Source organism: Rothia mucilaginosa, assembly GCF_901875305.1.
Taxonomy (GTDB): domain Bacteria; phylum Actinomycetota; class Actinomycetes; order Actinomycetales; family Micrococcaceae; genus Rothia.
In genome coordinates this window covers 1-57,671 of sequence record NZ_CABFLY010000002.1, presented here as the reverse complement: position 1 = coordinate 57,671, position 57,671 = coordinate 1, and the positions used below count along the sequence as shown (strand labels likewise).

The 57,671-nt window shown below is 60.4% G+C and carries 43 protein-coding genes, 1 tRNA gene and 1 rRNA gene (1 of these 45 running past the window's edge); 11 read left to right on the top strand and 34 right to left on the bottom strand.

The window, feature by feature from the left end; genetic code table 11:
* On the bottom strand, positions 1–1,217 hold the 5' portion of the coding sequence (dinB, locus tag JX292_RS02475) for a DNA polymerase IV (RefSeq protein ID WP_204861758.1). It extends 154 nt beyond the left edge of the window; only the first 1,217 of its 1,371 coding nucleotides appear in the window; it begins with the start codon at positions 1,215–1,217; the stop codon falls past the left edge of the window.
* Positions 1,218–1,537: 320 nt separating this feature from the next.
* Here dinB and JX292_RS02470 point away from each other — a divergent pair, with 320 nt between their 5' ends.
* Positions 1,538–2,620, top strand: coding sequence for a polyprenyl synthetase family protein (locus JX292_RS02470; RefSeq protein WP_430538706.1), 1,083 nt, complete (start codon positions 1,538–1,540; stop codon positions 2,618–2,620).
* Positions 2,621–2,838: 218 nt separating this feature from the next.
* Here the strand turns inward: JX292_RS02470 and JX292_RS02465 are convergent, their stop codons facing one another.
* On the bottom strand, positions 2,839–3,207 hold the full coding sequence (locus JX292_RS02465) for an Rv2175c family DNA-binding protein (RefSeq protein ID WP_049332634.1): 369 nt from the start codon (positions 3,205–3,207) through the stop codon (positions 2,839–2,841).
* Between the two features lie 166 nt (positions 3,208–3,373).
* On the opposite strand from JX292_RS02465, the gene JX292_RS02460 reads away from it, so the two are divergent.
* Positions 3,374–5,170, top strand: a complete 1,797-nt coding sequence (locus tag JX292_RS02460; RefSeq protein WP_204861050.1) for a serine/threonine protein kinase — start codon at positions 3,374–3,376, stop codon at positions 5,168–5,170.
* A 264-nt stretch (positions 5,171–5,434) separates the two neighbouring features.
* Here JX292_RS02460 and JX292_RS02455 read toward each other — a convergent pair whose 3' ends face one another.
* Together JX292_RS02455 and JX292_RS02450 are read right to left on the bottom strand one after the other, a co-directional pair.
* Entirely contained in the window at positions 5,435–6,808 is a 1,374-nt protein-coding gene (locus JX292_RS02455; protein ID WP_204861047.1) for a class II 3-deoxy-7-phosphoheptulonate synthase, read from the bottom strand.
* A gap of 180 nt (positions 6,809–6,988) precedes the next feature.
* Positions 6,989–7,747, bottom strand: coding sequence for a lysophospholipid acyltransferase family protein (locus JX292_RS02450; RefSeq protein WP_204861045.1), 759 nt, complete (start codon positions 7,745–7,747; stop codon positions 6,989–6,991).
* A 263-nt stretch (positions 7,748–8,010) separates the two neighbouring features.
* On the opposite strand from JX292_RS02450, the gene JX292_RS02445 reads away from it, so the two are divergent.
* Together JX292_RS02445 and JX292_RS02440 are read left to right on the top strand one after the other, a co-directional pair.
* The gene (locus JX292_RS02445) at positions 8,011–8,946 is read left to right on the top strand and encodes an alpha/beta hydrolase (protein ID WP_204861042.1); all 936 of its coding nucleotides are present in this window, start codon (positions 8,011–8,013) and stop codon (positions 8,944–8,946) included.
* Between the two features lie 89 nt (positions 8,947–9,035).
* A complete protein-coding gene (locus tag JX292_RS02440; protein WP_204861040.1) occupies positions 9,036–11,204 on the top strand; it encodes an AMP-binding protein in 2,169 nt (722 codons plus the stop codon).
* Between the two features lie 131 nt (positions 11,205–11,335).
* On the opposite strand, the gene JX292_RS02435 is transcribed toward JX292_RS02440, so the two are convergent.
* The 6 genes from JX292_RS02435 to JX292_RS02410 all read right to left on the bottom strand — a co-directional run bounded on the left by JX292_RS02435 (position 11,336) and on the right by JX292_RS02410 (position 21,109).
* Positions 11,336–12,793: a mycothione reductase gene (locus JX292_RS02435; protein ID WP_204861037.1), complete on the bottom strand. Its 1,458-nt coding sequence runs from the start codon at positions 12,791–12,793 to the stop codon at positions 11,336–11,338.
* A gap of 228 nt (positions 12,794–13,021) precedes the next feature.
* Positions 13,022–13,834 carry a ParA family protein gene (locus JX292_RS02430; protein WP_204861034.1) on the bottom strand — a complete coding sequence of 271 codons (813 nt, stop codon included), beginning with the start codon at positions 13,832–13,834 and terminating at the stop codon, positions 13,022–13,024.
* Positions 13,835–14,147: 313 nt separating this feature from the next.
* The gene (locus JX292_RS02425; protein WP_204861032.1) at positions 14,148–14,795 is read right to left on the bottom strand and encodes a MerR family transcriptional regulator; all 648 of its coding nucleotides are present in this window, start codon (positions 14,793–14,795) and stop codon (positions 14,148–14,150) included.
* A 733-nt stretch (positions 14,796–15,528) separates the two neighbouring features.
* On the bottom strand, positions 15,529–16,302 hold the full coding sequence (locus JX292_RS02420) for a MerR family transcriptional regulator (RefSeq protein WP_204861029.1): 774 nt from the start codon (positions 16,300–16,302) through the stop codon (positions 15,529–15,531).
* Between the two features lie 580 nt (positions 16,303–16,882).
* Positions 16,883–17,275 carry a glycine cleavage system protein GcvH gene (gcvH, locus tag JX292_RS02415; RefSeq protein ID WP_204861027.1) on the bottom strand — a complete coding sequence of 131 codons (393 nt, stop codon included), beginning with the start codon at positions 17,273–17,275 and terminating at the stop codon, positions 16,883–16,885.
* Positions 17,276–17,617: 342 nt separating this feature from the next.
* Positions 17,618–21,109, bottom strand: coding sequence for a bifunctional proline dehydrogenase/L-glutamate gamma-semialdehyde dehydrogenase (locus tag JX292_RS02410; RefSeq protein ID WP_204861024.1), 3,492 nt, complete (start codon positions 21,107–21,109; stop codon positions 17,618–17,620).
* Positions 21,110–21,682: 573 nt separating this feature from the next.
* On the opposite strand from JX292_RS02410, the gene JX292_RS02405 reads away from it, so the two are divergent.
* Positions 21,683–22,609, top strand: a complete 927-nt coding sequence (locus tag JX292_RS02405; RefSeq protein ID WP_204861022.1) for a LysR family transcriptional regulator — start codon at positions 21,683–21,685, stop codon at positions 22,607–22,609.
* A gap of 33 nt (positions 22,610–22,642) precedes the next feature.
* On the opposite strand, the gene JX292_RS02400 is transcribed toward JX292_RS02405, so the two are convergent.
* The 3 genes from JX292_RS02400 to JX292_RS02390 form a co-directional block, all read right to left on the bottom strand.
* Complete coding sequence (locus JX292_RS02400) at positions 22,643–23,398, bottom strand: transcriptional initiation protein Tat (protein WP_239653590.1); 756 nt, start codon at positions 23,396–23,398, stop codon at positions 22,643–22,645.
* A 28-nt stretch (positions 23,399–23,426) separates the two neighbouring features.
* A complete protein-coding gene (locus JX292_RS02395; RefSeq protein WP_204861017.1) occupies positions 23,427–24,803 on the bottom strand; it encodes a 6-pyruvoyl tetrahydrobiopterin synthase in 1,377 nt (458 codons plus the stop codon).
* Between the two features lie 229 nt (positions 24,804–25,032).
* A complete protein-coding gene (locus JX292_RS02390) occupies positions 25,033–25,980 on the bottom strand; it encodes a sugar-binding transcriptional regulator (protein ID WP_204861014.1) in 948 nt (315 codons plus the stop codon).
* A 131-nt stretch (positions 25,981–26,111) separates the two neighbouring features.
* Between JX292_RS02390 and JX292_RS02385 the strand changes: the two genes are divergently transcribed.
* The 6 genes from JX292_RS02385 (at position 26,112) to JX292_RS02360 (ending at position 33,235) form a co-directional block, all read left to right on the top strand.
* A complete protein-coding gene (locus JX292_RS02385; RefSeq protein WP_204861011.1) occupies positions 26,112–27,857 on the top strand; it encodes a glycerol-3-phosphate dehydrogenase/oxidase in 1,746 nt (581 codons plus the stop codon).
* 345 nt (positions 27,858–28,202) lie between these two features.
* Entirely contained in the window at positions 28,203–29,000 is a 798-nt protein-coding gene (locus JX292_RS02380) for an MIP/aquaporin family protein (protein WP_204861010.1), read from the top strand.
* 45 nt (positions 29,001–29,045) lie between these two features.
* The gene (gene glpK / locus JX292_RS02375) at positions 29,046–30,602 is read left to right on the top strand and encodes a glycerol kinase GlpK (RefSeq protein WP_204861007.1); all 1,557 of its coding nucleotides are present in this window, start codon (positions 29,046–29,048) and stop codon (positions 30,600–30,602) included.
* A gap of 606 nt (positions 30,603–31,208) precedes the next feature.
* On the top strand, positions 31,209–31,517 hold the full coding sequence (locus JX292_RS02370) for an N-acyl-D-glutamate deacylase (protein ID WP_204861005.1): 309 nt from the start codon (positions 31,209–31,211) through the stop codon (positions 31,515–31,517).
* Positions 31,518–31,615: 98 nt separating this feature from the next.
* The gene (locus tag JX292_RS02365; protein ID WP_204861002.1) at positions 31,616–32,227 is read left to right on the top strand and encodes a methylated-DNA--[protein]-cysteine S-methyltransferase; all 612 of its coding nucleotides are present in this window, start codon (positions 31,616–31,618) and stop codon (positions 32,225–32,227) included.
* A 219-nt stretch (positions 32,228–32,446) separates the two neighbouring features.
* Positions 32,447–33,235 (top strand): DNA-3-methyladenine glycosylase I, encoded by a 789-nt coding sequence (locus tag JX292_RS02360; protein WP_204860999.1) that lies wholly within the window; start codon positions 32,447–32,449, stop codon positions 33,233–33,235.
* Between the two features lie 117 nt (positions 33,236–33,352).
* On the opposite strand, the gene JX292_RS02355 is transcribed toward JX292_RS02360, so the two are convergent.
* The 21 genes from JX292_RS02355 to rrf form a co-directional block, all read right to left on the bottom strand.
* Positions 33,353–33,745 (bottom strand): DUF1304 domain-containing protein, encoded by a 393-nt coding sequence (locus tag JX292_RS02355; protein WP_204860997.1) that lies wholly within the window; start codon positions 33,743–33,745, stop codon positions 33,353–33,355.
* 283 nt (positions 33,746–34,028) lie between these two features.
* A complete protein-coding gene (locus tag JX292_RS02350; protein WP_204860994.1) occupies positions 34,029–35,651 on the bottom strand; it encodes an L-lactate permease in 1,623 nt (540 codons plus the stop codon).
* Between the two features lie 526 nt (positions 35,652–36,177).
* Positions 36,178–37,818: an L-lactate permease gene (locus JX292_RS02345; protein WP_204860992.1), complete on the bottom strand. Its 1,641-nt coding sequence runs from the start codon at positions 37,816–37,818 to the stop codon at positions 36,178–36,180.
* A gap of 678 nt (positions 37,819–38,496) precedes the next feature.
* A tRNA-Pro gene (locus JX292_RS02340) sits at positions 38,497–38,570 on the bottom strand.
* Positions 38,571–38,814: 244 nt separating this feature from the next.
* Positions 38,815–40,395 (bottom strand): ribosome biogenesis GTPase Der, encoded by a 1,581-nt coding sequence (gene der, locus JX292_RS02335; RefSeq protein ID WP_204860990.1) that lies wholly within the window; start codon positions 40,393–40,395, stop codon positions 38,815–38,817.
* A 111-nt stretch (positions 40,396–40,506) separates the two neighbouring features.
* Entirely contained in the window at positions 40,507–41,199 is a 693-nt protein-coding gene (gene cmk / locus JX292_RS02330) for a (d)CMP kinase (RefSeq protein WP_204860987.1), read from the bottom strand.
* Positions 41,200–41,250: 51 nt separating this feature from the next.
* Positions 41,251–42,420, bottom strand: a complete 1,170-nt coding sequence (locus JX292_RS02325) for a prephenate dehydrogenase (protein WP_204860984.1) — start codon at positions 42,418–42,420, stop codon at positions 41,251–41,253.
* An 18-nt stretch (positions 42,421–42,438) separates the two neighbouring features.
* Positions 42,439–43,584 (bottom strand): pseudouridine synthase, encoded by a 1,146-nt coding sequence (locus JX292_RS02320; protein WP_204860982.1) that lies wholly within the window; start codon positions 43,582–43,584, stop codon positions 42,439–42,441.
* An 87-nt stretch (positions 43,585–43,671) separates the two neighbouring features.
* Complete coding sequence (gene scpB / locus JX292_RS02315; protein ID WP_239653589.1) at positions 43,672–44,610, bottom strand: SMC-Scp complex subunit ScpB; 939 nt, start codon at positions 44,608–44,610, stop codon at positions 43,672–43,674.
* Positions 44,603–45,616 carry a segregation and condensation protein A gene (locus JX292_RS02310; RefSeq protein ID WP_204860980.1) on the bottom strand — a complete coding sequence of 338 codons (1,014 nt, stop codon included), beginning with the start codon at positions 45,614–45,616 and terminating at the stop codon, positions 44,603–44,605. Before JX292_RS02310 ends, scpB begins: the two co-directional genes overlap by 8 nt.
* A 247-nt stretch (positions 45,617–45,863) precedes the next feature.
* The gene (locus tag JX292_RS02305; RefSeq protein ID WP_204860978.1) at positions 45,864–46,724 is read right to left on the bottom strand and encodes a ParA family protein; all 861 of its coding nucleotides are present in this window, start codon (positions 46,722–46,724) and stop codon (positions 45,864–45,866) included.
* Between the two features lie 93 nt (positions 46,725–46,817).
* Positions 46,818–47,987 (bottom strand): site-specific tyrosine recombinase XerD, encoded by a 1,170-nt coding sequence (locus JX292_RS02300; RefSeq protein WP_204860976.1) that lies wholly within the window; start codon positions 47,985–47,987, stop codon positions 46,818–46,820.
* Between the two features lie 86 nt (positions 47,988–48,073).
* On the bottom strand, positions 48,074–48,742 hold the full coding sequence (locus JX292_RS02295) for an NUDIX domain-containing protein (protein WP_204860973.1): 669 nt from the start codon (positions 48,740–48,742) through the stop codon (positions 48,074–48,076).
* A gap of 149 nt (positions 48,743–48,891) precedes the next feature.
* Positions 48,892–50,586: a CTP synthase gene (locus JX292_RS02290; RefSeq protein WP_239653588.1), complete on the bottom strand. Its 1,695-nt coding sequence runs from the start codon at positions 50,584–50,586 to the stop codon at positions 48,892–48,894.
* 251 nt (positions 50,587–50,837) lie between these two features.
* Positions 50,838–52,559 (bottom strand): DNA repair protein RecN, encoded by a 1,722-nt coding sequence (recN, locus tag JX292_RS02285; protein ID WP_204860971.1) that lies wholly within the window; start codon positions 52,557–52,559, stop codon positions 50,838–50,840.
* 99 nt (positions 52,560–52,658) lie between these two features.
* A complete protein-coding gene (locus JX292_RS02280) occupies positions 52,659–53,675 on the bottom strand; it encodes an NAD kinase (RefSeq protein ID WP_204860969.1) in 1,017 nt (338 codons plus the stop codon).
* A 236-nt stretch (positions 53,676–53,911) separates the two neighbouring features.
* Complete coding sequence (locus tag JX292_RS02275) at positions 53,912–54,640, bottom strand: TlyA family RNA methyltransferase (protein WP_204861749.1); 729 nt, start codon at positions 54,638–54,640, stop codon at positions 53,912–53,914.
* A gap of 87 nt (positions 54,641–54,727) precedes the next feature.
* The gene (locus JX292_RS02270) at positions 54,728–54,910 is read right to left on the bottom strand and encodes a GTPase (RefSeq protein ID WP_204861791.1); all 183 of its coding nucleotides are present in this window, start codon (positions 54,908–54,910) and stop codon (positions 54,728–54,730) included.
* Positions 54,903–55,940, bottom strand: a complete 1,038-nt coding sequence (locus JX292_RS02265) for an HAD-IIA family hydrolase (RefSeq protein ID WP_204860959.1) — start codon at positions 55,938–55,940, stop codon at positions 54,903–54,905. Before JX292_RS02265 ends, JX292_RS02270 begins: the two co-directional genes overlap by 8 nt.
* Before the next feature lie 181 nt (positions 55,941–56,121).
* On the bottom strand, positions 56,122–57,240 hold the full coding sequence (locus tag JX292_RS02260; RefSeq protein ID WP_204860956.1) for a hypothetical protein: 1,119 nt from the start codon (positions 57,238–57,240) through the stop codon (positions 56,122–56,124).
* Between the two features lie 346 nt (positions 57,241–57,586).
* Positions 57,587–57,671 (bottom strand): 5S ribosomal RNA (rrf, locus tag JX292_RS09125); the annotation flags it as partial.

The window sequence follows — 57,671 nt, the reverse complement described above, 5'->3', positions numbered from 1 at the left end:
TCGACCTCAGACCAGCGGTCAGCCTTCACCAGCACCGCCTCGGTGGCCTCCGGTGCAGACTTTGACGAACGAGATTTCGAGCTCCCGAGGCTCGCCGCGCCAGCGCTTCCACTCCCCCGGCCTCGAGACCCCCGCCCGACGGGCTTGTATTCGATGGACTCGAAGAGAGCCTGCTGCACCCCATCCTCGGCGCGGGCCAGCTTCTCGGCCCGCACGCCAATCAGCCGGATGGGGCGCGGCGCTTCCGCCCCGGTCAGAATCCCGTCGGCCCGCAGTGCCTCCAGCGCCAGCTCGGCGATGCGCATCCCCGAATCCAGCGGCGAACTGAGGGGCACAGATCGAGTGTGGGTCTCAAAATCCGTATAGCGGATTTTCAGGCTCAGCCGACCCGCGAGGCGACCGGACTCGCGCAGACGCCGCCCCAGCTTGAGGCTCAGCTCGCGCACAATCCCGCTAATGACAGCGGCCTCGGCGGTATCTTCAGAGAAGGTATGCTCGCCGCCCATACTCTTCTCATCACGTTCGGTCAAAACGGGCCGGTCATCAATACCCCTCGCAACGGCCCAGAGGTATTCCCCGTGGGAGGTGCCGAAGCGATCCCGGAGCCAGTCGATGCTCATGGAACGCAATTGCGCAATGGTCTGAATTCCGTAGCTCGCCAAAAGCTTCGTGCTTTTCGAACCCACGCCCCACAGAGCCGAGACCGGGCGAGGGTCCAGGAACTCCTGTACGCGGCCGGGCGGCACGACCCATAGGCCATTGGGCTTACTGCCGGTCGAGGCCATCTTAGCCAGAAGTTTATTGGGAGCCACCCCCGCCGAGGAAGGTAGCGAGAGCTCCCGGGTGATGCGTTCACGCGCCCGTTGCGCCAATTGCACGGGATCCTGCCCATGCCGGTAGGCACCTGTCAGATCGACGAAGGCCTCATCCACGCTCACCTGCTCCACCAGCGGACTGAGGTCGCGCAAAATACCCATGACGGCCCGGGAATAGTACCGGTAATCCGCTCGTAGGGGAAGAATCGTAGCGTGCGGAACCTCGGAGAGGGCACAGCTGAGGGGCATACCCGAATGGACCCCGTGGGCACGTGCTTCATAAGAGGCCGAACACACCACCGATCGAGGACCCGTCGGCGCAACGATGATGGGTTTACCCCGAAGCGAGGGGTTCTCGAGGAGCTCGACGTTAACGAAGAAGGCATCCATATCAAGATGCATGATGACGCGTGCGTTATCGCGGCCCGGTTTGTTCACTTCTCCCCCTCCCTTCAACAGTGTTCACCACACACCCCAAATATAGCACACATATACGAATTAAACCCTAAATACTCGTAAACATATTCGCAAATACCCCGTGTGACGTGTTTCTCCACTAAGCTAGAGGGGTGCACACCGCACTCATGCCCGTCATCCCCACATACACCGAGGATAGTATGATGACTCCTTCTCCCGCCGGAGGCTCCGCAGAGCTGCCCGCAGGCATCGCCGAGGCTCTCGAACGCGAGCAGAGCGCCTACCTGAACGCCTTCAACACCCTGATGGTCGAGTTCTTTGCCGCGCAGCGCGAACTATTGGAAGGCATCTCCCCCGAAACCCTGCCCCTGCTGGAGGCCATCGAGTCCCTCTCCATCGGTGGCAAGCGTCTGCGCGCGCTACTGAGCTACTGGGGTTGGCGCGGTGCGGGGGGCGCACCCGTCACCGAGCAACGCGGCTCCTGGTCCATCGTGAAGGCCGGCATGGCGGTGGAGCTATTCCAGACCTCCGCGCTCATTCACGACGACATCATCGACCGCTCCGACACCCGCCGCGGCACACTCTCCGTGCACAAGCGTTTCGAGGCCGCGCACGAGCAGAATAACTGGCGCGGCGACGCCTTCAACTACGGCCTGACCGGCGGCATCCTGGCCGGCGACCTGACCCTCGCATGGTCCGCGGAGGTCTTCGCTTCCCTAGGTGAGGGCGCAATATACGGTTCCCCGGCACGCACCATTTTCGACCGGATGCGTTCTGAGGTTCTGGCTGGGCAGTACCTGGACGTCTACTCCGAGGTGCTCGACACCGAGGACGCCGATTCGGCCCTGCATCGAGCGCTCAACGTGATTCGTTTCAAGTCCGCCAAGTACTCGTGCGAGCACCCCTTCACGATTGGCGGGGCCCTGGCTCTACAGGCTCGGGCCTTGGAGAGCGGGGCTGGCGCAATCAGCGAGCAGCATCCGGTGCTAGCTGGCTACCGTGCCTTCGGCCTGCCGCTCGGTGAGGGTTTCCAGTTGCGCGACGACGAGCTGGGCGTATTCGGTCAACCCGAGGTGACCGGCAAGCCCGCCGGTGACGATTTGCGCGAGGGTAAACGCACCGCCCTGGTGGCGCTGACCTCCGCGGCCCTCAGCGAGCAGGAGGCGGCGCTCCTGCACGACGGCCTGGGCAACCCCAACCTGAGCGATGAGCAGGTGGAGCGCATCCGCGAGCTCATGGTATCGTCGGGCGCTTTCGCCGAGCATGAGCGGCTCATTGAAGACAAGTCTCGTGCGGTCTTTGAGGCTCTGGATGCGCTGGAGCTCGACGAGCTCGTGCGCGCAGCGTTGAGTGATATCGTGGACCGCGCGCTGCGCCGCAAGTCCTAAACGGGCAGTCTTTAGCACCGCACGCCCTTCGCCCTGAAGTGCTCAGAAAGCAGTGAGGTACCTGGCGAAGAGGCCGTTAAACAAACAACAGCGGATGGGGTAGCATTCACGCTACCCCATCCGTGTTGTATCAGTTGAGTTCCCGCCGTGCGAAGACCGCCTTGGCCGGGATATTTACCGGCCCCTGTGCCTCCGCGTTGCGTCTCTGCTCTTCGGTGTTACCAGGCCAGGGCCTGGGCGCGGCGGCGAATCTCGGTCTTGCGGCCGTCAATCAGTGCGTCGATCGGGCGGCCGGGCAGGGATTCGTCTTCGGTGTACAGCCAGACGATGGCTTCTTCATCGCTGAAACCGGAGTCCTTCAGCACCACGAGAGTGCCCTTGAGGGATTCCAGTACGCGCGAACCGTTCAGGAACAGCGCGGGAACCTTGCGCACGTTGGTTTCGGGGTCGCGCAGGGCAATGAGCGTACCGTCAGAAATCAGGTTGTGCACGCGGGTCACCTTCAAATCGAGGGCCTGCGCAATATCGGGAATAGTGACCCAATCGCCGACGAGGGCGAAGGTCTGAGCAATGTTTTCGTTAGTCACCTTTTAAGAGTGCCAGAGCCGACTCATATTTACCACTTTTAACCCGCTCACCGGCGCTGAACATCGCAATCTGCGCGACCGGTTGCCTTAGAATCAGCTGGGTATTACCCTCCCGGTGACCTTTTCCCCGCCGCGCGATGGGGCCGAGCGATAAGATAGAGGCCGTATGAATACTCCCCTCCCGCGCCCCCGTTCTTCCGCGCGCACTCACTCATCACCTTCGAATCCTCCATCCTCTTCTACGGTTCCTCCGGCCACCACCGCGCCCGCACAGGGTGCTACGGTCGGCTCTTCGGAGTGGCTGAGTGGCGCCATCATTGAGGGGCACTACCAGGTGGGTTCGCTGATTGGGCGCGGCGGCATGAGCGAGGTCTACTACGCACTGGATTTATGGTCGAACAATCCGGTGGCGCTCAAGATCCTCTCCCCGGCTCTGGCGCAGGACGCCGCCAACCGGCAGAAATTCCACCGCGAGGAACGCTCAATGCGCCAGGTGGGCGGCGGGCATACGGTGGGTGTCATCTCTTCGGGTACCGAGTATGTGGCCGGGCAGATGGTCATGTATATCGTGCTCGAGTACGTGCACGGATGCACGCTCAGCCAGCTATTGCGCACGCGGCGCGCCCTGAGCATGGGTGAGGCGCTGGAGGTTCTGCTGCCGGTGGTGGATGCCCTTTCGGAGGTGCACGCCAACCGCTACCTGCATGGCGATATTAAGCCTGGCAATATTCTGTTGGACGCCAACGGCCAGGTGAAACTGACGGACTTCGGTCTGTCTCGCCGCGATGATCAGGTGGATTCCGGTGCCCCCATGGGCACCCCCGCATACGTGGCTCCGGAGGTGCTGGACCCGCAGGTGAAGGTGGGTGCGCCGGCTGATATTTTTGCGCTCGGCGTCATGATGTACCGTATGCTGGCGGGACGACTGCCTTTTGTGGGTTTGGAGAACGACCAGCAGGTGCTGTACCACAACGCCAATATTGAGATGCCTCCGCTCGGCGATATCGCCCCGGGCATCGACCGCGACATGGCCGGGATTATTGCCTGGTGCACCCGCAAGCAACCGCAGGCCCGCCCCAAGGATGCCACCGAGCTTTTCGCCTCTCTCAAGGAGGTTTCCGAGTCTCTCGGCGAGTCCGAGCTGTCCTGGCGGGCTCCGAGCGTCCCGGAGCCTACCTCAAGTCTGTGGGAGGCGGTGGCCGATATCGCTGAGCGTAGCGGCGCGGGACAGATGGTGCGCAACACCCCCATCAGCGCGTTTAGTGATGCCGGGGACCTGCTCGCCTACGATGTCTATTCCCCGGACAGCCTGCTCATCGGTTCCCAGGATGGGGTTCATCTGGCCGATGTGGACGCGGAGGATTCGGTTCTCAACCCGGAGGGCATTCCTCCGCTCAAGAGTTCGGCCCCCGAGGCCTCGGCTGCCGCTGATGCCGCCGAGTCCAGCGAGTCCGATGATTCGCGGGAGTCAAAGGATCTGAAAAGCTCCGGCACTTCACCCGTTGCATCAGATGCGCCCGCCGGGGGTGCGGCTTCCATGCCGTCCGTCAGCGGTGGAGGTCCCGTCGGCATCGGGCCGCAGACCGAGCAGGAGTTTATCTCGACTTTCGGGGAGTACGCCCCTATCCACGCCGAGCGCGCATTCAACGCCTACCCTGACTACCCCGGAAGCACCGAGAGCCTGGGCGAGGCATATACTGCGGAGGGTTCTCAGCAAGATTCTGGTGGAAGCACCGGCTCTGAGACCTCCAAATTCGCGTTGCGGGAGGCTACCCATCGCGACCGCAGGCTACCGGTGCGGGAGCTCGCCCCTCCCCCCTCGGGCATAGCGATGGGTGTATGGGCGCTACTAGTGATCCTGCTGGGCATGAGCGCCAGCTTCGGCGGGTGGTGGCTTGCTACCTCTATCCTGCAGTCGGAGTGGTGGAAGAACTTCACGAGCTTCTTCGGATTAGGCTATTAGGTCTGGGCTATTAGATGCTCAGCCGCTTGGATTCGCTTGGATTCGCTTGGATTCATCGGAATCCGCCGGGATCTCTATGCCACCGGGTTCAGATTCTCTTCTCGCCCCCCCCCGAGACGAACCAAGCACCCCTCTTTGCCAAGCACCGTCTCCGCCAAACGCCGTCTTCACTAAACAATACGGGCCCGGCCCCTCAACTATTGAGGGGCCGGGCCCGTTAGCGCGTCATGACCGCTTACGCCAAGCAATCACGCGAAAGCCTCGTTAGCCGCGGCTACCGCGGTTCTTGAGGTACTCGGAGACCAGGAACGCAATTTCCAGGGACTGCGAGTGGTTCAGACGCGGGTCACACAGGGACTCGTAGCGGTCAGCCAGTGCTGCCTCGTCGATGGCGTCGGAGCCGCCCAGGCATTCGGTTACGTCGTCGCCGGTCATCTCCACGTGGATGCCGCCGGGGAACGAGCCCAGGGCCTCGTGCACCTCGAAGAAGCCACGAACCTCGTCGAGCACGTCGTCGAAACGGCGGGTCTTGTAACCGGAGGGAACCGAGATGGTGTTGCCGTGCATCGGGTCGGTCACCCACACGACCTTCGCCCCCTCGGCCTGTACGCCCTCGACGATGGAGGGCAGCTTCTCGCGAATGTTCTTCGCGCCCATACGGGTGATGAAGGTCAGGCGGCCGGGCTCGCGGTTCGGGTCGAGCTTATCAATCAGGGCGAGGGCATCCTCTGCGGTGGTGCTCGGTCCGAGCTTCACGCCAATCGGGTTGCGCACCTTGGCTAGGAAGTCCACGTGGGCGTCATCGACACCGCGGGTGCGCTCGCCAATCCACAGGAAGTGCGCGGAGGTGTCGTAAGGCAAGTGAGTACGTGAGTCGATGCGGGTGAGGGCACGCTCATAGTCCAGAACCAGCGCCTCATGGCCGACGTACATGTCGGTGGTCTTGAGGGCTTCGAAGTTCACGCCGCAGGCTTCCATGAACTTGAGGGCGCGGCCAATTTCGCTAGCGGTCTTTTCGTAGCGTTCGTGGGCGGGGTTGGAGGTGAAGCCACGGTTCCACTGGTGCACTGCGCGCAGGTCGGCGAAGCCGCCCTTGGTGAAGGCACGCACCAGGTTCAGGGTGGATGCGCTGGTGTGGTAACCACGCAGCATACGCTTGGGGTCGTGCACGCGAGCTTCGGGGGTGAAGTCGAAACCGTTGACGGTCTCACCGCGGAAGGAAGGCAGGGTGACGTCACCGCGGGTTTCCGTGTCGGAAGAGCGCGGCTTGGAGAACTGGCCAGCCATGCGCCCCATCTTCACCACGGGCATGGAGGCGCCGTAGGTAAGCACCGCGGACATCTGCAGGATAGTCTTGACACGGCCAGAAATCTTATCCGCAGTTGCGCCCGCAAAGGTTTCTGCACAGTCGCCGCCCTGCAGCAGGAATGCACGACCTTCAGCCACCTCGCCGAGCGCCTGGCGCATGGCGTCAACCTCACCGGCAAAGACAAGCGGCGGAACCGAGTTCAGCTCTGCGATGGTGCTAGCGAAGTCTTCGTGCTCGCTCCAGGTGGGCTGCTGGTCAATGTGTAGCTCACGCCAATTGTCCAGACCGTGGTTGTTGGTCTGCGCGATGTTGAGGTTCTGGGTGCTCATCATTCACTCCGTCGGGATGGTCTTGTGCGGCATCTTTTCGGCCCCGCGCGGGCAGGGGAAGAGATGGAACCATTGTACTCTTGCGGTGTTTAAGAACGTCCCGGGCAGGGGCTTCATCTCAGGATTCAGATAGCCCCTAGCCGGGCTGGATGACGTAGTCATCCCGCCTATCTAGGCTTTTTAGCGCTTCTCGTTCTGCAGGCGCGCTACGGCCTCGTCGGCGCTCAGGTGCTCGTCGGCCATGAGCTTCTTGACACGATCCGCGTAGACGTCGACGTACTCCTGCCCGCTCAGAGCGCGAATTGCTGTGCCGATGGTATCGGCGACCTCACGCTGGGAACGGTAGCTAATCTCAACATCGGCGGTGTACTCCTCGAAGGTGAGGGGCTTACCGATGACGGTGCGCACGTGAATCAGTTCACCCTCGTGGCGCAGGTGGATGCGATTCGTACCGGAGGGCTGAATCAGGTCTGTGCCAATCTGGCCAACAGGGACGACGGGGACCCGTGACTCAAGGGCCAGGCGGGCCACACCCACTTTGGGGCGGTAGCCGCGGCCGTCGGGGCTACGCGTACCCTCGGGGTAAATGCCGATGATGCCGCCCTCGGCAAGCACCCGCGCGCCGGCGTTGAGGGATTCCTGGCTCTTTCGGCCGCCGGAGCGGTCCATGGGTAGCTGCCCCACGCCGCGGAAGAAGGCCGCCATGGCACGTCCCTTGAGTCCCGGAGTCGTAAAGTAGTCGCTCTTGGCAAGGAAATTCACGGTGCGCGGCAGGGCGAGCGGAATGAAAATGGAATCGCAGAAAGCCAAGTGGTTGCTGGCAACGATGAAGGGGCCTTCGGGCAGGTTCTCTAGCCCCACCACCTCGTGGTGGTACAGGCCCGTCAGCAGGGGTGAGCCAAGGATCTTGAGGCTTCGGTACAGGGCGGTGGTCGGCATGGGGATCTCCTCTCTGAATATTCCCGGCTCAATTCTAGCCTGTCCGTACGGTTCTCTCCGACCCCCATCAAAATCTGTGCTCGCATCATGAAGAATACACAGCGCGGGTTGGCTATACACTCAATCCGCTGCCGGCACTCCCTCTGCAGGTTTACCTCACAGGTGCTATCGAGACGGGCGCGGTATTCTAAGGCCGAGAGGCAACGGGCGCCTCTCCCCCGCCGGTCAATATCCCGCGACACCAGCATCGTTCTAGGAGGGCCATGAGTATTTTTGATAGCTCGTTGGAGCCAATCAAGCGTATGCGGCGCAAGGCTCGCGAGCGCCGCCTCCTGGCTACCCGGGAGGTACGGGAGATGCTGGAGCGCCGTTTTGGGCGCGACCCCAATGTCTTCGACCATTCCCCACTGTCTTTCCGGCCGGAGGTCCAGGGTGCCGAGGCTTCCCGTGCGGCTGAGGGGTTAAATTCCGGTGTGGGTGTCCTCATCGTGCACGGTTTCACCGGTTCCCCGCACAGCATGCGCCCTGTTGCCGAGCATTTTGCGGCGTTGGGTTACCCTGTTGAGATGCCTCTGCTCGCTGGGCACGGTACCCGCTGGTTGGACATGCGCCTCACGACTTACCGCGACTGGCTAAACTCGGTTGAGTCGGCTTATCTCCGTCTCGCCGGTGAGGGCCTTCAGGTTGTTGTCATTGGCCTGTCGATGGGTGGCACGCTGGCCGTGAATCTCTCCGCGCGTCTGCCGGTGCTCGGCACCGCGATTATTAACCCCTATGTGGTGGATGTGAACCCACTGATGCGTCACGCCGGAGTTGTCTCGAGGCTTCTGCCAGCGCTCAAATCTGTAGGCTCGGACATCGCTATTCCGGGCGTGAGTGAGGGTGCGTACCGGTTGACGCCCACCGCCTCGGTGTATCAGTTGCACCTGCTGGGGGCTGAAACCCGCGAGCTGCTACCGCGTCTGAAGGCACCGGTGTTGTACCTTCGTTCGTTGGGCGATCACACTGTGTCGGATAGCTCCCATAAATATTTTCTCGAACATTGTTCAGCTCCTGTAGAATTTAGATGGTTAACCCGTAGCTACCATGTGGCAACACTCGACTATGACGCCGAGTATGTACTCACCTCGCTCCAGGATTTCGTCACTGCAATAACCCACGACCTTCCCCCTGCTCCCACAGATTGCATCACCCCGTAGGCGCAGGCACCGTATTCCATTCCGCGACTCCCATCGAGCCGCATCGGGGCGTACCCCGTGCAGAGGTCGCCCCAACCGAAAGGCCCATTATGAAAGTCTTTTCTTCTCCCGCAGAGGTCATTGTCGACCCCTCGCTGAACCTGACAAGCATTGTTGAGCGCCACCGAGCCGATAGCTCCAACCCGGTGCTGTACCGCCGACAGATGTCTCCGGGTAACTGGCAGCCGGTGCGTGCCCAGCAGTTCCACCAGATGGTGACCGACCTGGCGAAGGGCATGATTGCTGCGGGTATCCGTCCGGGTGACCGTGTGGGCATTATGAGCCGCACCCGCTTCGAGTGGACCGTCATTGACTTCGCAATCTGGTACGCAGGCGCTATCTCTGTGCCGGTGTACGAGACGAACGCCCCCGCGCAGGCGGCATGGGCGCTCGCCCACTCTGAAGCCACCGCCGTCTTCGTTGAGGATGAGAAGCTCCTAGGCCGCATCGCAGAGGCTGAGGAGTTCGCCTCAACGACCGAAGAGCCCATGCAGTTGAAGTACCGCTGGGTCATTGAGAACGGCGACCTCGATACCCTGAGCGCTCGCGCATCCGAGGTGAGCGATAAGCATCTGGAGCAGGTACGTTCCGCAGCCGGATGCGACGACCTCGCCACCATTGTGTACACCTCCGGTACAACCGGTCGCCCCAAGGGTTGCGCGCTGACTCACGGCCATTTCCTGAACCTGAGCGTCAATACCAAGATGGTCGAGCCTGAGATTGCGAACCCCCGCAACTCCTCCATTCTTTTCTTGCCGTTGGCACACGTTCTGGCGCGTCTGATTCAGGTGCTGGCACTGGATGCTGGCCTAGTCATCGGCCACTCCCCCAACATCAAGAACCTGGCGTCTGACCTGGATAGTTTCAAGCCGACCATGCTGCTGGTGGTGCCCCGCGTCTTTGAGAAGGTGTACGAGGGCGCTATGGCAAAGGCTGCTAAGGGCGGTAAGTTCAATAAGGCTCTCTTCGAGCGTTCCACCGATATTGCGGTGCGCTGGTCGCAGGCGAAGATTGAGGGCCATGTGCCCGTCAAGCTGGCAGCACAGTACGCCCTGTACGACCGCCTCGTGTACTCCAAGTTGCGCGCAGCCCTGGGCGGGCAGCTACGCTACGCTGTCTCCGGAGGCGGTCCGCTGGGCGAGCGCCTCGCGCACTTCTTCCACGCGGTGGGTGTGCAGGTCATCGAGGGCTACGGTCTGACCGAGACCTGCGCCCCGATTGCGGTTGGCCGCATCAACCCGTACCAGATCGGTATGCTTGGTCCGCTCATCCCCGGTTCCGAAGGCTACATTGCTGAGGACGGCGAGCTTCTGGTTCGTGGCGTGGGCGTGATTAGTAGCTACTACAAGAACCCTGAAGAGGATGCCCAGGCATTCACCGAGGACGGTTGGTTCCGGACCGGTGACCTGGCCGAGTTTGACGAGGCCGGGTTGCTGAAGATTGTGGGACGCAAGAAGGAAATCATCGTCACTGCCGGCGGTAAGAACGTTATTCCGGGCATCGCGGAGAATCATCTGCGCACTTCTCCTCTGGTGTCTCAGGCCATGCTGGTGGGTGATGAGAAGCCCTTCATCGCGGCCCTCGTGACCTTGGATCCTGATACCCTGCCCGAGCAGCTTGAGCACCTGGGCTTGCCGCGTTCGCTCTCTATCCCGGAGGCGGCCGTGCACCCGGCGGTACGCGCCGCGGTGCAGCGGATTGTGGATGAGGCAAACCAGCTGGTCTCGCGCGCCGAGGGTATCCGGGAGTTCCGCATCATGAACCGCGATCTGACCGAGGAGGACGGCTATCTGACCCCCTCGCACAAGATTCGCCGTGCGAAGGTGCTGCAGGATTTCTCCTCCTATGTGGACGAAATGTACGGCCGGGTCACCGCCACCACGTCGGATTCGCTGTCCCGTCTGCAGGATTACGCCGCCGAGCAGACGGAGCGGTTTGTGGAGTTGCGTGATCAAGCGGCCGAGCGCCTGGCCGAGTACGCCGATCAGCAGGCTGAGCGTCTGGCGGAGTTCCGTGACCAGGCGGCTGAGAAGTTTGAGGAGCTGCGTGAGCAGGCGGTGGAACGTCTGCAGAAGCCGCAGGATGAGAAGGCTGAGGCTAAGGAAGACGCCGAGCAATCTGAGAAGGCTAACGACGGTTCCGAGCATGAGGCTACCCCGGCTAAGGGTGTAGATGCTAAGAAGGCAGATGCTCAGCGTTCGGAAGGCGAAGGCTCCTAGTCGTCACTATCTGGTCATAAATATGTGAGGAGGGGGTCGTACCGCTTAGGTACAACCCCCTCCTCTATGTTTGCCTCAACACTCAGAGCCTGAGCGCTTGAGCGTTACTCTGTGAGCCGAGCCGGTCGGCGTTAGTTGACGGGCTCGTCGAACTCCAGACCGAGCAGGGCGTTTTCCACGATTTCGGTTAGGGCCGGGTGAATCCAGTACTGGCCGCGTGCGAGGGTGCGCGCATCCATGCCGAAGCTCATTGCCTGTAGCAGCGGCTGGATGAGCACGGAGGACTCTTCACCCACCAGGTGCGCACCGAGCAGTTCACCGTTGTCCTTGCGGGCAATCAGCTTACACAGACCAATCTTGTCTTCCATTGCCCAGCCGTAGGCGGTGTCGCCGAAGTTCTGTGCCTTGACGGTAATCTCGAATCCTTCGCGGGTGGCGGCCTCGCGAGCCTGTTCCTCGGTCATACCAACAAAGGCAATCTGCGGGTTGCTGAAGATGGCACCCGGCACGTAGCGGTGGTCGCTCGCGCGCAGGTCCTCGGGGTGGCTGAGGTTGTACTGCACGACGCGTGCCTCGTGGTTGGCCACGTGCTTGAGCTGGTAGCGGCTGGACACGTCGCCGAGGGCGTAGACGCCGGGTACGGGCGCGCCGTTGTATAGCACACGCTGGTACTTGTCGACGCTGAGCTGGCCGCCATCCTGCACATCGAAGTAGTTCTTTGCGTTGAGCGTGTCGGTGTTGGGGCGGCGACCGGTTGCCACAAGCACAGCGTCCGCAGGGATTTCGAGCAGTTCTTCATCGTTCTCGGTGGTGCGCTTCGCTACGACGGTTACGCTACCGTCACCGTTCTCACGGATTTCGACGAGGGAGGCTTCCTTAACGATGGTCCATTGCTTGCTTGCGGCTTCCTCAAAGCGTTCCACAACCTCTGCGTCCACACCGCGCAGCAGGCGGGAGGAGCGGTTAATCTGGGTGACTTCAGTACCGAGGGCGGAGAAGACGTGGGAGAACTCGGCCGCAATCACGCCACCGCCGATGACGACCATGCGGGCGGGCAACTCATCCAGACGCATGATGGTGTCATTGGTGTACACCTTATGCGAATCGATGCCGGGCACGGAAGGCAACACGGCGCGAGAGCCAGCGGCAATCACAATCTGTCGACCGTGCAGTCGAGTGCCGTCGGTCAGTTCCAGAGTGTGCGAACCGACAAAGTGCGCGTACTGAGCATAGAAGTCCACGTTGGGCAGGCCGGCACGCCAGTCGCGGCCTCCTTCAGAGATACGGTCGATACGGGAGGCGAAGATACGGTCGCGGATCTCGGACCAGTGCACGGCATCCACGTGCGCGTCGATGCCTAGGCGCTTGACTTCGCGGGTCTTTTCGGCGACGGTGGCCGGGTAGACGAACATCTTGGTGGGAATACAGCCTACGTTCAGGCAGGTTCCGCCGAAGATGCCTCCGTCGACCAGGGCGACCTTTTTATCGTCCCACTCGGGGCCGATGAGGGTGTTGCCCGAGCCGGAACCAATCACGATGAGGTCGTACTGGGCTACCCCGTCGATACGTTCCAGGTGTTCGATGCTCACGATGTTCTTCTCTTTCTCTGTCTTGTCTGCGGCACGACCGCGGCCCCGCGCCGAAGCGCCCGGGGATTCCTGCGAGCGCACGGCTCTTTCACTGCCACTATAACGCGTCGGGGAGCACGGCTATTCCCTCAGAAGCCTGGTAAGAAGCCTGGTACCACACCAACAAACAGGGATACGAAGCGACACCCACACCCCGATTACACAACCCCTCAGCCCTGGGCGGTAGGCCTACAGGTCGGCCATGAGCCCAACCAGCAGGCGGGTAAAGTCCACGGCGGGTTCAACGGATTCCTCATCAGGCCAGAAATGAATCGGATATGCGGCGCCCTGAGCTCGCTGCAGTACGGGGCTTTCTCGCAGGACAGGCTCGGCCACGAGGTCGCCGAAGAGCGAGCGCATCTCGTCGCGGCGGTACTGGTGTTCACTGTCATCCGGGCGCATCTTGTTGATGACGACCCCGGCTCCGTCGATGCTTGTGCCGCTCTCCTGCTGAAAGCGTAGGATGGCGCGCAGGGTGCGTTCTGTACCGGCCACCGAGAAGAGGGAGGGCTCCGCCACGGAGAGAATTCGCTGGCTGGCGGCCCAGCCCATCGAGGAAAGCGTGCCCAGGAAAGGCGGACAGTCAATCAGAATCACGTCGTAGGCGTCCGCCGCGGCATCCACCATGCGCTTGAAGCGGCGGATGAACGGTGCCGCCTCCTGACGGTCCACGAGGGTGGAGCGCGCCGACCCGCGGGCTACTCGTACGCTGCCGGTATCGACGGGGGTGTTCGTTAGCAGGGTCGGTTTACCCACCAGCCTGTTCCAGGCGGATTCTCCGGCTTCATCAGCGAAGGCTCGTTCGTTGGGGCTGGCAATCAGGGAGGCTACATCGGGGATATTCTCGTCGACGGCTAAGCCGGTGCTGGCGTCTCCGTGGGGGTCAAGGTCGATAACAAGTGCGGAAAGGCCGCTGTGTAGCGCCGCCGAGGCGAGTCCCAGGGTGATGGAGGTTTTACCCACGCCGCCCTTGAGACTGCTGATACTAACGATTCGGGACATTGAGAATCCGTGATATGAGTGAGGTGTAATGCTCCTTCATTCTAGCGAATCCCGGTGCTTCTTCCGGACCTGACAGGGGGTAACGTGAGTATTTTCTCAACCTATCCTTGAATATTTGCTCGTTACGTCCGCCCCGTGGTCTCTTTACGTCATTTTGCACCCATTATTTTTGCGTCCATCAGTGTTGCCCCCCCCAGATAGCGTTCTGCCTGCCCGCGCATCGTTGATGCTCGGGCAGGCAGAAGAAAAAGTATGGGGTCTGTGAGGCTGGAACCCCGCAGTGGCGGCCGGCAAGTCAGGCCGGTACTAGGCACTAGGCCTGGGCGCGGCGAGCGCGGCGAGCGGCAAGCTCGTCACCTTCGAAGGATTCATTCATTTCCTCGCCGGGCTGACCGTTAAGGTTCATCTCGATTTCTCGCCACACGCGACCGATGGCGATACCGAAAACACCCTGACCGGCCTGGACCAGGTCAATCACCTCGCTGGGCGAGGTGCACTCGTACACGGTAGTGCCATCACTCATGAGCGTGATATCGGCTAGGTCATCCAGGCCGCGGCTTCGCAGATGCTCAATGGAGAGACGAATCTGCTGTAGGGACACGCCGGTGTCGAGCAGGCGCTTCACAATTTTGAGCACGAGGACGTCTCGGAAGCTGTAGAGGCGCTGGGTTCCGGACCCGGAGGCGCCGCGCACGGTGGGAACCACGAGGTCGGTGCGGGCCCAGTAGTCGAGCTGGCGGTAGGTAATACCGGCAGCCTTGCAGGCGACGGCACCGCGGTAACCGAGATTCTCTTCCACCACAGAGACAGGGTCGGCGAAGAGCACACCCTGTTCACCGCGCGGCGGAGGTGCAGTGGGGAAAAGTGCGTCGAAACCGTCCAGGGGCTGGTCAAAGCCCAGGTATGCCTCGCCAGCGCCTGCGCTCTCGCCGGCCTGTCCGGCGGTCTGGTGCTCCACCATGGCCCCTCCTTTAGTGTCCTCGTCCTGCGGCACTCACAGAATGCCCATTCACGCATCTAGCTAGTTTTCGCTTGATTCCCAGACGCCCCGTGGGCGTGATGGGAGCCGTTAAGCGATATACCGCGCCCCATCAATCGGCGGCCGATATCGCCTCATATACACCGTTCGGTATGGGAACGGGCTGAGGGCCGACAGAGCGACCGGTGCGCGATAGGCGCGGTCTGTCCATTTCATTTTAACCGATACGGAGCCCTACTTAAAATCGAACTCACCGTGAGAGTCGTTCTTTATCCGCTCGGGGCCGCTCAGAACGCAACACCCCATTGCGCTCACAAAACCCACACGCGAGACGTTTGCTAGGGCACCCACGAAGGCGCATCCTCACCGAGGAACAATCCTTCGTTAGGTGCCGTGTTCCCCGATCCCCCGGCGTTATTTTCTGCATTAAATAGCGAATGCGTACCAATCCGCAGATTGGCGCGCATTCGCAACTGAGTTAAGTGAATAGCCTTTGGCAGGCCGGGAGCCCCTTGGCGTAGAAGCTCTTCGTGTTGGACGAAGGGGTAGAAATCCGCGTACGAGAAGCAGCTTCGTCCAAATCTTAGGGGGTTACCGTCCATGTATGAACGGTAACCTCGGGCTTACGCCGCAAGGGCGCATCCCAGGGGGAAGACGGATTGCACCGCCCGGTCGCGGCCGATTAGTCAAGGAACCGTGCCGCAGCTTCGCCCTCCTACTCGTAGGTGGGCATAGCCGACTCGACGAGAGTTGCGTGCAACTGCAGGCAGAGCTTGCGAATCTTATCGGCTCGATCCTGAGCCTGAGCCTGCGATGCCGCATCGCGGCGGGAGGCCAGGGGTGCTACAGCAATTTCCACGAGGGAAATCTCGCGATCTGCGGCCGATTTGAAGGCGCGCAGGTGGCGGGGCTGAATACCGTGCTGAGTCAGCTCCGCACTAACGCGGGCAATCAGCACGTCATAGTCGGTGTACTCATGGTCCGCGCCATCCTCCAGAAGACCGAAGTCAATCAGGTCGTGGATGAGCTCGGGGGTGGTATTCGCATATTCGGCCAACTCGCGCAGGGTATAGGTACGGCCTTCCTGCCCGTTGGTTCCGAGGACGCTGTCCAGGACTTCCTCGCTGACGGTGGTCGGCATGGAGTTCAGGACACGACCAGCCTCCAAATCATCCAGATGCTGACGGATTACCTTTAGCGGCATGTAGTGATCGCGCTGCATGGTGAGAATGTATCGCAGACGCTCAATATCCGTCTGAGAGTACTTACGGTATCCGGTCTCGGTACGACTGGGATGCACCAGGCCTCGTTCCTCCAGGAATCGAATCTTGGAGGCACTAATCCCGGGGAATTCCAGGTCGAGCTGGCTCAGAACCTGACCAATGGTTCGGCTCTTCACCTCGCGCGGGTTGCGGTCAGAGGCACCGCGCTCCGCGCTATCTAGTGCGGCTTCAGAGGCACTGAAGCCATCATCGATGCGTGAGGTCATCTATGTCTTTCGGGTATGTACCAGTCGATTACGTTACGCACCGAGTTGAGTGAATAGTGCGTTCCTCCGAGGAGGGGTGTCGCTTCGTGCCGGTTGTCTTTGCTTCTTGTGTTGAGAGTGTGATAGATCAGTTTATTTGTTTATCACGAAATGATAAACCATGAACCTTCCAGACAATCTTATAGCTTCACAAGGCATTTCGCTATTCAGAAAGGACATCCCGGGGTCCGCTAAAACCCCAAAACAACCACATTTCCAAACACAATCTGGCAGTAATGGTACCAATTTTAGCAAGAAACCCATAAGATAAACATACCCTCCAAATATTGGACTGTTTTACGAGGAAAATTTTATCTTCTTGCTATGGTTGAAGTTTTCATCACATTTAACCTCAAAGAGGCCCCCACTTGGGGTTTAGCACTATTTCACTCTCCCCCAATGGCTTCAGCAACCCTCGCCAAAAGCTTCAAGGATGCCTGTTTATTTGCGTTTGTGTGCATCTACAAAGAAAAACGGCGAGACCAATTCAGTCTCGCCGTTTCAACTCTAAAAATCCCCCACAGGGGTGAGTTCTTGAAGCTTAAAGCTTGTCCAGCTCAGCCTTGTATGCCTCTGCATCCAGCAGGTTAGCCAAGTCGTCAGCGTTCTCAGGACGAATCTCAACAATCCAACCCTCACCATAAGGATCAGAGTTCACCTGGGCAGGATCATCCTCCAGGGTCTCGTTGACGGCAACAATCTCACCGGAGATGGGCGCAAAGAGGTCGGAGACAGACTTGGTGGATTCAATCTCGCCAAAGCTTTCCTCAGCAGCTACGGAATCACCAACGCTGGGAAGATCAACATACACGACGTCACCCAGAGCATCCTGAGCATGATCGGTAATGCCGACGCGGACGGTGCCCTCAGCGGTGAGAGCAGAGACCCACTCGTGCTCGGAAGTGTACGAGAGTTCTGCGGGAACGTTGCTCATAGCAGCAGTTTCCTTTCAGTGTGTTCTTGCGTAGCGCGGACCTTCCCGCGCACGGTATCGCTCCGCACGTGGGACAGCGGAACGTTGTATCACAATTATCACATAAGAAGTAACGCGGGGCACGTTCAAACACCCCCGACGCCGCATCGACAACACCGCATTGTCCACCCGCTCCTCGGAGCGCTCGCCACCGCCCCACTCGCCACAATACAGCGCCCCCCTATCTGGCTGTCTCGTAGCACCCACAAACAACGATAGGCCCCGTATCCCTCACGGATACGGGGCCTATCGCCCGAAGTCAGTGCCTGAGCCTCTCTGCAGGAGGCTCAGAGCGTTCAGACCTTAGCGGGAAGAGATGACGCGCTCAGAGAAGCGGTTGGGGTTACCGAAACGGTGTGCGGTAATCGAAACAGCCTGCTCGCGGAGGAAGGGCAGCATCTCGATGCGGCCAGCCTCGGTGACCGGTGCGAAGTACACTGCAACATCCGGGCGACCACCCAGTGCCGAGTAGATGGACTTCACGTCGTTACCGACGTAACGGATACGGGTGCCTTCCAGCGGGGTACCAGCCAGTGCGCGAACCGGGGTCTTAGCGTTCGAAGCCAGGTACTCGCGGAACTGTGCGTCCGACTTGACCTCGTACTTGACGCCCTTGTTCTCCAGAACACCGCGGACATCAACCGGCAGGTCCTTACCAACGGACAGAGCAACCGGTGCGTTTGCTGCCAGACCGGCAAGCACAACGCGCAGGGTCTCTGCTGCGGATGCAGACTCGTCGGCACGAACCAGGACCTGGGTGGGAACGTAGCGCAGGATGTTGCGCTCCACGCCCAGCTTCGAGGGGTCGTGACCGAAGCCGAACTCGGTGTCCCAAGCGTGTGCGTCAGAGGAGACGCTGCGCTTGATGAAGGCGAAGTCCTCACGCTTGCCCAGCTCGGAGTTCTCAATGGTAGCCAGGGTCTCGCGCACGGTCACCGAGTGGGTGGTTGCGGTTGCAGTGGACTCGACGGGCTCCCAATCGGACAGAGCAATCAGGTAGCTGGGGCCACCAGCCTTGGTACCGGAGCCAACGGTGGACTTCTTCCAACCACCGAAGGGCTGACGCTGAACGATTGCACCGGTAATTGCACGGTTCACGTACAGGTTACCTGCCTGGACCTTGGAGAGCCACAGCTCGAGCTCATCGGCATCCAGCGAGTGCAGACCAGCGGTCAGACCGTAGTCGGGAGCGTTCTGCAGCTCGATTGCTTCTTCCAGGGTGTCAGCAGTCATGATGCCCAGGATGGGGCCGAAGTACTCGGTCATGTGGTACTCGGAACCGGGCTTGACGCCTTCACGAACACCGGGGCTCCACAGGCGGCCGGTCTCGTCCAGTTCCTTCGGCTGGATGAGCCAACGCTCGCCCGGGCCGAGGGTGGTCAGACCGCGCAGCAGCTTCTCTTCGGGCTTCTGAACGACGGGGCCCATCTGGGACTCAATGTCCTGCGGGTGTGCCACGTGCAGGGAGTTGACCGAGTCAAGCAGCTGACGGCGGAAGCGCTCGGAGTGTGCCACGGAGCCCACCAGGATAACGGTGGAACCAGCGGAGCACTTCTGGCCTGCGTGGCCGAATGCCGAGTAAACGACGTCCTTGACAGCCAGGTCAATGTCGGCGTTCGGGGTGACGATAATCGAGTTCTTGCCCGAGGTCTCACCGAACAGCGGCAGGTCATCACGCCAGGAACGGAAGAGCTCCGCGGTCTCGTAACCACCGGTCAGAATCAGGCGATCCACCTCGGGGTGCGAGATGAGGACCTTACCAGCCTCACGGTCGACAACCTTGACCAGCTTCAGAACTTCCTTGGGGACGCCTGCATTCCACATAATCTCTGCAATCAGGGCACCGGTGCGAGCAGTGATGGTTGCGGGCTTGAAAATCACAGCGGAACCAGCTGCAAGACCTGCCAGAACACCACCGGCGGGAATAGCGGTCGGGAAGTTCCACGGGGGAACAACCAGAGTCAGGTCCACAGACTTGTGCTGTGCGCCATCAATCTTCTCGAGGTCCTCGGCCAGCATTGCGTAGTAGTATGCAAAGTCGATTGCCTCAGAGACCTCGGTGTCGCCCTGCTCCAGGGTCTTGCCAGCCTCAGCTGCCATAACCTCCAGCAGATCGCCACGATGCAGAGCGATAGCCTTACCAACCTTACGCAGAATCTCTGCGCGCTCGTGGCCGGAGAGCTTACCCCAAGCCTTGCCGGCTTCCTCAGTTTCCTTAACCAGCTTCTCAGCCTCAGCAGCGCTGGTCAGCTCGTTAGCCTTCAGAATATCAATGCCCAGCTTAGTGGTCTTGGAGCGCTCAAGGATTGCGCGACCCCACTCACGGTTACCGGCCAGTGCAGGGTCGGTGTCGGGGGTGTTCTCGAAGCGGCCAGCCGGTACGAAGACGTTGTCCTCGTTCTCAGTCAGACGGTTCTGGCTACGCTTGGATGCGGGAACCTCGTCGGTGACGGAGTTCAGAGCACGCATGAAGCGGTCCTCTTCGCGCTTGAAGATGGACTCGTCGGTTGCCAGATCGAAGATACCGGACATGAAGTTCTCGGAGGATGCGTTCTCCTCGAGACGACGAATCAGGTATGCGATTGCAACGTCGAATTCCTTGGGGTTCACGACGGGCACGTACAACAGCAGGTGGCCCACGCGACGGCGGACAATTTCTGCCTGCTGCTCAGCCATACCAATCAGCATCTCGAATTCAACGCGATCCTTCACACCGCGGTCTTCAGAGAGCAACAGGGCGAAAGCGACGTCGAAGAGGTTGTGGCCTGCAATACCAAGGCGGATGTTCTTCACGTGCTCGGGACGCAGTGCGTAGTCCAGAACGCGCTTGTAGTTGGTGTCTGCAGCCTGCTTGGTGTCCCAGGTGGTCAGCGGCCAGCCGTGCATGACAGCTTCCACAATCTCCATGGAAAGGTTTGCACCCTTCACCAGACGGACCTTGACGCCAGCGCCGCCAGCTTCAACACGCTTAGCGGCCCAGGCCTGCAGGCGCTGCATTGCACCCAAGGTGTCGGGCAGGTATGCCTGGAGCACGATACCGGCTTCTAGGTCCTTCAGCTGAGGCTGGTCCAAGATCTTGGTGAACACCTCAATGGTGAGGTCCAGGTCCTTGTACTCCTCCATGTCCAGGTTGATGAACTTCTTGGGGGAGGAAGAAGCAGCCAGCTCGTACAGCGGAGTCAGGCGGCGAACAGCGGTCTCAACAACCTCGTCGAATGCCCAGTGCTGGTGGGGGCCGGAAACTGCGGACACCTTAATGGAGACGTAGTCAACGTCGTCGCGTGCCAGCAGGCGCTTGGTCTCAGCCAGGCGGTGCTCTGCTTCCTTGTCACCCAGCACTGCCTCACCGAGGAGGTTAACGTTCAGGCGGTTACCAGTCTTGGTCAGCTCTGCAATAGCGTCGCCCAGCTTCTCCTCAGAAGCGTCAACAATCAGGTGACCGACCATCTCGCGCAGCACGCGGCGTGCAACGGGAACGGTAGGCCATGCAACCTTGCCAGCCAACTTGCCACCGAAGCCAACAGCGGACTTCATGTACCAGGGCAGGAAGGAGGGTGCCAGGCCAGAAATACGGGAGAGGTTACGACCGGAGACGTTGTCGTCCTCGGGACGAATCACGCCGTCAACAAAGCCGACGGTGAAGGGAAGACCATTGGGGTCCTTCAGAACACCGGCGAGCTGCTCAGCCGCGAAGGTAGGCTTGATCGACTGGGATTCGTTTACCCACTGACGAACAAGCTGACGAGCCTCCAGAGCCATCTTCTGGTAGTGCTCAGATGCGAAAGGATGGGTCATCCTCGACTCCTAACTATCTCACTGTGTGCGGTACACACCACGTTTGACGATGTCTCTATTTCACCACAAAAAAGTGCTGAACACCTCATTAGAAAAACTAAAGGTTTTTTCCAAAGTTTATTTAGATTTCCTAAACAAACCTAAGAGGTAGTTCCACCCGTACCCCTCACAGATACCGTGCCCCGCAAGTGTAGGCAAAACAATAGCGACACCGCTATCCATCCCTCCCAGGCTAGCACTTTCCGAAGCCACCCGGCGAACCTAGAACGTAACAAACAACCACATCAAAAGCAGAATCAAAAAACGCTTCAGAGCCCCTCTTAAAATCCCGAAAGCTCCCAGACAAGACACTATCCGCACATTACCCGCAAGAGCCCCCCATCCCCAGGGCCAATTTCCCCATCAATACGGCATATTTTCGACTCTCACGAGGCGCGATACTATGGACAAGAGTCCACTATCAGAGACAACCAGTCACAAGGGAATCAACCCGCACACCTCACTCCCCCACCGAGGCAAAAACCTCACGGGAGCACCCCACCCCGAAAGCACGGAAGAAAGCAGGAGTACACCGTGTCCATCTACGACATCCGACGCATGCAGATGCTCCTCGAAATCCAAGAGCGAGGCACCATCATCGCCGCGGCAGAAGCGCTCAGCCTCACCCCCTCCGCCGTCTCGCAACAAATCGCAACCCTCGAAAAAGAAACCGGCACCGCCCTCCTGCAACGCATCGGACGGCGCGTGCAACTCACCAGCGCCGGACTCATCGTCGTCGAAAGCGCCCGCAGCATCCTGCGCGAACTCGATCGCATGCAGACCTCCGTCGCCAACCTCACCGGCGAACCCGCAGGCCGCGTACGCCTAGCCATCTTCCAATCCGCGGCCTTCGCCCTACTTCCAGCTGCACTCAGCTACCTCGCCGAGCACGCCCCCTCACTCACGCTACAGGTGCTACAAATCGACCCCGAAACCGGCACCTCCCTCACCCGCAGCCGCGAGTACGACATGGTGCTCTCCGAGGCCTACCCGCACCACCACATCCCCGAGTACCCCGAGCTACACTCCGAGCTACTCACCGAAGATCCTCTCAGCCTCATCGTGCCCAGCGTCTCGAATATCACCTCCATCAAGGAAGCGCACGCGCTGCCCTGGGTACTCGAGATGGAGCAAAACACCTCGCGCATCTGGGCCATCAACCAATGCCGCACCGCAGGCTTCGAACCGGTCATCCGCTACAGCGCCAACGACATGATCACAAACTCTAACCTCGTCAAGGCAGGATTCGCCGTCACCATCGTGCCCGGATTCATCCTCTCCTCGCTCTCCACCACCGAAGGGCTACGTATCGTCGAGCTACCCGGCAAACCCTCCCGCAAAATCTTTACCGCGGTACGCCGCGAATCCGCCGCCAACCCCGCCATCGCCATGGTGCGCGAGGCGCTACACCACGCGGTCAAAGTGGCCTTCGGCGAGCACGAAGCCGACGACGGACGCTAAAGAACTAAAGAGCCAATACAGAGCTATAAGCGCCTAGGCAAGCGCAGCAACCACACCGGAACTCTGCACCTCATGGAAGCCTCGGGATAGCCCCGCCGCAACCATATCCATGGAAGCCGAGCAGTGCACACCCCTCAGATGTGAAGCGCTCACCCCCGAAGCTACCGCGTAGCGCAGACGAACCTCCAGGCGATGCCCCGCCGGAATAGCCGCGCGCAGCTCCAGCACGTTCTCCCCTCCCGCACCGACCGCACCATTCAGCTCACCACGACCCAAGGCCTGCAGATTAAGGACGTCCACAGGAGGCACCAGGACCGAAGGACCAGCGCCACCTGCCCCGGCTGCAACCGCCTCGCCACCGGAGACAACCAGACTTGCCTCCGGGCTAAGGAGCAAGCCAGTCGCCGAGTCCTGAGCTCGAGTACGAATAAGCAGACGAGTACCCACCGGCAGAGTCGTATTTCCCTCGTTCACAATGCTCATAAGAATCGGCAGGTTCCGCAGGTTCAGAGTTCGAGCCGGTCGATCCTGTAGCGGCACCGAAGTGACCGCCCCGGGATTCTGCGCGCGCAGTTCCAGACGCACACTCGGCTCGGTAAACCGCACCGGCACCCGCGTCAGGTAAGCCGATGCGGCACCCCTACCGGCTCGTTGAGTCACCGGTCGCGGGCTCGCCGAGCGACGACCACCCGAACGGGTCGCAGCTTGCGCATCCTGAACAGACACGCCCGCCACCAGCATCGCCGAAGTGCCAGCCATCTTCAAGGCGGTACGGCGGGAAGTATTCATCGTGTATCGTTCCATTCTTCTGCCCTTCCTAAGCCTTCGCGATGCGGTACACACCACTAATCGTGCCCTGCCACCACGTGCCGTAACGGTCAATTGTGCCCACCATCTGCAGGGTATCGCCGCCGCCAAGCAACAGGCTCACATGCTGCGGCAGACGCTGCTCGTGCACCGTGCGCCCAGTCTTCATATCCAGGGCCACCGCCCAGGCGTAGGCGCCGTTCGCCAACCCCGCCGGGCCTCGGCGACGCTCGCACGTATAAATCAGCCCATCGGCCGCCGAATAACGAGGAACAGCCGAGGAATACACATCCTTACGGTCCCAGATCTTACGCAGGCCACGGTCGGTAATATCCCAACGCTCCATACCGGGCGCGAAAAGAGCCGTCGCCGGAACCGAGGGGCCAGCACCCTCCGGATACTTGGGGTACGGATAGCCGTAGGTATTCGCACCCACCATCGTGTTCCCCACACCAATCATGGAGTTCTCGGTACCCGAAGCGCCCGCGGTGAACAGCTCCGCACTCCCCACCTTCGAGCCATCCTCGGTACGGTACACGATGACAGACTCCTGAACGTCCGCGTTATCAGTCAGCATCACGTAGTCCGAACCCGTCGGGCCGAAGAACGTCGGAGAGGCACCAGAACCCCAAGCCAGCTTGCCCGGCTTGCGGGCCGTACCACGGTCGTAAGCATGCCACCAGCGCAGACTCGGCCCACCTGCCGCGCTCGCCTGCAACATATAGATTGCGTGAGAAGTCACCACGCTCACCCCCAGCGGGCAGGCCGAAATCGAGTTATCGATACGCTCGCCGGCCACCGATACCCTATTCAAGCGCATGGAACGAATCGTGCCGCGTTCCGTATCAACAACCGCCACGTATCCGTTCTTTGTGGCAACCCAAATGCGCCCGCCCCAATCGGGCACCAGGCCGACCACCGCATCCTTGGGGCTCTGGGCCAGCATGCGGCTCAGGTCGATGCGCTCCTCCACACGAATACTGCGGCCATCACTCGAGTGCCCCAGCTTCAGCAGGCACTGCGAACCATCCACCAGAACCATGCGGTCCTTCGCATCAAGGTAGGCGTACACACCACCCAGCAGTGCCCCCTTGGGAATATCCAGGTGCGAAAGCTCACGGCCCGTATGCGGGTCAAGAATCGAAAGCTTCGGGGTAATAAATTCTCCGTGCGCAAAGACCTGGGTGCACAGCACCTGAATAAAGCCGTCGCGCCCAGCAAGAATCGTCGGACAGGCACCACCCAGCTTGGTTCCGGTAATGCGCCACTGCCCCGCGCCGGGGCCGGGCAGAGGGGTTGCGTCGGAGGACTGGGCTTCACCGTGCATGGTGGTGACGCCGGGAGCGCCCAGATGCGGGTTTCGCTGGGCGTTATAGGAGATGTTCATGTGGCTGGTTCTTTCAACGTTGAGTGACGCGCCAGTTCACGCGGTGCGCACATAAGCGATAGAAATCGGTGTTCTGTGGGCAATATTTTGCATCCACAGGCAAAAATTGCACCAAGTGCAGGACAAACGACTCACATTGTACGTCCAAGAACCGCTTCACGACGACACTCAGCGTCACCTTGAAACATCATTCAGGGGAAGATTGAACAATTCACCGAGCCACGGGAAGCTATCTCTCCATCAGAGCCTTGGCAAGTGCATCATCCAGCACTAAGTCCGTAATCGCACCGGTGCGCAGAGCCCCGCGTAAAGCCCTGACGCGATGCACACCCGAAGCCACACAGATACGCCGCGGAATACGTGCCAGCTCCTTGGGCGTGGGCCCCGAAGCCCGACGGTTCAGCTCCAAATCAGCCCATGAGCCATCCTCTCGCAACAGCACGGTGCACATATCACCCACAACCCCCAGCTCTCGCAGGCGATGCTGCTCCTCCGCGTCAAAGTACCCACCCGAGTACACGTGCGAGGGAATCGGGCCGCCAAACGCACCCACGCCAAAGAGGGCCAGGTCCACGCTTTGCTGCACCCGCAGGCCAGCCTGCACACTACGCTCGCGCCACATGGCTTCTTTTGTCTCGGCATAATCGAAGAAAGCCGGCACCGGAAAATGCACAGTCTGCGCTTCATAGGCGCTAGCCAACTGGCCCAGCAGAGAGCCCAGATAGGGAATACCCGAATGATGCGCATTACCGGCACCGTTGAGCTGCACGATCTTTACGCCGGTCAGGGGGCGGCGCGGCAGGTGCCGAGATACCTCAGTCACTGTGGAACCCCAGGCCACCCCCAGGAGGGTCCCGTCATCGATGAGCGAGTCCAGCAGGGATGCGGCGGTACGCGCAACCTGACTCATGCGAGCAATCGGCGTGGCGTCGGCGCGCACGTTCACCAGGGTGACGCGCACTTTGTAGCGTTCGCCGATGCACCTCTCCAGTTCACTTCGGGTGCGGAAGGAATCGTCCAGTCGGATTTGCACCATGCCGCTTTCGCGGGCGCTTTTGAGCAGGCGTGACACCGTGGCGCGGGAGACTCCTAAACGGCTCGCTATGGCGTCCATAGTCATGTTGTGGATGTAGTAGAGTTCCGCGGCCTCGTAGGTGTGACTAGCGCGTTCGTTCATGTGCAAAGACCCCCTGTGAAAATCTGTTCATTCTACTTGGTAATTATTTCATTATCGGGTTTTACTAAGTCAAGACGACAGGCAATGCCGCCCCGTAGCGGCCCCCCCATAGAAAAGAAGAGAACAAACATATGAGCTCCCAGCACTTTGCACAGCAGTCGCAGCTGACCGCTGCATCCCGCGCTCAGGCTCTCAAGAGCATGAGCACCGAAGAACTCGACGTCCTCGTGGTCGGCGGCGGTATCACCGGCGCCGGTATCGCGCTCGACGCTGTAACTCGTGGCCTGCGCACCGGCATCGTCGAAGCCGGCGACTGGGCCGCAGGTACCAGCGCCTGGTCCTCCAAGCTCGTGCACGGCGGTCTGCGCTACCTCTACAACCTCGACTTCAAGCTCGTGACCGAAGCACTGACCGAACGCGGCCTGCTGCTGAACAAGATTGCACCCCACCTGGTGCACGCACAGCCCTTCCTGTGGCCTCTGAAGATGCCCGTCATCGAGCGCGCATACTCCGCAATCGGCATCGGAATGTACGACACCCTGGCATTCCTCGGCTCCCGCGGCAACAAGGGCGTCCCCTCCCAGCGCCACTTCACCAAGGCCGGTACCAAGACCGTCTTCCCCGACATCAAGGACTCCGCATTCAGCGGCGCAATCCAGTTCTACGATGCACGCGTTGACGACGCGCGCCTGGTCATCGACGTCGTCCGTACCGCTGCAGGCTACGGTGCCCTCGCCGCATCCCGTACTCAGGTTGTTGGCTTCACCAAGGACGCATCCGGCCGTGTGATTGGCGCAGAGCTGGCAGACCTGGAGACCGGCGAGCGCCTGAACGTGCGCGCAAAGCACATTATCAACGCAACCGGTGTGTGGACCGAAGAGTCCGAGTCCCTGGCTAACCCCGACGGCGGCCTGGAGGTGCTTGCTTCTAAGGGTATCCACATCGTTGTCCCCCGCGACCGTATCAACGCAACCAGCGGTATTTTCACCAAGACTGAGAAGTCCGTTCTCTTCATCATCCCCTGGCAGCGTTACTGGATTATCGGCACCACCGATACCCCCTACGCCGAGGACCGCGAGCGTCCGGTTGCAACCAGCAAGGACATCGACTACGTGCTGATGCAGGCTAACAAGCTGATTGCTAACCCGCTGACCCGCGAGGATATTATCGGTACCTACACCGGTCTGCGCCCGCTGTTGCAGCCCAAGGTTAAGGACGGCGCAGCATCCACCAAGGTTTCCCGCGAGCACACTGTAACTGAGGTTGCTCCCGGCATGAGCGCAATTGCTGGTGGTAAGCTCACCACCTACCGTGTCATGGCGGAAGATGCCGTTGATTTCGCACTGGGTGCACAGGCTAAGCAGAACCCCTCCGTGACCACTACCATCGGTCTGGTCGGTGCTGACGGCTACCACGCTGTTGCTGCTAACCGTGCACGCTACGCAGAGCGTTACGGCTGGGACGAGGCCCGTATCACCCACCTGCTTGAGCGTTATGGCGCACAGATTGAGGATCTTGGCGCCCTCATCGATGCAGATTCCTCCCTCGGCGCTCCCCTGGCTAAGGCCCCCCAGTTCCTGCGCGCAGACGTTGTCTTCGCGGTTCGCTATGAGGGCGCTCTGCACCTGGAGGACGTGCTGGTCCGCCGCGTACGCCTCGACCTCGAGCAGCGCGACCGCGGTCTGGCAGCAGCAGATGAAATCCTCGAGATTCTGCGCAAGGAACTCGGCTGGGACGATCAGAAGGTCAAGGAAGAGCGTGACCTGTACGCCGCACGCGTAGAGGCTATCCGCGAGGCGGAGTCCACCTCTACCGATGCTGAGGCTTCGGCCAAGATTGAGGCTGTCGCTCCCGTGGCACCTCGCGTGAAGCTCTAATCCTTAGAGGTTCCATCTACCTTTCGTAACCGATTATTTGGTACGAACCTTACGTTCACCCCTCACCCACTATGGGTTATCTCATATTTTCTGGTGAGGGGCGGACGGACGGTTAAATAACCGTTTACGATAATCTCCTAACTAAGAAGTAGCGAGCTAAATACAGGGTTAGCCCACTGGTACGATCTGCTTCCCACCCAGATATTTCTATCAACTATCCGTAGCAATCTGCTACATATTTCAGCACAGCGTTGTGCCCCGATCCGCCCGTGCGGTGAGGACGCACGGGAACACGCAAGCAAAGATTCGCTTGCCTTCCAGACGCTTCGTCTTCAAGGAGCATCAATGTCTCTTCTTGCTTCCGCAGGAACTTTACTTGCAGCCGGCTCATCCGCTCTCGTGGATGCCTCCGGCGCACCTACCGCTCTTGGTTTTGTACTTTCCGAGTTCTTTGGTACTTTCATCTTGATTCTGCTGGGTGCTGGCGTATGCGCCGCAGTGACCCTGAAGAAGTCTTACGCTAAGGACGCAGGCTGGGTTGTTATCACCTTCGGTTGGGGTCTGGCAGTTTTCACCGCTGTGTACCTCTCCTTCCACTCTGGTGCACACCTGAGCCCCGCAGTGACCGTTGGCCTGGCAACGGCAGGCCGCGACCTGGCAACTGGCGTTCCCGCAACCCCGCTGAACATCACCCTGTACATCGTCGCTCAGGTTCTGGGCGCAATGGCTGGTGCAACCGCAGCCTACCTGGCTTACAAGAAGCACTTCGATGAGGACCCGGGCGACCACCTCGGCATCTTCGCAACCGGCCCCGCTATCAAATCCTACGGCTGGAACCTGTTCACCGAGATTATCGGCACCTTCGTCCTGATCGGCTGGATTATCGCATCCGGTAAGACCCCCGCCCAGATTGGCCCCTTGGCTGTTGCGTTGGTCGTTGTTTCTATCGGTATGAGCCTCGGTGGCGCAACCGGTTACGCTATCAACCCCGCCCGTGACCTCGGTCCCCGTATCGCATACACCTTCTTGCCCATCCCCGGTAAGACCGGCTCCAACTGGGCTTACGCGTGGGTTCCGGTTGTTGGCCCGATTATCGGTGCAGTCCTCGCAGGCCTGATTGTTCCGGCAGTCTTGCCTCTCTAAACTTCTCTAATAACCCCCATTATTTTTAGTTCTAAGGAAATCTCAATGACGACTTCTCTGCACTCCGAAACCCTCAACACCGAGCGCAAGTACATTCTCTCCATCGACCAGGGCACCACTAGCTCCCGCGCAATCCTGTTCAACAAGGCAGGCGAGAACGTGGCTCAGGGTCAGCTCGAGCACGAGCAGATCTTCCCCAAGGCTGGCTGGGTTGAGCACAACGCAATCGAAATTTGGCAGAACGTGCGTAAGGTCGTGGCTACCGCCATGGCAAACGGCGAGGTCAACCACCACGAAATCGCTGCCGTAGGTATCACCAACCAGCGTGAAACCACCGTCGTGTGGGATAAGAACACCGGTGAGCCCGTCTACAACGCAATCGTCTGGCAGGACACCCGCACCCAGGAAATCGTCGAAGAGCTCGCAGGCGAGGAGGGCGTCGGCAAGTACCACGACATCGTCGGTCTGAACCTCTCCACCTACTTCTCCGGCCCCAAAATCAAGTGGATTCTTGACAACGTTGAAGGCGCACGCGAGCGCGCAGAACGCGGCGACCTGCTCTTCGGCAACACCGACACCTGGCTGGTCTGGAACCTGACCGGTGGTGTTGACGGCGGCGTGCACGTCACCGACGTTACCAACGCATCCCGTACCCTGCTGATGAACATCCGCACCCTGCAGTGGGATCCGCAGATTGCCGCAGACATGGGTATCCCCATGAGCATGCTGCCCGAGATCAAGTCCTCCTCCGAGGTGTACGGCTACGGCCGCCCCACCGGTCTGCTCAACGGTACCCCCATCGCAGGTATCCTCGGCGACCAGCAGGCTGCTACCTTCGGCCAGGCTTGCTTCGAGAAGGGCATGGCGAAGAACACCTACGGTACCGGTAACTTCATGCTCATGAACACCGGTAGCGAGCCTGTCTTCTCTGACAACGGCCTGCTGACCACCGTGGCCTACAAGATTGGTGATGCGGCCCCAGTGTACGCGCTGGAAGGCTCGGTCGCGATGAGCGGCTCCCTGATTCAGTGGCTGCGCGATAACCTGCGCATGATTGAGAACGCTGCTGAGTCCGAGGGTCTGGCTACCTCTGTTGAGGATTCCGGTGGTTGCTACGTGGTTCCCGCGTTCTCCGGTCTGTTCGCGCCGCACTGGCGTTCCGACGCTCGCGGTGTCATTGTGGGTCTGACCCGCTACGTGAACCGTGCACACATCGTGCGTGCGGCGCTGGAAGCAACCGCATTCCAGACCCGCGAGGTTCTGGACGCAATGAACGCTGACTCCGGTGTTGAGCTCTCCGAGCTGCGCGTGGACGGCGGCATGACCGCTAACGAGTTCCTCATGCAGTTCCAGGCTGACATCCTCGGCGTCCCTGTGATCCGCCCTAAGGTTGTTGAGACCACCGCACTGGGCGCAGCATACGCCGCAGGTATCGCTGTTGGTTTCTGGACCGGCGAGCAGGACGTTGTGGACAACTGGGTTGAGGACAAGCGCTGGCTGCCCTCCTTGGAGCCCGCAGAGGTCGACCGCCAGTACCGCCTGTGGAAGAAGGCTGTCTCCCGCACCCTCGAGTGGGTTGATGAGGACGTTCGGACTGCCTAACCGTAGCCTTTGATGCCGTAATCTAGCGGCGCAAACCCTGAGCTGATGAAGCCCCGGCTACTTCTCCCCCGTTATGGGGTTGAAGTAGCCGGGGCTTTTCGCTGTTTTATGGGGCCAGCTTCTGTATTTATTGCGGCGTAATTTCTACAAAAATTAGTCCTAAGGCATGGCAGATGCTTATAGCATGATGTTTCTTTGGCTCGTTGATTCTGCGGCCTTATTCGTGAGGTGTCAGGACCGTGCAGGATTCCTTTGCCATATTCTGGGTTTCCTCACGCGTCCAGGGGTTCGCGCTGTATTTTATTGCCGCCCCTACGCTTGCCTGCCGCGGCCCCTCAAGAACCTCAGCGGGCGGGTTTTGCCCGCTCTATCCGTTATTATTCCGGGCAGGTAGTCCCCTATCTATCTTGCGATACGACCTGTCGTAGTATCCCGCCGTTGTGCCCCTTCATTGTCTATTGAAAGCGCCGTACAATGGATGTATCAGCTTATTGAGGTGCGCTCATAGTTGTCGGTAACGATAGGCGCGCACACGATACATACCAATGTTTACCGTAGCGGAGCATAGGCTCCCGGAAGGAGGAAGCGACTTAGGTCGTGCCACCCATGGTCGATGTTCGTCGCCGTAAGCTAGCCATTATCGCCATGAACGTTTCGGTTCTCGCCGCCGCGCTATCCTGGCTACTCGTCGTTTTCTCGCTGATTTACTCCGCCGATGCGGTGCCTTGGGCCTTCGGCGTGGCAATTGTTCTGAGCGTAATTGGCGCGTATGCCGCATACCGTTACTACTCCGAGTATTCGCATGTATTCCCGGTTGAAGACCCCGACGCGCACGACGTTCTCGGTCACGATTTGCATTCGACCCATCTGCCGCATCTGCATCACGAGCATGAGGATGCGCAATCCGAGCGCTAAGATAACACCGCACAGGTGCCCCTCCCCTATGATGGGTGGAGGGGCACCGTCCTTTAACCGTGTCCGTGACACATTCCCGCGAGCCTACGAGGAAGAGCATGACCAAAGCGACCGATTTGCCGCAGCTACCGGAAGCACCCACCCGCTGGTACACCCGGCACAACAGCCCCGTCGGCACGCTCTACGTCGCGGCCCGCGCCGACGCAATCGTCGGCCTTTGGTACGAGGAGCAGAAGCACTTCCCACTCCCCCACGAGCTGGGTACGTTCATCGAGAATCCCGAGGGTTATCTGCGGGAACACGGCACAGCAGAAGACAACGAACCGGCCGGCGAATATGCAGCGGCTCAGCTCCTAGCGCTGGCCACCACGCAGTTAGACGAGTACTTTGAGCGCCGCCGCACGACGTTCGACCTGCCGTTAGATCCGGAGGGCACGGACTTCCAGCTCATCGTCTGGGAGCATTTGAAGACGGTCCCCGCCGGGTACACCACCACATACGGCGCTATTTCGCGAGCCGTGGGTCCGGGAGCTCCCGCGCAGGCGGTGGGCCAGGCGGTGGGCCGCAATAAGATTTCCATCATGATTCCCTGCCACCGCGTGGTTGGTGCCGACGGTAGCATGACCGGCTACGCCGGAGGCGTGGACCGAAAACGTTTCCTACTGGCCCTGGAAGAGCCCTCCGAGGTTCGTGAGACACGGCTCTTCTAACTTATGTCCGTCCCTCATCGAGCGGGTTATCGATGTTCGGCAGGGGTGGGGCACGTATTCTTTGAGTGCGTGCCCCACTCTTTTTGCGTTTGCCGCTATCTTCTCTTTCACACACAATATCGAATATAGTTGCGAAATTTTTTCGCTGGCGTTAGTGTTTAACTAGAACATGATTTCGTAACATATCGATCGGTGATAAATTCTCAGAAAGGAGAAATCGTGACTTCGCAACCTAATATTCTCGTCGCTTCCATTGAAAACACCCCGAACTATCCCACGTGGGTGACCAATAACCTCCTGCGCGATTACTACGACACTGAGTGGGGTGTACCCGTCACCGATGAGCGAGGACTCTTTGAGGCGCTCAGTCTAGAAGCATTCCAGGTGGGGCTCTCCTGGCACACAATTCTTGCCCGCCGCGAGGCATTCCGCCGGGCTTTTGAGGGGTTCGATCCCGAACGCGTAGCTGCGTTCACCGAGCAGGATGTTGCGCGGCTCCTCGAGGATGAAGACATTATCCGCAATGAACGAAAGATCCGGGCAGTGATTTCCAACGCCAGGCTCACCCTGCGGATGCACGAGCTGGCCGCTACGCCGCGGGGCGCGTCCGCGGAGGATATTCGCCTTCCCCTCATCTCTCCCACATGTACCCCGACAACTGCGGATAGCGCCGAGGCCCCCAACGCCCGACGTCGTCGAGTTCGCACGCTAGGCCATGAAGACCTGGAACGGATGCGTGAGCGCACCCTGCCCGACGGCACCCGCGTACCGGGCGGCCTACCAGCCTGGCTGTGGTCCTTTGCGCCGAGCGAGACCATTGCACCGCGCACTCTAGATGAGATTCCGACCGATACCGCCGAGTCCGCACTACTCGCCAAGTCTTTCAAAGCACTGGGCGGTGTCTTCCTGGGACCGGTAACCGCCTATGCTCTCATGTGCGCGGTCGGTATGGTGGACGCCCACCTGCTTGATTCACATCGGCGCGGCTGCTCAGGGCTCTTCGCCTAGAGACAGTCCCTCCTCCACGGCATGGGCGCAGAGGGCACAGAAAAGCCGCGCACCGCATCCTTCTTCGATGCAACGCGCGGCCTGAAGATTAGTGCCTCTCTACGAGCCCAGCCGACCTTAGCGGATGGTCACAAAGAGGAAAATCAGGGACAGCAACGGCGGAACCAGCTGAATCAACGCGGGCTTACGCTTAGCCGGGGAAGTCAGGAACAGGTAGATACCGGCGATAGCCATAGCGCCCAGACCCGCGAAGAGCAGAGCCACACCAACCTGCGGAGAGCCAAACCAGAAAGCCAGCAGGCCAGTTGCAGCAATCCAGGCAAGCATCAGGTTGTACAGGCCCTGATTGGCCGCCATTTCCCTGGTAGATTCCGCAAATTCCTCGGTCATGCCGAAGATTTCACGGCCCTTGGGCTTCGTCCAGAGGAAGGACTCAATAACCCAGATGTAGATATGAATTGCGATTGCCACAAAGGCGAAAACGGTGGTAACCGTTGCAAGACTCTGCATCGCCGTCTCCTCATACTAGTAGGTCGTCTGCTAGATGCGCCCCATCGCAGCAGACAAGCAGGCAACTATCCGGCCAATAGCCGGGTAGCTGTCTCCGCGCGCGTCGTTTTTAGTGCGTGGGGCACAGGTACCCATTTTACTCTTCCCCGATAGTGCCCGCATGGCATCACCGCACATGCCCAGATTCGAGTATCCGAATATACAGCGAATGCCCACCGCTACGGCGTGCAGCGACGGGCATTCGAGGAGCCCTCCCCCGTTTTTGGGAGAGTCAGGAACGGAGCTAGTGCATAAACAGCGAGAGGAGGTAAGTCCAGATGCACAGCAGTACCAGCAGGAAGAGGCTGTACTTGATGGTAATCGAGGTGACCTTCGACTCCTGACCTGCCTGGTTCACGGCGGCAACCGCCACCGCAATCGACTGCGGGGAAACAATCTTACCCATCACACCACCGGAGGTGTTGGCAGCCACTAGCATAGCGGGGTCCACACCAATCTGCTGTGCGGTGCTTGCCTGCAGTCCAGCAAAGAGCACGTTGTTGTTGGTCACCGATCCGGTCACAAACACACCGACCCAGCCAATAGCAGGCGAGAAGAGCGGGAAGAGCGCACCGGCGGAAGCCACCGCAAGGGCGATAGAAGAAGTCATACCGGCGTAGTTCATCAGGTTTGCTACAGACATCACCAGGCAAATCATATAGATGGGCTTCTTCAGCTGTTGCCAGGATCCGTTAAGCTCCTGCAGAGTCTCACGCACGGTAATCTTCGAGGTCAGGGCGGACAGAAGAGCCGCTACCAAAATTGCGGTACCTGCAGCCCCGAAGATGTTCCAGTTGAAGACCGCGTGAATTGCCAGGCCCTCACCATCACCAATCTGGTGGTGGATACCGGGCACATGGAAGCTCAGGTTTGCAAAGCCCAGGGGGCCGTTAGCGTCGAAGACGGGCTTCAACAGGGTGGACCAGAGCAGGATGGTAGCGGAGAGGAAGATAAAGGGGCTCCAGGCGTTAGCGATTTTACGCAGGCTATAGACTGGGTCTTTCTTCTCTGCCAGCTCTTCCAGGGTCGGGGCTGTGGGCTCTCGGTAAATGTGCTTAGGCTGCCAGAAGCGCATAATAACTGCCAGGAAGACCAGGCCAACCAGCGGGGGCAGAATACCGATAAGCTCGGGAGCCTGCAGAATCCACAGCATGACGCACTGCACACCGGAAATAACGATGCCGGTAGCCAACGCAACCGGCCCAACCTCACGGATACCATGCAAACCATCCTGAATAGCGACCACGAGCACAGGTACGAGAGCCGCAAAAATCTGCAGAACCCAGACCATCTGATCAGAGAGATGTCCCAGGTCTACGTTACCGATAGCGGCACCGGTGGTCACTGGAATACCGACTGCACCGTACGCGCCCACAGTGGCATTAGAAACCAAAGAGAGCATGGCTGCTTTGAGCGGGTTAAAGCCCAAGGCGACCAGCAACGCCACAGAGATAGCAATCGGGATACCGAAACCAGCCGCGCCCTCGATAAAGCCGGCAAAGCAGAGGGCAATGAGCAACACCTGGATGCGCTGGTCCGCAGAAATGGAGGAAACCGAGGCCCTCACAACGGCGAACTTTCCGCTACGCACCGTAATGCGGTAGAGCCACACAGCCATGAGCACAATCCAGCCGATAGGCCAGAACGCGGAGAGGAATCCGTAGAGAATAGAGCCGGCTGCCGCCGTCACAGGTAGATGAAAAACGCCCAGCGCAATGCCCAGGGTGACCGCAAGAGTAATCAGGGCTGATTTGATGCCGCTGAGCTTGAACACCGTGAGGCAGAGCAGAAAAAGAATAATGGGGGATGCCGCCACGAGTGCCGAAAGCACCGGGGCGTTGAGAGGGTCATAAGTTTGAGACCACATATGCTGTCCTTCCCCGCTGCAGGGGTTACCTACCGCGGTTTGGATGTCGCTGTAGGGTACGTTCTGCTCATCCCTATTGGGTATGCGGAAGCGCAACCTCACGCCGCCTCTGCTACTGCGAGTTTCGCCCGGAAGGCGTAGCAACATCGTGTCTGTGTGCGGGGCTCTGACGGAAGGCGGTGCACAGGGAAGGATACCTACGATGCGGGGCACTGGTGCTCATGTCAGAGGCCTCAAGGCTAAAATCTTTCAGCCCGCGTACTCGCCTTTGGCGCCAATGCCCACATAGAAGGTTATCATCATCGTTTGTTGATTGTTAGGGGTTTTTACAGAATAAGATATCGTTTAGGTATCATTATCATTTATTGGTTATCTATACCCTGTGCTATTCACCCCAGCTGAGGAAGGGCGCACCCTCCCCAGACCTGTGATAACTATCCAATACGTATGCGAGCCCCCGTCCACACCAATGGACGGGGGCTCGCTCCACGATTCGGGATTCCCCACGGGGGTACCCAAACCTATGTTAGGAAGGCATAACCAGCGACAGGACGTAAACCCAAACACAGGTAACAACCAGCAGGGCTGCACTGTACTTGATAGCCATCGAGGTAATCTTCGATTCCTGACCGGCGCTGTTCACCGAAGCGGCCGCGATAGCAATCGACTGCGGGGACACAATCTTAGCCATCACACCACCGGCGGTGTTAGAAGCAACCAGCAGGGTCGGGTTCACGCTAATCTGCTGTGCAGTGGTAGCCTGCAGGCCGGCGAAGAGGATGTTGTTGTTCACCACGGAACCGGTCACGAACACGCCGATCCAACCGATAATCGGGGACAGCAGCGGGAAGATTGCACCCACAGCAGCAACAGCCAGTGCGATGGAGGTAATCATACCTGCGTAGTTCATGACGTTAGCAACGGACATCACCAAGCAAATCATGATAATCGGGGTCTTCAGCTGCTTCCAGGTAGCGCCGAGTTCCTCGATAGCCTCACCCCAGCTGATGGAGGAGGTCAGAATGGTGATAATAGCTGCCACCAGAATTGCGGTACCGGAAGCGCCAATGATGCTCCAGGTGTAGGTCACGTCAAAAGCCTTAGGAGTCGGAACAATTGGTGCTGCCTGCTGGATGCTCCTGTGCACCCACGGAATCGGGAAGGTAACGTTGCTGAAGGCCAACAGACCGCCCTTAGCGAAGAGCGGCTTGAAAGCGGTCGACCAGAGCAAAATCACGACGGACAGGTAGACGAAGGGGCTCCATGCCTTGAGGATTTCACCACCGGAGTACTTGACGCTCTGCTGAGCCTCAACCTCTTCCAGGGAGGGAGCAGTGGGCTCGCGGAAAAGGTTCTTGGGCTGCCACTTCTGCATAATGAGTGCCAGCACCACCAGGGCCAGCAGCGGCGGGATGATATCAACGAGCTCGGGGTTGCCGAGGCCTGCGAGCAGAACGGACTGGCCGCCGGAGTAGACGAGGCCAACGATCAGTGCGACCAGACCGACCTCGCGGATACCGCGCAGACCGTCCTGAATTGCGACAAGCAGCACGGGGATGAGGGCTGCAATAATCTGGATAACCAGAACCAACTCAGTGGACAGGCCGTGCAGGTCCACGCCACCGCGGGTTGCTGCGGTGGTCACGGGAATACCGATAGCGCCGTACGCACCGGAGCTCACGTTAGCAATCAGGGCGAACATTGCGGCCTTGAGCGGGTTGAAGCCCAAGGACACCAGCAGTGCTGCACAGATAGCAATCGGGATACCGAAGCCAGCAGCACCTTCAAGGAAGCCACCGAAGCAGAAGGCAATCAGCAGCATCTGGATGCGCTGGTCGGTAGAGATGGAGGAGATGGAAGAGCGGACGATTTCAAAACCACCGGAACGCACGGAAATGCGGTAGAGCCACACTGCCATGAGGACAATCCAGCCGATGGGCCACAGGCCTGCAAGGAAGCCGTGGAGGATAGAGCCGGCACCTGCGAGCACGGGCATACCGAAGATGCCGCAACCGATAACGAGTGCGAGCACCAGGGAGATGACGGCAGATTTAATACCGCTGAGCTTCAGGACGGTGAGGCCCAGAAGGAAGAAAATAATCGGGACTGCTGCTACGAGTGCGGAGAGTGCGCTCGAGTGCAGCGGGTCGTAGACTTGCTGCCACATGATTGTATTGCTTTCCTTTCCACGCCCCGAGGGGCGGGATTGTTATGCCGCAAACCTGCCCAAATCCCCACCCGGCGGGATGTGCCGAGGGCGTTCATCCCTTCTCGTCGTGCCAGAAAGGTAGTATGCGAAGAGGTGTCTTCGCGTGGGTTTATGTTGGTTTTACGGCTGTGAAATTTTGAGTGTGCCGGACCGCGTTCAGGTCACATGAACCTAAATATTCCTTGATATATCAAGGAAATTTATCAACCAAATGGCGGTTTACGTAACGTTGAACACGGCTCCTTGATATCAAATGTACCATCGAATACCCACATGCTCAGACATATTCCAACATTTAGATTTAAGCTCATATTTATATTTCTACCTAAACTGCCCCCTCTGCCAGCAATTTCACGGCTCAGGCTCTCCTCCTCCACCCGGATCCATGTCCGACCGGAGGTAACATAACGCAACATACAGTTAGAAGACAGCCCCCAGAAATTACCTAACGATTTCTCAGACCAACCCGGCACCGTAAGCGCATAGAACTTCTTACGCAACTACCGCAAACGCGCCTAGCACGTCGATCGGGTCGAACCCTCTGATACCCACGCACCAGATATTCGACAGACTCATGCATAAGATCCGAAGCGCACAAAAAGCTCCGGAAGGAAAACCCTTCCGGAGCTTTATCAGTCGGGTTGACAGGATTTGAACCTGCGACCCCTTGACCCCCAGTCAAGTGCGCTACCAAGCTGCGCCACAACCCGATTCGTTATTCACGATTAGCCCGAGGTTTCCCCCGAACACTCGAATAACTATACCGGGCTTCTAGCCCCTGCGCAAGCCAGATTCACGATTTTTAGAAAAAATCTTAAAAATCTTTTGAGAGCACCTGCTGCCGATTCGCCGACACCGAATACACAACCGGCGCCGAACACCGCGCGCCGGGTAACAGCGCAACCCGTCACCCCGGCACACAGTCAGTTCCGACTCAAAGAATCCGAGCATCCGCTAACGGCGGCCGCCCTTACCCTTCTTAGCCTTCGCGCTCTGACGTTCCCCCAGGGTGCGGCGCTCACGCACGCGCATCGAAATCTCAATCGGGGTGCCCGTGAAGTCGAAGGTCTCACGCAGACGACGCATAATGAATCGACGGTAGCCCGGGTCCAAGAAGCCAGTCGTAAACAGCACAAACTTCGGCGGACGCGAAGACACCTGGGTGCCGAACAGGATGCGCGGTTGCTTACCACCGCGCAACGGGTGCGGATGCGCGGCCACAATCTCACCCAGGAACGCGTTCAGGCGGCCGGTCGGGATACGCGAATCCCACGACTCCAGCGAGTGCTCCAGGGCGGGCACCAGCTTATCCTTGTGCCAACCGGTCTTCGCCGAGATGTTCACGCGAGGAGCCCACTTCACGTGTGCCAGGTCGCGCTCAATCTCGCGCTCCAGCATCTCGCGGCGATCCTCGTCGAGGGTATCCCACTTGTTGAAGGCCAGAACCATCGCGCGGCCCGAGTCAATCACGGTCTGCACGATGCGCACATCCTGCTCAGAAATCGGCTCGGAAACGTCCAGCAGCACCACGGCCACCTCGGAACGCTCCAGGGCGGTCTGGGTACGCAGCGAGGAGTAGAACTCCGCGCCCTTCGCCATGTGCTGGCGGCGGCGAATACCTGCGGTATCCACAAAACGCCAGGGGTAGCCACCCAGCTCAATAATCTCGTCAATCGGGTCACGGGTGGTACCGGCCAGGTCATTCACCACAGCGCGCTCGGAGCCCGCCAGCTTGTTCAGCAGCGAGGACTTACCCACATTCGGGCGACCCACCAGGGCCACACGGCGCGGGCCGCCCAGCGCCTCCGGCTGCGCAAACTGCGAGTGCTCCGGCATGACCTCCAGAATCTCATCCAGGGCATCCGCCAGGCCGCGGCCGTGCAGACCCGATACCGGGAACGGCTGACCCATACCCAGCGACCAGAGGTTATAAATCTCCGGCTCCAGGTGGGCATCATCAATCTTGTTAGCAATCAGAATGATCGGCTTCTTCACACGGCGCAACATGCGCACGATCTGCTCGTCCGAAGCGGTCACGCCCACACGGGCGTCCACCACCAGGACCACCACATCGGCCTGCTCCACCGCAATCTCAGCCTGGTCTGCCACCTGAGCGTCAATGCCGCGGGCATCAGATTCCCAACCACCGGTGTCCACCAGGGTGAAGCTCTTGCCCAGCCACTCGGCCTTGTAGGACACGCGGTCACGGGTCACACCCGGCTTATCCTCCACCACGGCCTCGCGGCGGCCCAGAATACGGTTAATGATGGTCGACTTACCCACGTTCGGGCGACCCACAATCGCCACCACCGGGTCGGCCAGCTGCTCTTCCTCTTCCTCGATGTCGAAGCCCCAGGCACCCAGCAGGGCGCGGTCCTCCTCATCCAGGTCGTAGTCTTCCAGACCCTCCAGCAGGGCCTGGGCGCGCTGGTCGGCGGTTTCGTCGTCAATCTCAGCCAGGCGTTCGGTGACGTCGTCCTCGCCACCGCCCAGGTACTTGTCTTCGTAATCGTCGCGGATAGCGTCCTCAGCCATGCGCGCTCCTTTCTCTACCCGCACCGCGGCCAACACATCGGTCAGCACGCGAGCACGGCTCAACGTCTTATCGGGAACGGGCACCCCGCTCCCCCGGCGTTCCAGCGGGACCTAGCCCGCGCGCTTCGCCTTCAACTGGTCATTCACAGCGTTAATCACTGCAGAGACCGTCGCATTAAAATCAAGGTCCGAGCTGTCCACCAGGGTCACACCCTCGGCAGCTTCCATAAAGTTATTGACCTTCGAATCCTTCGCATCACGCTCCGCAATCTGCTTGCTCAAATCACCCGAAGCGCCGGACTTCTCGGAGTTCTCCAGGCCGCGGCGAGCCATGCGCACCTCCTCGGAGGCGGTCAGCAGGATACGCGCGTCAGCATCGGGAGCCACCACGGTCGTAATATCGCGGCCCTCGGCAACCATGCCGTTCACGGCGTGGTCAATCGTCCAACGCTGCAGACCGATGAGGTACTCGCGCACCGCCGGAACCGAAGCCACAGCAGACACGGCCGAAGAAATGCGCTCGCTACGAATCTCCTCGCGGATATCGGTGGAGCCCATCATGATCTCTTCCTCGTTGATGTTCGTGCCGAACACCAGGGGCATCTCCTTGACGGCCTTCGCGATGGCCTCGGCATCGTTCAGGTCAATACCAAGCTCCAGCACACGGTAGGTTGCGGCGCGGTACATCGCACCGGTATCCAGGTAGGCCAGGCCAAAGTGACGGGCCACTTCCTTAGACACAGACGACTTGCCGGAGCCGGAAGGTCCGTCGATAGCAATCGTCAGTTTAGGGTTCTCGTGCATCTGCACTCCTTTAATTCGTCTCGCTCCATGCCGGAAAATACAGCATTAACTCTACTTCACCACGCGCCAGCCGCGGGCCGACAAATCGCGAACCAGCGACTCCAGAATCGAGGGGTTGACCGAGATTTCAGCCATACCCACCGGAGCACCTGTAGAGTGTTCCAGCCGCAGGTCCTCAATATTGGCGCCCAGCTCACCGATCTCGGCAAGCAACCGGGCCAGGGTGCCGGGGGTATCATCCACCAACACCGTCATCGTCGCGAAGGCCGCCGGAGCCGTACCATGCTTACCCGGAATACGGGCGACACCCGCATTACCCTCGCTCATCAGCTGCGCCAAATCCAGGCGAGCGCCGGAAGCCGCCGGGTCCTCCAGCGTCGAGATGAGCCGGTTCAGGTCATCACGAACCCCGTAGAGGGTCTGCACAATCGGCTCGGCATTCGCGGCAAAAATCTGAACCCACAGCGTCGGGTCAGAAGCCGCAATACGCACCGTATCGCGCAGTCCCTGTCCCGCCAGGGACAGGGCGTACAGCGGGGTATCCTGCAGGCGCGAGGCCAGCAACGAGCTCATCGCCTGCGGCACATGCGAGATGAGGGCCACCGTCTGATCGTGCTCCTCAACGCTCAGAGAAGTCACAATCGCGCCCAGCTCAACCGCCACGGAACGCACCAGGCGAACGCACTCGGGGCGGGCCGAATCGTGCTCGCAGATAATCCACGGGCGCGCCTGGAACAGCTCACCGCGGGCCGCCACCGGCCCAGACTTCTCGCGGCCGGCCATCGGATGCGAACCCACATAGCGCGACGCATCCGCGCCGGAGGCCAGTACATCCGCCAGGGGCCGCACCTTCACCGAGGCTACATCGGTCACCGTGGCGCCGGGGTAGCCGGTCTCGGGACGCGGCCCGTACATCCGCAGGGCCTGCGCGCACACGATGCCTGCCACATCCGGTGGGGCGGCCACAACCACCAGCTGCGGGGCGAAGGCGGCGCGCTCCTCCTCCGTCAGGGAGGAGAAGCTCGTTCCGGCACCGATATCCTGCGCCACAGCCTCGGCGGTGGGTGAAATATCTTGGACGTACACGTCCTCGCATCCTGCCGCACGCAACCCCAAACCAATGGAGGCACCCAGCAGACCCGAACCGATAATGAGTACCGGGCCGGTCAGCGTTGAGTCCATGGGTATCTCAGATGAGGAAAGCTCAGCGGGTGAGCTCATGACAACTCCTTAGCGTTATTACATGTCCACCGAAGCAAGCAGGTGACCGATCTCCACCTTGGAGAGGTTACGGATTGTGCCCTGCTTCTGCGAACCAATACGAATCGGGCCCATCTCAACGCGGACCAGGCGCTCAACCGGGTAACCGACAGCGTCGAAGAGGCGGCGCACGATGCGGTTCTTACCGGAGTGGATAGTCACCTCAACGAGCACGTGGCCGGGGGTGGAATCCACCAGCTTGAACTCGTCCACGCGGGTCACGCCGTCCTCCAGGCGGATACCCTTCTTCATGGCCGCCCCGACGCCGGGCTCCATCGGGCCGGGAACCTGCACCAGATAGGTCTTGGGCACCTCGTAGGAGGGGTGGGTCAGGCGGTTTGCCAGTTCACCGTCGTTGGTCAGCAGCAACAGACCCTCGGTTTCGACGTCCAGGCGGCCCACGTGGAACACGCGCTCGCTCATGGAGGGGCGCAGGAAGTCGGAGATGCAGGGGCGACCCTCGGGGTCTTCCATGGTGGAGACCACGCCGGCGGGCTTGTTGAAAGCCATGTAGACGAGCTTGTCGTTGGTCTGAACGGTCATGCCGTCCACCTGCACGGTTACCTTGGAGGGATCCACGCGTACACCCAGCTCGGTCACGACCTCACCGTTGACGGTGACGCGACCTTCAGTAATCATTTCTTCGCAGACGCGGCGGGATGCCACGCCAGCCTGCGCCAGCAGCTTCTGCAGGCGCAGGCCGTCGTGGTCGTAGAACTCGTAGTGGTCCACCGGTGCGTTGCGGGGACGGCGGGGACGGTGCGGGCCAGCGTAGTTGCTGACGCGGTACTCGCCGCGCTCATGGGCGAAAGCCTCGCCGGAGCGGTAGGGGCGGCCCGGTGCGCGGCGTTCGCGCTTGGGCAACTCTGCGCCGCGGCCTCGGCCGGAACCTGCGCGGCCTGCGCCGAACTTCTTCTCGCCAAACTTCTTGTCACCGAAGCCCTTTGCGCCGCCCTTGCCCGCCCCGCTCTTCGGAGCACCGGGACGACCGCCGCGCGCGGATGCCCCCTTAGGGCCGGGCTTACCGCCCTGACCGGGACGACCTGCGCCGGGTCGGCCACCGCGGGAGTTCTGGGGGCGACCGGATGCAGAGCGGCCGCCGCGGGAGGAGTTTCCATATGCCATGGTGTTCTTCTCTTTTCTGTCGTATAGTGCGAACGTTTCAGGCATTTCCCGAACGTTCGTTCGTCTTATTAATTCGTTGTCGTTGTCTTAGTCGTTGCCCTCGGCGAGCACTGCAGCTTCCGTGTCATCGGGCAGGAAGGGCGCGAGCGCCGGCAGCTCCTCCAGGGAGTCCAGCCCGAGCTTCGCCAGCAGTAGCTCCGTGGTTTCGTAGAGGGTCGCACCGGTTCCGGCTTCTCGCCCAACCTCGCGAATCAGCTGCCGCTGCAGCAGCTGGCGAATGGCCGCATCCGCGTTCACGCCGCGAATCGAGGCGACCATTGCGCGAGTCACCGGCTGCCGGTATGCAATCACGGCGAGCGTCTCGTAGGCGGGCTTGCTCAGGGTTGCACTCTTGGAGCGGGTCACGAAGCGCGCCACCCAGGGGGCGAAGTCGTCGCGTGCGTAGAGCTTCCAGCCGCCGGCGATGCGGCGCAGCTGGAATCCGCGCGGTTCGGGTGAGATGCCATCCTCACCGTATTCCGTTTCCTCGCCATTGTATTCACGGTACAGCTGATCGATGGCGTGTTCGACGGCCCGCTCGCTCACGATGAGCGCGGCAGAAAGCTCGCGCACGCTCACGGGGGCCTCGGCGACGGTGAGAATCGCTTCGATGGCGCTCTTGACGCCGCCGGGGATTGCCTCCACGCGGGAAAACTCGGCGTCGGGGTCAACCGCCACGCTGGGTGCGGTGGAGGGCCCTCCCGCGGGTATGTTCACTGGGCTCTTCTCTGCACCGTGTGCAGGTTCCTGCGGCGCTTCCGAGCTGTCCGGGTCCCCCGCAGCTTCAGGCTCTTCCGGTTCCCCGGCAATTTCAGCATCGGGCTCGACCGGTTCGGCCGCTGGTTCAACCATGAATTCGATCGGTGCCGAGGCGGCAGGCCCCGTATCGTCGTCGGCATTCGGATCCCAGTAACCCAGGTTCACGATGGCCAGGTCATCGGGGGTGAATTCGCGGTTGAAGCGCGATCCGTTCTCGGGGTTAGTCACGTTCCTCCTCCGGTTCGATGCCGTTCTCGGCGAACTCTGCCTCCAGGGTTTTGCGGGTTTCCGTGCTCTCGGAGAGTATAGGTTCCGAGCCGTCCCGAGCCGCTGAGAGAGCTTCAGGGCGAATCACGAAGCTTCCCGCCGTGGCGCTAGCTCGCACCAGAATCTCACCCAAGGGATGCTCCTGCTCCACGTGCAGGGCGCCCTCCTTGTAGAGCTCCAGCAAGGCCAAGAAGCGTACCACCGCAATTTCCAAGTTGCCCGCGCCCCGCACGAGCTCGTCAAAGCGCAACTCGCGCCCGGATGCGTCCAGCAGGGCGTGCAACAGATAGTGTTCCTCGGCGGCGATGGTGGTGACCGGAACGTGCAGGTGCTCGTTCAGCTCCTCCACGATTTCTTCCGCGGCGGGCTCGGATTCGGCGGGCTGCCGGCTCAGCGCGGCGGCCGCGATACGCGCGAACTCTTCGGCGCCTCCGGTCAGAACCAGTTCGGGCAGTGCATGGGCAAAACGCTCTTCGAGAGCGACAGCGCGAGGAAAACGCCGCGCTTCCTGCGCCCAGCGTTCGGCAAAGATATCGGCAACCTCGCGGTAGGCGCGGTACTGCAGCAGGCGCGCAAAGAGTAGGTCGCGGGCCTCGAGCAGGGCGACGTCTTCCTCGAGGGGTTCACGATGCTGCGGCAGCAGGCGCGCGGTCTTGAGCTCGAGGAGGGTTGCGGCGGTGACCAGAAATTCGCTGGCCTCGTCCAGGGCTCGCTCCGTGCCCTCGGCGTAGAGGGCCTGCAGGTAGGCGAGGAACTCATCGGTCACTTCGGCGAGCGCAACGTCGGTGATGTCGAGTTTGCGGCGCGAAATCAGGGTCAATAGAAGATCAAAGGGGCCCTCAAAATTACTGAGGGTGAGGGTGAAACCGCGTTCCGGGTTCTGCGGGCCGCGGCCCTCGGGTCGGGCGTTCTGGGCGGCCTCTGCGTTCGGTGTCGGTACCCTCACGGCAGCGACGTGTGTGGTCATAAAGACCTGTTCTCCTTATGTGTTTTCCGTCCCGCGTTCTGCGCGTTGCATCCGGTCGATGCGCCGGGCGTGCCTGCCGGTATCGTGCGGCTCGCGCCCTCGGCGATTTCTCGGCGGCGTCTTCAGCCGTCAAACGGCAAAGTAGCCGGTGCGGGTGGGAATGAATCCCCATAATTATACGCCCCCTATCGGCGCGGCTCAAGGGGTCGTGCAAGCCGCATCGGCAGGGGGCGCATCGAGGGAAGGGCTAGCGTGCACCACCCTTATAAATCAGTTCGCGTGCCACCTGGCGGTAGGCCTCGGCACCGGGGTGACTCGAAGCATACGTAAGAATCGGCTCGGCAGACACCGAAGCGTCCGGGAACTTCACGGTGCGCTTGATGACGGTGTCAAAAACCTTGTCGCCGAAGGCATCCACGATGCGTGCCAGAACTTCCTTAGAGTGGATGGTGCGCGCATCGAACATGGTAGCCAGCACGCCGACAATCTCGAGGTTCGGGTTCAAGCGGTCCTGCACCTTCTCGATGGAATCCACGAGCAGGGCTACGGCACGCAGCGCGAAGAACTCACAGATCAGAGGAATAATCACGCCGTCGGAGGCGGTCAGCGCGTTGACGGTCAGCAGGCCCAGAGAGGGCTGGCAGTCGATGAGGATGACGTCGTACTCATCGCGGACCTTGCGCAGTGCCGAGGCGAGAACCTGCTCGCGAGCGACCTCGTTGACCAGCTGCACCTCGGCTGCGGAAAGGTCGATATTAGCGGGCAGCAGGTCAATGTTCTCCACGCCGGTGGGCAGGATGACGTCCTTAATGTCGACCTTGCGGTCCATCATAACGTTGTAAACAGTCAAATCCAGCTCGTGCGGGTTCGCGCCAAAACCGGCGGAGAGAGCGCCCTGCGGGTCGAAGTCGACCAGCAGCACCTTGCGGCCACACTCTGCCAGTGCCGCGCCCAGGTTAATGGTGGAGGTGGTCTTACCCACGCCGCCCTTCTGATTCACCATAGAAATAATGCGGGCGGGACCGTGGCTACTCAGCGGAGCCGGGTCGGGGTACACGCGCAGGGGTCGACCGGTGGGGCCGAGTTCTTGTGCCTGAGCTTCAGTCAATGGTTCACCTTCATCAATGAATTCGAAGTTTTAAGTTTAAGCGTTGTCTATAAGGTTACCTCAAGAGCGACTGTTCCGCGGATTGGCGGGGTTTTATCCCCGCTCGTGGGCGCGCGGATGCGCCATCCGGTAGACCTCCATGAGCCCCTCAGGAGTGACCTTGGTGTACACCTGCGTGGTCGCGATGGAAGCATGCCCCAGCAGCTCCTGCACCACGCGAATATCGGCGCCGCCCTGCAACAGGTGGGTTGCGAAGCTGTGCCGCATGGAGTGCGGGGAGAAGTCCGCGCTGAGGCCCGCCGCCTCGGCAGCTTCCTTGAGGATGAGCCACGCGCCCTGGCGCCCCAGCCTGCCGCCTCGCCCGTTAACGAAGAGCGCGGCGGTGCCTTTACCATGCGCTACGAGGGAGGGACGGGCACGCACCAAGTAATCCTGAATGGCCTTGTGGGCATAATTTCCGAGGGGTACGAGGCGTTCCTTGCTCCCCTTGCCGAAGAGCCGCACGTACCCGGGGAGGGTGATGTCGTTGCCGTCCTCGTCGGTCAGGGTTTCTTCGCTGTGCACGTCGTCAATATCGGCGTTGAGCATTTCACTCACGCGGGCACCGGTGGCGTACAGAAATTCGAGTATGGCGCGGTTTCGCAGACCGATGGGTGTGTCCCGATCCGGCACGGCGAGGAGGCGTTGCATCTGCTCCACGGTAATAGCTTTGGGCAGGCGCTTAACATTCTTAGGCGGAGTAACGGTCGCGGCGGGGTCCTTCTCCACCATAAAGGCAGAGACCCAGAAGGCGTGGGCTCCGCGCACAGCTGCCATAGTACGGGCGATGGAGTTAGGGCCCAGCGGCAACGGGACATTCCCCTCGCCGCTCCCCCGCTCTCCCGCGGCGGTGCGACCCCCTTCGGCGGCGATGAGGACGGCCAGGGATTCTGCGGCTTCCTCGGCGTCCACGGAGCTCTCTTCCTCCGGCTGCTTCTTAGCTGGAGTGGCCAGGCCGGGTAGGGGTACGGTGGGTGCGGCAAGCTCACGCATGAATGAACGCACCTGCGCGGTCGTAATGCGTTCGGGGTCGATTACCCCGAGGGTGGAGAGGTACGCGGCGTAGCGGCGCAGGTCTCGCGCGTACGAGGCGATGGTGTTCTCGCTGCTACCCCGCTCGACCCGCAGGTGCACCAGGTACTGGTCGATGGCCCGTTCCAGGGGGGTCTGCGAGCGGTTCCCCTCAACCGCGGGGGTAGTGCCCTTCGGCGCGGGCTGTGCCATATCTATCCCCTTCTCACGCTGTCGTTCGGATACGCGCGGTAGCGCGAAATGCCTCCTCGAGGGATTGGGCGAGAAGGCCCAAAGCCCTAGCGGAAGGTCTGCGGCTTCTGGCGGCGATACCCCATGTAGGGGTGGAAATCCCAGCCACCGGCGGCCTCGCGCAGGCCCTCGAAGCCGCGCACTGAGGCGGCGTAGGTGGCAAGAATCGCCTGGATGGCCAGGGCGTTGTGCACTTTACCGTCTAACACCAGCTGCACCGCGTCCTGCAGGGGAACCCAACGGTAGGTCATCTCCGACTCTTCTTCGGTGCGTTCGGTACGCTCTTGGCGGGGTAGCTCGCTCAGGTCGCGGGCCAGGTAGACGCGGCCCGCCTCACTGGTTGCGCCGGGGCTGCTGAAGTAGTCGGTCAGGGCGTGCCAGCTGGCGGCTCGCAGGTCGGCTTCCTCAGCGAGCTCGCGCTGCGCGGCGTGGAGGGGGTCCTCACCGTCGATGTCGAGCAGACCGGCGGGCACCTCCCAGAGGTTCATGCGCACCGGGTGTCGGTACTGGTTGAGCATCAGCAATTCGTTGCGTTCGTTGAGCACAGCCACGGCCACGGCGCCGGGCATCTCCACCACATCGCGGGTGAGTACGGTTTCCTCGTTCAGCTCGTATTCCTCAACCGCGGTTTCGATGACGTATCCGCTGTATTTGACGGTCCGGGTGCGAATCGTGCGTTCGGAGGGCTCGTCGATAATATGCTGGTTTTCGCTCATATCTCTATTCTAGAGGGTTCGTTTCGGAACTCCCTCGTGCACCTCCCTGTTACTCAGCGGGCGACGCTCCCCGATGGGTTAAAGCGGTTAAACGGCGAGCGCCCCAGCCGCCTCGGGGACGGTTGGGGCGCTCAAAGCGTTCGGTCGCCTTATGCGCCGCGGCGCTCCAGGGCGGCCTTAATCAGGCCTGCAAAGAGCGGGTGCGGGCGGGTCGGGCGGGAGCGGTACTCGGGGTGCGCCTGAGTTGCCACGTAGTAGGGGTGAACCTCTGCGGGAAGCTCCACGTACTCAACCAGCGAGGAGTCCGGGGAAGTACCGGAGATCACGAGACCTGCCTCTTCGAGCTGCTCGCGGTACTCGTTGTTCACCTCGTAACGGTGGCGGTGACGTTCCGATGCTTCGGTGGCGCCGTAAGCCTTAGCCACCTGAGAGCCGGGCACCAGGTTTGCCTTGTAGAGGCCCAGACGCATGGTGCCGCCCAGGTCGCCGGCACCCTCGACGAACTGCTTCTGCTCTTCGATGGTAGCGATAACGGGCACGGGGGTTTCGGGGTCGAACTCAGTGGAAGATGCCGCTGACAGGCCCAGTACGTTACGTGCGTACTCAATCACCATGGACTGCAGACCCAGGCAAATACCCAGGGTCGGAATCTTGTGCTCGCGTGCGTACTTGAGGGCACCAATCTTGCCGTCCAGGCCGCGGATGCCGAAGCCGCCGGGCACCAGGATGGCGTCCATATCACGGAGCTGGTGATCTGCGTCCTCGTCGGTTGCGCACAGGTCAGCAGCAACCCACTTGATGTTGACCTTCACGTTGTTGGCAAAGCCGCCGGCACGCAGAGCCTCGGAGACCGAGAGGTATGCGTCGGGCAGGTCGATGTACTTACCGACCAGGGCCACGTTCACCTCTGCGGCGGGGCGGTGCACTGCGTCGAGCAGGCGGTCCCACTGGGTAAAGTCGGGCTCGGGTGCCTCAATGCCGAAGTAGTCGAGGATGTAGTCGTCGAGCTTCTGGCTGTGCAGGGTCTTGGGAATATCGTAGATACTGGGGGCATCGGCGCAGGAAATCACAGCGTCGGTGTCTACGTCGCAGGCGTTACCAATCTTGGAACGGTGCGATGCGGGGACCTCGCGCTCACAGCGCAGAATCAGGCCGTCGGGCTGAATACCTAGGCCGCGCAGTGCTGCAACGGAGTGCTGGGTGGGCTTGGTCTTCAGTTCGCCAGAGGGGCCGATGTAGGGAACCAGAGAAACATGCAGGAAGAAGACGTTCTTACGTCCGACATCGCGGCGAACCTGACGTGCCGCTTCCATGAAGGGCAGGGACTCGATATCGCCAACGGTGCCACCGATTTCGGTAATGATGATGTCGGGGGCATTGTCGATTTCCGCTGCGTGACGCATGCGGGATTTAATCTCGTCGGTGATGTGAGGAATCACCTGGACGGTGTCGCCGAGGTATTCGCCGCGGCGCTCCTTCGCGATAACGGAGGAGTAAACCTGACCGGTGGTCACGTTAGCGGACTGGTCGAGATTCTCGTCCAGGAAACGCTCGTAGTGTCCAATGTCCAGGTCGGTTTCCGCACCGTCGTCGGTGACAAAGACTTCACCGTGCTGGAAGGGGTTCATCGTACCGGGGTCGACGTTCAGGTAGGGGTCGAACTTCTGCATGGTCACGGAGAGGCCACGAGAGCGAAGAAGCTGACCGAGGGAAGAGGCCGACAGGCCCTTACCGAGAGAAGATGCAACACCGCCGGTCACGAAAATCTGGCGGGTTACCTTGTCGTTAGAGGACGCATTCTGAGCGTTATTTTTTTCATTCACCACGGAATTTAAGCCTACCATTTTCTTGTCTGCTATCCAAGCAGAGGACTACGCCACAAGATGATTCTCGCAGGCCGAAGCCCTCCCCTTGGGTTTTGTCTCCACTGCAAACGCCCGCGGGGTTTATATTCCCGCTGCGCCATTCAGAGGTTTTCCTCGAGTACCCCTCGAGTATCTCATACCCTTCACCCCACGTGCGCGGGGATTAGCTGTCCGCACGCCCGTTTTCAGGCGGTGGATTCCGAGGTACATCTCTCCCGATTCGGGGCGTTTCACCCCTGGTTCTGGGACACCTGCCGACCGGCTTCCAATAGCTCCCGAGCGTGCTCGCGAGCCGACTCGGATTGGTCGTGCCCGGAGAGCATGCGGGCCAGTTCCACCACGCGCTCCTCCTCGGTGAGCACCTGCACCTTCGATAGCGAGGCATCGTCATTCTTGAGCACCAGGATGTGCTGGTCAGCGAAGGCGGCCACCTGCGGTAGGTGGGTCACCACCAGCACCTGCACATGCCGGGCAAGCATGGCCAGACGGCGACCAATCTCGATAGCGGCCTTGCCACCCACACCCGAGTCAACCTCATCAAAGATGAAGGTGGGCACGGGATCCACATCGGCGAGCACCACCTCGAGGGCCAGCATCACGCGAGAGAGCTCACCACCGGATGCTCCCTTGCCGAGCGGGCGAGGTACGGCGGTGCGGTGGGGCGCCAGCATGAAGGTGACGGTGTCGCGGCCGTGTACCGAGAATTTCTCGGCTTCGGCAACTTCCACCACGAGGGAGGCGTTCGGCATAGCCAGGGCGGTCAGTTCCTCGCTCACGGCGTCAGCAAGTTTTTGGGCGGCCGCACGGCGCAAGTTTGTCAGCTCTTCGGCCTGCTCCCCAAGGACCTTGCGTAGCTGCACAAGCTCCGTTTCGAGAGTTTCCTGGCGCTGCGGGTCATCCACGAGGGTGTCCAGGCGGGTGCGGGACCCCTCGGCCCATTCAAGCACCTCGGCGATGTCTGCCCCGTACTTGCGCATGAGCGTTGCCAGCTGGGCGCGCCGAGTCTGCACCTGTGCCAGACGCTCGGGCCCCTCCACATCCAGGGAAGCCGCGTAGGAGGAAAGATCCGATGCAATGTCGGTGGTCAGAATCATGAGCTCATTGACGCGCGCTTCCAGGCCGGCAAGCTCTTCATCTGCAGAGGCCTGGCCTTGCAGAGCGCCACGGGCAGCGTCAAGCAACCCCATAACGTTGGCTTCCTCGCCGCTCGAGTATTCGCTACCGCTCAGCGCGGTCAAGGCCGTTGCAGAGGCAATCCGCAGGGCCTCAACGTTCATGAGCTTCACCATTTCGGCCTTGAGCTCGTCCTCTTCACCCGCGCGAGGATTGACGGCGGCGATTTCCTCGAGTGCCCCCTGCAGGCTTTGCGCTTCTAGGGCACGAGCACGAGAGTTCTCCCGCACTTCCTTGAGTTCCGCGGCAGCTGCGCGGTAGCGTTCGTAGTTCTCGCGATATTTCGCCAGTAGGGAGGCCAACTCCTCCCCCGCATACAGGTCGAGGGATTGGCGCTGTTCTACAGGCGACTTGAGGCGCAACTGGTCCGACTGGCCGTGCACGGCCACGAGGCTCTGCCCAATCTGGGCGAGAGTTCCAATGGGTGCAGAGCAACCGCCGACGTGAGCGCGTGAGCGCCCGGAAGCATTGACGGTACGAGCCAACAACAGTTCCGAGCTCTGCTCATCAATCTCTTCGGTGGTCCCGCCGGCTTCTTCGGCCAGGGCGAGGGCGCGGTGGCCTCGCGGCAGACGGATGACGGCCTCGGCGAGCGCGTTCTTGGCACCGCTGCGCACGCTGGTGGCATCTGAACGAGCGCCCAGCAACATTCCGAGGGCGGTGACGACCATGGTCTTACCTGCACCGGTTTCACCGGTCAGAACGGAGAACCCCGGTTCGAGGGGGAGCCTTGCATCGGTGATGATGCCGAGGTCGCGAATATGAATTTCCTCAATCACGAATGTTCATTCCTTTTCTTTTGGCCGTTTCATTTTTCACCACTCAACCAGGGCGATAGCCACCAGAACACTGCAAGCTTTACAGGTTGCACTACCCATCTATTTGGAGGACTTTACCTCAGCCTCCTGCGGGCCGCGCCAGCCGCGGATGGGCAACTCAAATTTACGCACCAGACGCTCCGAGAAGGGTGCAGGGTGAATACGGGCCAGTAGCACGGGCTTCTCGGATCGACGCACCTCAATGCGCGAACCAGGGTCAAGCTCCACGGTACGGCGGCCATCACACCAGAGTACGCCGGAGGCACCATTTTCGGGCATGAGCTCTACCGCCAGGGTGGAGGTGGGAGCCGCTACGAGCGGGCGCGCAAAGAGAGCATGAGCAGAGAGCGGAACCATCAGGATTGCCTCAACCTCGGGCCAGACCACTGGGCCACCACCTGAGAAAGCGTAGGCGGTCGAGCCGGTGGGGGTTCCCATAACCACACCGTCGCAGCCGAAGGTACTCAGCGGCCGGGCATCCACCTCGATAATGACCTCAATCATCTTTTCGCGGTTGCCCTTTTCGACGCTGGCCTCGTTCAGCGCCCAGTCACTGTGCACGCGCTTACCGTTGTTCCATACCTCAACGTCAATGGCCATACGCTCTTCGACCGTGTACTCGCTGTTAACGATGTGGCGCACCGTCTCGCTCAGGTCGCTCTCTTCAGATTCTGCGAGGAACCCAACGTGGCCCAGATTCACGCCAATCAGGGGGACGCTGGTGTGGCGCACCATCTCGGCGGCACGCAGAATCGAGCCATCGCCGCCCAGCACCACGCCTAGCTCAATATCAATGAGGGCCACCGATTCATGAACCACCTGCACGGGAACGGGCTCATCCCAGTTCTCACTCAGGGTCTCCAGGTCGGAGCGAGTCATGACGGGCGCGAGCCCTGCTTCGTAGAGCTGGGTGCATGCCTGCCGAGCGGCATCTCGTGCTTCTTTGCGTCCCACGTGGGCAAAGACCAGAATTTTTCGCCCATGATCATCCGAACGATCCGCTACGTGGTGCGCACTCTCCGACTGCACCTGCGCAAGAGCTGCATCCTGATCTGCACGACTCTTTTGTTTTGCCATAACGACTCTCTCCCATTCATGGTTGAGGTATTGAGCTGGTGTACTTACATCTATCATACCGAATATGTTCTCGAAAATTCCCCAAAATATTCTATTTTTAGAAAATTATTTCGAATATCCAGCAGCTGGGGTATCTCCAAAATACCCGGTGAATAGCGAGGCAGCCCGAGAAAGCCCCACTCTCAAACGCTTTCTGCGTTACCGAGCGGTTTTTCTCAGACTGCCTAGAACACTATTTATTTTCGGCACCAGAGGAAGTACTCCACGTTGCCGTCCTGGCCAGGGAGCGGGCTGGGCTCCATGCCCATCACCCGCAGCCCGTGGCCGATAGCGGAGGCTTGCACCTTCTCCACCGCTTCACGGCGGGCGGCTTCTTCGTAGACCACTCCCCCGCGTCCGATGCGGTGCTTGCCGACCTCGAACTGCGGCTTGACCATAAGCACCAGATCGCCGCCGGTTTCGGTGGCGTTCACTAACGCCTCCATAACCAGGGTCAGCGAGATGAACGACAGGTCCGAGACCGTCAGCTCAACCTGCCCGCCAATATCTTCGGGCTTCAGGTAGCGAACGTTGAGGCCTTCGTACACGCCGACCCGGGGATCTTGACGCAGCGCGTCCACAAGCTGGTCGTGTCCCACGTCCACGGCCGCCACGTGGGTAGCCCCTCGACGAAGTAGCACGTCGGTAAAGCCTCCGGTGGATGCTCCCGCATCCAGGCAACGTTTGCCCTCCACCTCGATATCTGGAAACGCGTCGAGGGCGCCTACGAGCTTGTGGCCTGCTCGGCTGACGTATTCGGTCAGCTCGCTCTGGCGCACATAGAGGGTATCCTCCGGCCCCACGAGCGCGGATGCTTTGCGCGCAACCTTGCCGTTGACCTGTACGTCTCCCGCAGCAATAAGCTTTGCGGCAAGAGTCCGAGAGCTCACGAACCCGGACTCGACCAGGTATTTATCGAGGCGCACGGTGTTCCTACCCATATCTTCTTTCTGTCGTCATGTAGTATCGGTGAACCCTCAGAACATACCGTCTGAGGATTCACCACCGCGAGGCTAGGAGAGGTTATCGAGGTCCTTTTCCAGCTGCTCGCTCATCGTTTCGAGGCGCTTGACACGTTCTACCGGGTCGGTAGCGAGGACCGCCGCCAACTTCCGCTCAAATTCGGCGTCTGCGATAGAACGGTCGTTCTCGATTTTTGCGGCCTCCGCGTTCGTAGCTTCGTCCCGTTTAGGCACCGGGAAGGCCCTCAATGACGGGTACGGCTGCTTGCTCGGGGTTAGCTGCCCACCATGCAGCATAGGCAACGCGCCAAGCTTCTGCTTCGCTCTCGCTTCCGGCGAAGGTACCTTCGTCAAGGTCCTCGGGGCCGGTAAGGGTTAGGCTCTCGCCTCGCACCCGTGCCTGCCAGGTGGGGCCGGTTGCAATCACCTCGTAGCCTTCGAAGAGCACCTCAATCTCGGGGTAGGGTGCGAAGAAGTCGTCCAGGGTGCGTAGCACGTAGGTCGGGCGCTGTTCGGGTACGGCTTCAATAACGTCGCGGTAGGTCTGCACGCCGGTGAGCACGAGCGCGCCGTCCATCTGCGCGTTATTAGCGCCGAGAATATCGGTGTCCAGGCGGTCACCCACGATGACGGGACGCTCGGAGTTCAAGGCTTGTGCTGCGGTGTGGAAGATGGGGGCTTCGGGCTTGCCCGCAACGAGCGGGGTACGGCGCGAGGCGATTGCCACGGCTGCAACGAGGGTTCCGTTGCCGGGGGCCTGGCCACGTTCCTTGGGGATGGTCTGGTCGGTGTTGGTGGCCACCCATAGCACTTTGGGGTTTGCTAGGGTGTAGGAGGCTTCTGCCAGATCCTCCCAGCCCATCTTCGGGTCAAAGCCTTGGATAAGGGCTATAGGCCCCTCAGCTTCGGTGCGAACGGGTTCCAAGCCTGCGTCACGCACACAGTCGGCGAGGGCCTCGGTGCCGGTAATCAGCACCTTGGAGCCTGCGGGAATCTGCTGTGCGAGAAGCTTGGCACCAGCCTGCGCGGAGCTCACGATACGTTCAGCACGGGTGTGCACGCCGAGGTTGCGCAGGTGTTCCGCAACGGATTCCACCGAGCGTGAGGCATTATTAGTCACGAAAATAACCGGTACGTTGAGCTCTTCCTCAGCGCGGTTGAGAGCTTCGGGAGCTCCCTCGATGGCGAAAGGGCCGGCATAGACAACGCCGTCCAAGTCTGAGAGGAGTGCGTCGTAGTGGGCAAGGAGTGCGGTCGTGGTCATGAGAACCTCTTCCGGGGTCTAAGCGGCTAGTATTTCCTCTATCGTACCCGTTCCGCACTACCCGGGCCTACCATTCGTCACGGGTAGGCTCCGATTCGGACGACGTCTGCTCCACTGTAGCGCAAACCGCCGGATGCAAGCTCGCGTAGAGCCGCATCCGGCGGTTTAGCATGTATAAGCTTTATTCTGCGTCAGCCTGGGCGTTTTCCTCGGCTTCAGGCTCTCCAGATGCTTCCGTAGCAGAGTTCTCGGAAGTGTTTTCTTCGGAGTCAGCTACTTCTGTCTTCTCAGAGATCTCTTCTTCAGCCGTCTTGGCCGGATGCTCCGCGGGCTTCTCTTCCTTCTCGAAGAGGTCTGCCTCACCGAAGATATCGAAAATCTCGGGCTCCGCAAAGTTGCCCTGCCCCAGTGCAGCCTCAGCCACGACAGACAGGCGGGCCCAACGCTCGGCTTCCTGCTCGCGACCGGCGTTAGCGAGAGCATCAGCATAAGCGCTAAAAAGACGCGGGCTATATTCGAAGGCGCGTTTGGGGTTCAGCTGCGGAATCTGCAGGGCGGCCACGGCCTGGCTCTTCTTACCCTGATCGGTCAGGATACCAGACTCGACAATAGCCAGCTCCACGCGCACCTCAGCGGGCAACTCTTCCCGTTTGAATTCGGCAATCATTTCCTGGGCCTTGGGCAGGCGTCCCAGCGCACGCTCGCAGTCCACAAGTAGCGCGAGGTGGTCCACAGAACCACTGATACGACGGTGAGTGCGTAGCTCACGCAGGGCCAGCTCGTAGTCCTCTGCCACGTATGCAGCTACGCCCACGGCTTCACGCACGGCCGCAATACGACCGGCGCTACGCGAGGCTGCTGCGGCGTGTGCCAGCGCAAATTCGGGATCAATATCAAGGTAGCGGCCCGCCATCACCAGATGCTTGGCGACGGTCTCAGCATTACGAGGTTCCAGAGCACGTAGCTGGCGGTAGGTTGCACCATCCAGCTCACGGCCGGTCACATCGCTATCAATCTCGGGTGCTTTGGGCTTAGCAGGGCGATAGCCTGTACGACCTCCGATGCTACGTACCTCTTCACGAGGTACATCGCTCTCAGGTCCGTTGGAGCGGAGCGCCTTCGAACGCGCATCGGAGCGACGACCATCAAACTTCTTGCCTCCGCGATCGTTACGCTTGAAACCGCCCTTACCGCCGAAGTTCTTGCCGCCCTTCTTAGAGCGGAAATCCTTACCACCGTTGTTCTTGCGGTGCTGGCGGGGGCCGGAGCCGTTAGACTCGTGGCGGGGGGTCTCAGACATGAATCTCCTTGGGAGGTATCCGCTCGTGGCGGGTCGTGAATGCAGTCGGTCCGGACGGTCCGCTGCCTGAGGCATCAACTCTATGGAGGGGCGTTCGGCCCGTCTTTAATGCCCAATATAAGCCATACCATTCTAGTATAGAGGGCGGCTTTCGTGCACCTGTAGCGGTGCGGATCCGCGCCCTCCCTAGGTTTCGAGAGGTTTCAACCGCGGACGTTAGGGAGGGGATGACCCTCTTCCCTATTCTTCTCTGCTCAGAGTTTCTTCTATCGGGCGTGCTACTCGTCAAGCAGAGTAGCTTGTTAAACAAAAATAGCCCCGGCGGAGCCGGGGCTACTGAATAATAAAGCGGCAGCGACCTACTCTCCCACACCCACAAAAGTGCAGTACCATCGGCGCAAAGAGTCTTAGCTACTGGGTTCGGAATGGAA

What these genes read in the sequence shown, in the direction of transcription:
- JX292_RS02470 (WP_430538706.1), top strand. Translation starts at nt 1,538, where the DNA reads ATGGTCGAGTTCTTTGCCGCGCAGCGCGAACTATTGGAAGGCATCTCC.
- JX292_RS02460 (WP_204861050.1), top strand. Translation starts at nt 3,374, where the DNA reads ATGAATACTCCCCTCCCGCGCCCCCGTTCTTCCGCGCGCACTCACTCA.
- JX292_RS02455 (WP_204861047.1), bottom strand. Translation starts at nt 6,808, where the DNA reads ATGAGCACCCAGAACCTCAACATCGCGCAGACCAACAACCACGGTCTG.
- JX292_RS02450 (WP_204861045.1), bottom strand. Translation starts at nt 7,747, where the DNA reads ATGCCGACCACCGCCCTGTACCGAAGCCTCAAGATCCTTGGCTCACCC.
- JX292_RS02445 (WP_204861042.1), top strand. Translation starts at nt 8,011, where the DNA reads ATGAGTATTTTTGATAGCTCGTTGGAGCCAATCAAGCGTATGCGGCGC.
- JX292_RS02440 (WP_204861040.1), top strand. Translation starts at nt 9,036, where the DNA reads ATGAAAGTCTTTTCTTCTCCCGCAGAGGTCATTGTCGACCCCTCGCTG.
- JX292_RS02430 (WP_204861034.1), bottom strand. Translation starts at nt 13,834, where the DNA reads ATGTCCCGAATCGTTAGTATCAGCAGTCTCAAGGGCGGCGTGGGTAAA.
- JX292_RS02425 (WP_204861032.1), bottom strand. Translation starts at nt 14,795, where the DNA reads ATGGTGGAGCACCAGACCGCCGGACAGGCCGGCGAGAGCGCAGGCGCT.
- JX292_RS02420 (WP_204861029.1), bottom strand. Translation starts at nt 16,302, where the DNA reads ATGACCTCACGCATCGATGATGGCTTCAGTGCCTCTGAAGCCGCACTA.
- gcvH (WP_204861027.1), bottom strand. Translation starts at nt 17,275, where the DNA reads ATGAGCAACGTTCCCGCAGAACTCTCGTACACTTCCGAGCACGAGTGG.
- JX292_RS02410 (WP_204861024.1), bottom strand. Translation starts at nt 21,109, where the DNA reads ATGACCCATCCTTTCGCATCTGAGCACTACCAGAAGATGGCTCTGGAG.
- JX292_RS02400 (WP_239653590.1), bottom strand. Translation starts at nt 23,398, where the DNA reads ATGAATACTTCCCGCCGTACCGCCTTGAAGATGGCTGGCACTTCGGCG.
- JX292_RS02395 (WP_204861017.1), bottom strand. Translation starts at nt 24,803, where the DNA reads ATGAACATCTCCTATAACGCCCAGCGAAACCCGCATCTGGGCGCTCCC.
- JX292_RS02390 (WP_204861014.1), bottom strand. Translation starts at nt 25,980, where the DNA reads ATGAACGAACGCGCTAGTCACACCTACGAGGCCGCGGAACTCTACTAC.
- JX292_RS02385 (WP_204861011.1), top strand. Translation starts at nt 26,112, where the DNA reads ATGAGCTCCCAGCACTTTGCACAGCAGTCGCAGCTGACCGCTGCATCC.
- JX292_RS02380 (WP_204861010.1), top strand. Translation starts at nt 28,203, where the DNA reads ATGTCTCTTCTTGCTTCCGCAGGAACTTTACTTGCAGCCGGCTCATCC.
- glpK (WP_204861007.1), top strand. Translation starts at nt 29,046, where the DNA reads ATGACGACTTCTCTGCACTCCGAAACCCTCAACACCGAGCGCAAGTAC.
- JX292_RS02370 (WP_204861005.1), top strand. Translation starts at nt 31,209, where the DNA reads ATGGTCGATGTTCGTCGCCGTAAGCTAGCCATTATCGCCATGAACGTT.
- JX292_RS02365 (WP_204861002.1), top strand. Translation starts at nt 31,616, where the DNA reads ATGACCAAAGCGACCGATTTGCCGCAGCTACCGGAAGCACCCACCCGC.
- JX292_RS02355 (WP_204860997.1), bottom strand. Translation starts at nt 33,745, where the DNA reads ATGCAGAGTCTTGCAACGGTTACCACCGTTTTCGCCTTTGTGGCAATC.
- JX292_RS02350 (WP_204860994.1), bottom strand. Translation starts at nt 35,651, where the DNA reads ATGTGGTCTCAAACTTATGACCCTCTCAACGCCCCGGTGCTTTCGGCA.
- JX292_RS02345 (WP_204860992.1), bottom strand. Translation starts at nt 37,818, where the DNA reads ATGTGGCAGCAAGTCTACGACCCGCTGCACTCGAGCGCACTCTCCGCA.
- der (WP_204860990.1), bottom strand. Translation starts at nt 40,395, where the DNA reads ATGGCTGAGGACGCTATCCGCGACGATTACGAAGACAAGTACCTGGGC.
- cmk (WP_204860987.1), bottom strand. Translation starts at nt 41,199, where the DNA reads ATGCACGAGAACCCTAAACTGACGATTGCTATCGACGGACCTTCCGGC.
- JX292_RS02325 (WP_204860984.1), bottom strand. Translation starts at nt 42,420, where the DNA reads ATGAGCTCACCCGCTGAGCTTTCCTCATCTGAGATACCCATGGACTCA.
- JX292_RS02320 (WP_204860982.1), bottom strand. Translation starts at nt 43,584, where the DNA reads ATGGCATATGGAAACTCCTCCCGCGGCGGCCGCTCTGCATCCGGTCGC.
- JX292_RS02310 (WP_204860980.1), bottom strand. Translation starts at nt 45,616, where the DNA reads ATGACCACACACGTCGCTGCCGTGAGGGTACCGACACCGAACGCAGAG.
- JX292_RS02300 (WP_204860976.1), bottom strand. Translation starts at nt 47,987, where the DNA reads ATGGCACAGCCCGCGCCGAAGGGCACTACCCCCGCGGTTGAGGGGAAC.
- JX292_RS02295 (WP_204860973.1), bottom strand. Translation starts at nt 48,742, where the DNA reads ATGAGCGAAAACCAGCATATTATCGACGAGCCCTCCGAACGCACGATT.
- JX292_RS02290 (WP_239653588.1), bottom strand. Translation starts at nt 50,586, where the DNA reads ATGGTAGGCTTAAATTCCGTGGTGAATGAAAAAAATAACGCTCAGAAT.
- JX292_RS02280 (WP_204860969.1), bottom strand. Translation starts at nt 53,675, where the DNA reads ATGGCAAAACAAAAGAGTCGTGCAGATCAGGATGCAGCTCTTGCGCAG.
- JX292_RS02265 (WP_204860959.1), bottom strand. Translation starts at nt 55,940, where the DNA reads ATGACCACGACCGCACTCCTTGCCCACTACGACGCACTCCTCTCAGAC.
- JX292_RS02260 (WP_204860956.1), bottom strand. Translation starts at nt 57,240, where the DNA reads ATGTCTGAGACCCCCCGCCACGAGTCTAACGGCTCCGGCCCCCGCCAG.